Source organism: Kitasatospora sp. NPDC001119 (assembly GCF_053598475.1).
Map to the genome: position 1 here is coordinate 115,343 of NZ_JBSFKI010000015.1, position 51,386 is coordinate 166,728.

The 51,386-nt window shown below is 70.6% G+C and carries 39 protein-coding genes (1 of these 39 cut by a window edge); 22 read left to right on the forward strand and 17 right to left on the reverse strand.

Annotation, left to right across the window (positions count from 1 at the left end):
• On the reverse strand, positions 1–4,720 hold the 5' portion of the coding sequence (locus ACWDD9_RS20020; protein WP_449812186.1) for a beta-ketoacyl synthase N-terminal-like domain-containing protein. The gene continues 4,712 nt to the left of window position 1, outside the view; only the first 4,720 of its 9,432 coding nucleotides appear in the window; the start codon lies at positions 4,718–4,720; its stop codon lies beyond the left edge, outside the window.
• Between the two features lie 478 nt (positions 4,721–5,198).
• On the opposite strand from ACWDD9_RS20020, the gene ACWDD9_RS20025 reads away from it, so the two are divergent.
• Both ACWDD9_RS20025 and lspA read left to right on the forward strand, forming a co-directional pair.
• Positions 5,199–6,386, forward strand: a complete 1,188-nt coding sequence (locus ACWDD9_RS20025; RefSeq protein ID WP_449812187.1) for an aminotransferase-like domain-containing protein — start codon at positions 5,199–5,201, stop codon at positions 6,384–6,386.
• A 176-nt stretch (positions 6,387–6,562) separates the two neighbouring features.
• The gene (lspA, locus tag ACWDD9_RS20030) at positions 6,563–7,111 is read left to right on the forward strand and encodes a signal peptidase II (protein WP_234348152.1); all 549 of its coding nucleotides are present in this window, start codon (positions 6,563–6,565) and stop codon (positions 7,109–7,111) included.
• Between the two features lie 100 nt (positions 7,112–7,211).
• Here the strand turns inward: lspA and ACWDD9_RS20035 are convergent, their stop codons facing one another.
• A complete protein-coding gene (locus ACWDD9_RS20035; protein ID WP_449812188.1) occupies positions 7,212–7,781 on the reverse strand; it encodes a LuxR C-terminal-related transcriptional regulator in 570 nt (189 codons plus the stop codon).
• A 95-nt stretch (positions 7,782–7,876) separates the two neighbouring features.
• Here ACWDD9_RS20035 and ACWDD9_RS20040 point away from each other — a divergent pair, with 95 nt between their 5' ends.
• The 12 genes from ACWDD9_RS20040 (at position 7,877) to ACWDD9_RS20095 (ending at position 18,175) form a co-directional block, all read left to right on the forward strand.
• Positions 7,877–8,161, forward strand: coding sequence for a hypothetical protein (locus ACWDD9_RS20040; RefSeq protein ID WP_387967036.1), 285 nt, complete (start codon positions 7,877–7,879; stop codon positions 8,159–8,161).
• Between the two features lie 82 nt (positions 8,162–8,243).
• The gene (locus ACWDD9_RS20045; RefSeq protein WP_449812189.1) at positions 8,244–8,786 is read left to right on the forward strand and encodes a stage II sporulation protein M; all 543 of its coding nucleotides are present in this window, start codon (positions 8,244–8,246) and stop codon (positions 8,784–8,786) included.
• Positions 8,783–9,403 (forward strand): hypothetical protein, encoded by a 621-nt coding sequence (locus ACWDD9_RS20050; protein ID WP_449812190.1) that lies wholly within the window; start codon positions 8,783–8,785, stop codon positions 9,401–9,403. Before ACWDD9_RS20045 ends, ACWDD9_RS20050 begins: the two co-directional genes overlap by 4 nt.
• Before the next feature lie 122 nt (positions 9,404–9,525).
• On the forward strand, positions 9,526–9,948 hold the full coding sequence (locus tag ACWDD9_RS20055; RefSeq protein WP_074004720.1) for a hypothetical protein: 423 nt from the start codon (positions 9,526–9,528) through the stop codon (positions 9,946–9,948).
• Positions 9,948–11,585 carry a hypothetical protein gene (locus ACWDD9_RS20060; RefSeq protein WP_449812191.1) on the forward strand — a complete coding sequence of 546 codons (1,638 nt, stop codon included), beginning with the start codon at positions 9,948–9,950 and terminating at the stop codon, positions 11,583–11,585. The genes ACWDD9_RS20055 and ACWDD9_RS20060 overlap by 1 nt, the downstream gene beginning before the upstream one ends.
• Positions 11,582–12,133 (forward strand): ATP-binding cassette domain-containing protein, encoded by a 552-nt coding sequence (locus tag ACWDD9_RS20065; protein ID WP_449812192.1) that lies wholly within the window; start codon positions 11,582–11,584, stop codon positions 12,131–12,133. The genes ACWDD9_RS20060 and ACWDD9_RS20065 overlap by 4 nt, the downstream gene beginning before the upstream one ends.
• The gene (locus tag ACWDD9_RS20070; protein WP_449812193.1) at positions 12,130–12,294 is read left to right on the forward strand and encodes a hypothetical protein; all 165 of its coding nucleotides are present in this window, start codon (positions 12,130–12,132) and stop codon (positions 12,292–12,294) included. The genes ACWDD9_RS20065 and ACWDD9_RS20070 overlap by 4 nt, the downstream gene beginning before the upstream one ends.
• On the forward strand, positions 12,291–13,304 hold the full coding sequence (locus tag ACWDD9_RS20075; RefSeq protein WP_449812194.1) for an ABC transporter ATP-binding protein: 1,014 nt from the start codon (positions 12,291–12,293) through the stop codon (positions 13,302–13,304). The genes ACWDD9_RS20070 and ACWDD9_RS20075 overlap by 4 nt, the downstream gene beginning before the upstream one ends.
• Positions 13,298–14,029: an ABC transporter permease gene (locus ACWDD9_RS20080; RefSeq protein ID WP_449812195.1), complete on the forward strand. Its 732-nt coding sequence runs from the start codon at positions 13,298–13,300 to the stop codon at positions 14,027–14,029. The genes ACWDD9_RS20075 and ACWDD9_RS20080 overlap by 7 nt, the downstream gene beginning before the upstream one ends.
• Positions 14,030–15,280: 1,251 nt before the next feature.
• Positions 15,281–16,168, forward strand: coding sequence for an ABC-three component system protein (locus ACWDD9_RS20085; protein ID WP_375874398.1), 888 nt, complete (start codon positions 15,281–15,283; stop codon positions 16,166–16,168).
• Positions 16,165–16,431: an ABC-three component system middle component 6 gene (locus ACWDD9_RS20090; protein WP_375874397.1), complete on the forward strand. Its 267-nt coding sequence runs from the start codon at positions 16,165–16,167 to the stop codon at positions 16,429–16,431. The genes ACWDD9_RS20085 and ACWDD9_RS20090 overlap by 4 nt, the downstream gene beginning before the upstream one ends.
• Positions 16,409–18,175 carry an ABC-three component system protein gene (locus ACWDD9_RS20095; protein WP_375874396.1) on the forward strand — a complete coding sequence of 589 codons (1,767 nt, stop codon included), beginning with the start codon at positions 16,409–16,411 and terminating at the stop codon, positions 18,173–18,175. The genes ACWDD9_RS20090 and ACWDD9_RS20095 overlap by 23 nt, the downstream gene beginning before the upstream one ends.
• Before the next feature lie 1,883 nt (positions 18,176–20,058).
• On the opposite strand, the gene ACWDD9_RS20100 is transcribed toward ACWDD9_RS20095, so the two are convergent.
• A complete protein-coding gene (locus tag ACWDD9_RS20100) occupies positions 20,059–20,475 on the reverse strand; it encodes a hypothetical protein (protein ID WP_375874395.1) in 417 nt (138 codons plus the stop codon).
• A gap of 1,253 nt (positions 20,476–21,728) precedes the next feature.
• Here ACWDD9_RS20100 and ACWDD9_RS20105 point away from each other — a divergent pair.
• The gene (locus ACWDD9_RS20105; RefSeq protein WP_449812196.1) at positions 21,729–21,956 is read left to right on the forward strand and encodes a hypothetical protein; all 228 of its coding nucleotides are present in this window, start codon (positions 21,729–21,731) and stop codon (positions 21,954–21,956) included.
• A 182-nt stretch (positions 21,957–22,138) separates the two neighbouring features.
• On the opposite strand, the gene ACWDD9_RS20110 is transcribed toward ACWDD9_RS20105, so the two are convergent.
• Genes ACWDD9_RS20110 through cas7g form a run of 4 tightly spaced genes read right to left on the reverse strand, consistent with a single transcriptional unit; the run spans position 22,139 to position 28,948 of the window.
• Positions 22,139–23,188: a type I-G CRISPR-associated protein, Cas3-extension family gene (locus ACWDD9_RS20110; RefSeq protein WP_375874394.1), complete on the reverse strand. Its 1,050-nt coding sequence runs from the start codon at positions 23,186–23,188 to the stop codon at positions 22,139–22,141.
• A 1-nt stretch (position 23,189) separates the two neighbouring features.
• Positions 23,190–26,282, reverse strand: coding sequence for a type I-G CRISPR-associated helicase/endonuclease Cas3g (gene cas3g, locus ACWDD9_RS20115; protein WP_449812197.1), 3,093 nt, complete (start codon positions 26,280–26,282; stop codon positions 23,190–23,192).
• Complete coding sequence (gene csb2, locus ACWDD9_RS20120; protein WP_375874392.1) at positions 26,279–27,751, reverse strand: type I-G CRISPR-associated protein Csb2; 1,473 nt, start codon at positions 27,749–27,751, stop codon at positions 26,279–26,281. The genes cas3g and csb2 overlap by 4 nt, the downstream gene beginning before the upstream one ends.
• 6 nt (positions 27,752–27,757) lie before the next feature.
• Positions 27,758–28,948: a type I-G CRISPR-associated RAMP protein Csb1/Cas7g gene (gene cas7g / locus ACWDD9_RS20125; protein ID WP_449812198.1), complete on the reverse strand. Its 1,191-nt coding sequence runs from the start codon at positions 28,946–28,948 to the stop codon at positions 27,758–27,760.
• 879 nt (positions 28,949–29,827) lie between these two features.
• Here cas7g and ACWDD9_RS20130 point away from each other — a divergent pair.
• On the forward strand, positions 29,828–31,726 hold the full coding sequence (locus ACWDD9_RS20130; RefSeq protein WP_375874390.1) for a DNA/RNA helicase domain-containing protein: 1,899 nt from the start codon (positions 29,828–29,830) through the stop codon (positions 31,724–31,726).
• 249 nt (positions 31,727–31,975) lie between these two features.
• Here the strand turns inward: ACWDD9_RS20130 and ACWDD9_RS20135 are convergent, their stop codons facing one another.
• The 8 genes from ACWDD9_RS20135 to ACWDD9_RS20170 form a co-directional block, all read right to left on the reverse strand.
• A complete protein-coding gene (locus tag ACWDD9_RS20135; RefSeq protein ID WP_375874389.1) occupies positions 31,976–33,019 on the reverse strand; it encodes a GIY-YIG nuclease family protein in 1,044 nt (347 codons plus the stop codon).
• A 331-nt stretch (positions 33,020–33,350) separates the two neighbouring features.
• Positions 33,351–34,859, reverse strand: coding sequence for a restriction endonuclease (locus ACWDD9_RS20140; protein WP_375874388.1), 1,509 nt, complete (start codon positions 34,857–34,859; stop codon positions 33,351–33,353).
• Positions 34,860–35,835: 976 nt separating this feature from the next.
• On the reverse strand, positions 35,836–36,168 hold the full coding sequence (locus ACWDD9_RS20145; protein WP_375874387.1) for a trypco2 family protein: 333 nt from the start codon (positions 36,166–36,168) through the stop codon (positions 35,836–35,838).
• A gap of 146 nt (positions 36,169–36,314) precedes the next feature.
• Complete coding sequence (locus ACWDD9_RS20150) at positions 36,315–37,001, reverse strand: HNH endonuclease family protein (protein ID WP_375874386.1); 687 nt, start codon at positions 36,999–37,001, stop codon at positions 36,315–36,317.
• Between the two features lie 42 nt (positions 37,002–37,043).
• Entirely contained in the window at positions 37,044–37,571 is a 528-nt protein-coding gene (locus ACWDD9_RS20155; protein ID WP_375874385.1) for a hypothetical protein, read from the reverse strand.
• Positions 37,572–37,957: 386 nt separating this feature from the next.
• Complete coding sequence (locus tag ACWDD9_RS20160; RefSeq protein WP_449812248.1) at positions 37,958–38,404, reverse strand: SitI3 family protein; 447 nt, start codon at positions 38,402–38,404, stop codon at positions 37,958–37,960.
• A 213-nt stretch (positions 38,405–38,617) separates the two neighbouring features.
• Positions 38,618–43,252: a caspase, EACC1-associated type gene (locus ACWDD9_RS20165; protein ID WP_449812199.1), complete on the reverse strand. Its 4,635-nt coding sequence runs from the start codon at positions 43,250–43,252 to the stop codon at positions 38,618–38,620.
• A gap of 36 nt (positions 43,253–43,288) precedes the next feature.
• Entirely contained in the window at positions 43,289–43,669 is a 381-nt protein-coding gene (locus ACWDD9_RS20170) for an effector-associated constant component EACC1 (RefSeq protein WP_375874383.1), read from the reverse strand.
• Positions 43,670–43,885: 216 nt separating this feature from the next.
• On the opposite strand from ACWDD9_RS20170, the gene ACWDD9_RS20175 reads away from it, so the two are divergent.
• The 6 genes from ACWDD9_RS20175 to ACWDD9_RS20200 all read left to right on the forward strand — a co-directional run bounded on the left by ACWDD9_RS20175 (position 43,886) and on the right by ACWDD9_RS20200 (position 48,714).
• Positions 43,886–44,620, forward strand: coding sequence for a WXG100-like domain-containing protein (locus ACWDD9_RS20175; protein WP_375874382.1), 735 nt, complete (start codon positions 43,886–43,888; stop codon positions 44,618–44,620).
• On the forward strand, positions 44,617–45,273 hold the full coding sequence (locus ACWDD9_RS20180; RefSeq protein ID WP_375874381.1) for a NucA/NucB deoxyribonuclease domain-containing protein: 657 nt from the start codon (positions 44,617–44,619) through the stop codon (positions 45,271–45,273). The genes ACWDD9_RS20175 and ACWDD9_RS20180 overlap by 4 nt, the downstream gene beginning before the upstream one ends.
• A 19-nt stretch (positions 45,274–45,292) precedes the next feature.
• Complete coding sequence (locus ACWDD9_RS20185; RefSeq protein ID WP_449812200.1) at positions 45,293–46,111, forward strand: hypothetical protein; 819 nt, start codon at positions 45,293–45,295, stop codon at positions 46,109–46,111.
• A gap of 2 nt (positions 46,112–46,113) precedes the next feature.
• A complete protein-coding gene (locus ACWDD9_RS20190) occupies positions 46,114–46,746 on the forward strand; it encodes an SMI1/KNR4 family protein (protein WP_375874379.1) in 633 nt (210 codons plus the stop codon).
• A gap of 551 nt (positions 46,747–47,297) precedes the next feature.
• Complete coding sequence (locus tag ACWDD9_RS20195) at positions 47,298–48,062, forward strand: hypothetical protein (protein ID WP_449812201.1); 765 nt, start codon at positions 47,298–47,300, stop codon at positions 48,060–48,062.
• 139 nt (positions 48,063–48,201) lie between these two features.
• Positions 48,202–48,714 carry a hypothetical protein gene (locus tag ACWDD9_RS20200; RefSeq protein ID WP_449812202.1) on the forward strand — a complete coding sequence of 171 codons (513 nt, stop codon included), beginning with the start codon at positions 48,202–48,204 and terminating at the stop codon, positions 48,712–48,714.
• A 988-nt stretch (positions 48,715–49,702) separates the two neighbouring features.
• Here ACWDD9_RS20200 and ACWDD9_RS20205 read toward each other — a convergent pair.
• A complete protein-coding gene (locus ACWDD9_RS20205; protein WP_375874376.1) occupies positions 49,703–50,521 on the reverse strand; it encodes a hypothetical protein in 819 nt (272 codons plus the stop codon).
• 461 nt (positions 50,522–50,982) lie between these two features.
• A partial coding sequence (locus tag ACWDD9_RS20210; RefSeq protein WP_449812203.1) for a WD40 repeat domain-containing protein occupies positions 50,983–51,386 on the reverse strand: 404 nt, incomplete at its 5' end.

Here is a 51,386-nt window from a genome sequence, read left to right on the forward strand (position 1 = left end):
ACGCCTTCGCGAAGACGGGGAAGTCCCGGTGCAGACTGCGGCCCATGCCGAGGCGTTGTGCGCCCTGGCCGGTGAAGAGCAGCGCGAGCCTGTTCGAGCCGTCGGGGGGCGTGGTGGAGGGCGTGACGGTGACGTTGTCCGCCGTGCCGCCCTCGGCCAGGACGCGCAGTCCGGCGAGCAGTTCTTCACGGTCGGCGCCCGTCACGACGGCGCGCTGCTCGAACAGCGAGCGCTGCGCGACCAGCGACCAGCCGACGCTGCCCGCGCCGACCTCCGGGTGCTCCGTCAGGTGCTCCGCCAGCCGGCCCGCCTGTGCCCGCAGCGCCTCCACCGACCGGCCGGACACCACCCACGGCACCACATCATCAACAGGGCCATCGGGAGAGGTAGTTGCTTCTTCGGCGACCCCTTCCACGATCACATGCGCGTTCGTCCCACTGATCCCGAACGACGACACACCCGCCCGCCGCGGCCGGCCCAGCTCAGGCCACTCCCGCGCCTCGCTCAGCAGCTCCACCCCGCCCGAGGACCAGTCCACATGCGACGACGGCACCTCCGCGTGCAACGTCCGCGGCAACACCCCGTGCCGCATCGCCAGCACCATCTTCATCACACCCGCCACGCCTGCGGCGGCCTGCGTATGACCGATGTTCGACTTCACCGACCCCAGCCACAACGGCACTTCACGCCCCGCCCCATAGGCGGACAGCAAGGCCTGCGCCTCGATCGGATCCCCCAACCGCGTCCCCGTCCCGTGCGCCTCCACCGCGTCGACGTCACCCGCCGCCAACCCGGCGTCCTCCAACGCCCCGCGCACCACCCGCACCTGCGCCCGACCACTCGGCGCCGTCAACCCGTTCGACGCACCGTCCTGGTTCACCGCCGAACCCCGCAGCACCCCCAACACCCGGCGCCCCGCCCGCCGCGCGTCGGAAAGCCGCTCCAGCACCAGCACGCCGCAACCCTCGCCGAACCCCGTGCCGTCGGCCCCCTCACCGAAGGCCCGGCACCGGCCGTCCGGGGACAGGCCCCGGTGCCGGGCGAACTCGATGAGGGTGGCCGGGGCCGCCATGACGGTGACGCCGCCGGCCAGCGCCATCGAGCACTCACCCCGCCGCAGCGACTGCACCGCCAGGTGCAGCGCCACCAGCGACGACGAGCACGCCGTGTCCACCGACAGGGCCGGGCCCTCCAGCCCCAGCACGTAGGACACCCGGCCGGACGCGACACTGCTCTCGTTGCCGGTCAGCACGTGCCCTTCGAACTCCACCGGGACCCGGGCGGGGGCGGGCCGGTAGCCGCTGGTCATCACTCCGGTGAAGACGCCGGTCGCACTGCCCTTCAGGGTGTCGGGACGGATCCCCGCCCGCTCCAACGCCTCCCACGACACCTCCAGCAGCAGCCGCTGCTGCGGATCCATCGCCTCCGCCTCGCGCGGCGGAACGCCGAAGAACCCCGCGTCGAACAGGTCCGCGTCGTGCAGGAACCCGCCGCCGCGCGTGTACGTCCGCCCGCCTTCCCCCGCGTCGGGATCGGGGTCGTAGAGGTGCTCCAGGTCCCACCCCCGCCCCTCCGGGAGGCCGGAGATCGCGTCGCGCCCCTCCGACACCAGCCGCCACAGGTCCTCCGGCGACCGCACCCCGCCCGGGTAGCGGCACCCCATCCCCACGATCGCGATCGGCTCGTCGTCGTGGGGGGTGCGGAGGGGTGCGGCGCCGGTGTCGGTGCGTTCGCCCGCGAGCTCCGTGCGCAGCCACTCCGCCAGGAGGGCGGGTGTGGGGTGGTCGAAGATCAGGGTGGGTGGGAGCGGGACGCCGGTGGCGGCGGCCAGCCGTTCCAGGAGGTTGACGGCGTCCAGCGAGTTGAAGCCGAGGTCCTTGAAGCGGCGGGAGGTGTCGACCAGCCCGGGCTCCGGGTGGCCGAGCACGGCCGCGGCGTGTTCCCGTACGAGGCCCGTCAGTTCGCCGTGGCCGGGCCGCGACGGCCCGGGTGCGGAAGCCCCGGTCTCCGCGCCGAACGGCACACGCCGGTCCACCACCGCGGGCCCACGCCGGTCCGCCACCACGGTCTCGCGCCCGTCCACCGCCGCGGTCTCGCGCCGGTCCTCGCCGTCGAGCCAGTACGACTGCCGCTGGAACGGGTAGGTGGGCAGCCGGAGCCGGCGCCCGCTGCCCGTCCGGAGCGCGGGCCGCCAGTCGACCAGCGCACCGCGTACGTGGAGCCGGGCGACGGAGTCCAGCAGACGGCGCGGACCGCCCTCGCCCCGCCGGAGCGTCCCGGTGACCGCCGCCGCGGCACCGACGGTCTGCTGGAGCGCGACGGTGAGCACCGGGTGCGGGCTGACCTCGACGAACGTCCGGTGCCCGGCCTCCAGCAGGTGCCGGGTGGCGGTCTCCATCCGGACCGGCCGGCGCAGGTTGCGGTACCAGTAGCCGGCGTCCAGCTCCGTGGTGTCGGTGATCTCACCGGTGACGGTGGAGCAGAACGGGATCCGCGACCGGCGCGGGGTGATCCCGGCGAGTTCCGTCAGCAGCGCGTCCCGCAGGACCTCCACGTCGCCGGAGTGCGAGGCGTAGTCGACCGGGATCGCGCGCACCCAGACGCCCTCGGCCTCGTACTCCGCCAGCAGCCGGTCGACGCTCCCGGGCGGGCCGGAGACCACCGTGGACACCGGCCCGTTGACCGCGGCGATCTCCACCCCGTCCCAGCCCCGTTCGAGCCGGTCGCGGACCTGTGCCACGGGCAGGGAGACGGTGGCCATGGCGCCGGTGCCCGCCAGCCGGCCGAGCGCGCGGCTGCGCAGCGCCACGATCTTCGCGCCGTCCTCGACGCTGAGGGCGCCCGCGACGCACGCGGCGGCGATCTCGCCCTGCGAGTGCCCCACCACGGCGTCGGGACGCACCCCGAAGGAGCCCCACACCTCGGTCAGGGCGAGCATCATGGCCCACAGCACGGGCTGGACGACGTCGACCCGTTCCAGGGGCGGGGCGTCGGGCGTCCCGCGCAGGACGTCGAGCAGCGACCAGTCGACGTGCGGCCGCAGCGCCGCGTCGCACTGCTCCATCCGCTCCCGGAAGACGGCCGAGATGTCGAGCAACTCCCGCGCCATGCCGTCCCATTGGGAGCCCTGGCCCGGGTAGACGAAGGTCACCTCGCCGTCCTCGGCGACGCTGCCCCGGACCAGTGCCGGGTCGACTCCGCCGGGTTCGGCGGCGGCGGTCAGGGCCCGGAGGAACTCCTCGCGGTCGGCCGCGACGACGACCGCGCGGTGCTCCCGGGTCGCGCGCGTGGTGGCCAACGAGAGGGCCACGTCGGCGGGTTCGGCGTCGGGCTCCTCGGCCACGTACGACCGGAGACGGTCGGCCTGGGCCCGCAGCGCCTCCGCTGTGGCACCGGACAGGACCCACGGCACCACGCCGGAACCGCCGTCCGCCTGCGCCCGGTTGCCCGCGGCGGGGGCGGGCGGCTGGGACAGCACGACATGGCAGTTGGTCCCGCCGAGACCGAAGGAGCTGACGCCCGCGAGGCGGGTGCCGTCCACTCCGGTCCACGGCAGGCGGTCCGTCACCATGCGCAGCCGCAGGGCGTCCATGTCGATCAGCGGGTTGGGGGTACGGAAGTCGAGGCTCGGCGGCAGCGTCGCGTGCTGGAGCGACAGTGCCACCTTGACCAGGCCGACCACGCCCGCCGCGGCCTCCAGGTGGCCGACGTTCGTCTTCACCGAGCCGACGTGCAGGGGGCTTTGGCCGGCCGTCCGGGCCGCGCCGAACACGGCGCCCAGCGCGGCGGCCTCGACCGGGTCGCCGACCCTGGTGCCCGTCCCGTGCAGTTCGACGTACTGGACGTGCGCGGGGTCGACACCCGCCCTCGCGCAGGCCCGCCGCAGCACCTCTTCCTGCCCGGCCCGGGCCGGCACCGTCAGTCCCTCTCCGCCGCCGTCGTTGTTCAGGGCGCTGCCGAGCAGGACGCCGTACACGGGGTCCCCGTCCGCGAGGGCCCGGCCCAGGGGCTTGAGCACCACCATCGCCCCGCCCTCGCCGCGGACGTAGCCGTTCGCCCGCTCGTCGAAGGTGAAGCAGCGGCCGTCGGGCGAGAGCGCGCCGAGCCCGGCCATCGCGTGCGCCGTGTCGGGCAGCAGGTTGAGGTGCACCCCGCCCGCCACGGCGAGCGCGGAGTCGCCGCGCCGCAGGCTCTCGCAGGCCAGGTGGACGGCGGCCAGCGACGACGCCTGGCCGGCGTCGACGGTGAGGCTGGGGCCGTGCAGGCCGAGGGCGTACGAGACGCGGTTGGCCGTCATGCCGCGCTGGGTGCCGGCGACGGTGTGCGGGGTCCGGGCGGCCGGCCCTCGCCGGTCGAGCAGGAGGCCGTAGTCGCCGGACGCCACGCCGAGGAAGACGGCGGTGTCCTGGGAGCGCCAGGTCTCCGGGCGGATTCCCGCGTCCTCGAAGGCCTCCCAGCTCAGTTCCAGGGCCAGGCGCTGCTGCGGATCCATCGCGGCGGCCTCGCGCGGGCCGATCCCGAAGAATCCCGCGTCGAACCGGTCCACGTCCTCCAGGAACGCCCCCCACCGCAGGGCGGACGGCTCGTCGTCCCCGGTTCCCCCGGGGCCGCCCCGGCGGTCGTCGGGAGTTTCGGTGACGGCGCTGCGGCCGTCCCGCAGGAGGTCCCACAACTGCCGGGGTCCGGCAGCCCCCGGAAGGCGGCAGGAGATTCCGACCAACGCGATGGGTTCCTCCGGCACCGACCGATTTCCCGCGGAATTCACGGAGGCCTCGGAATGCCCATGGCGGAGATCAGACATGACGCCCCCTGTTATCACTTCGAACCGACCGACGGCATGACGGAACGCATCCCGGAGAACCAGGGAAAGGAAAGAGAGATTCGGAATTCCCCGTCAGAACACTGTGGAACACGGCACACGGCCCCCAGAGACTGACATACGCACCGCACGGCCCGACAAGCCCGTTCGACGGCCGACCACGCGTTTTCGGCCCATCTGGCGGAAGACCGCAGGTCAACGTCGGCCCCGGTCCCACCTGGTGGTTTCCGGAAGATCACGGTCCGGCACGGCCGGTCGCGGAACCCGCCGTCACCACGGACGCCTGAGCGATCTCGGCAAGAAATCGACGGGACATGTTTGGGCACCCGTGGGACTCCCGCACCCGGGACACCGCCCCGATCGTCCGTATCCTGCGGGCATGACGAGCCCAGCCGCCGCCCCCGTTCCCGTCGCCCGCCACGCCGCCGCCCACGCCTCGTCCGTGCGGGAGATCCTCGAACTCACGGCGCGGCCGGAGGTGATCTCCTTCGCCGGCGGCCTGCCCGCCCCGGAGCTCTTCGACGTCGCCGGCCTGCGGGCCGCGTACGACCACGTGCTGGCCACGGCCCCGCACCGCGTCCTCCAGTACTCGACCACCGAGGGCGACCCCGCGCTGCGGGCGGCCGTCGCCGAGCGGCTGGGCTCCCGCGGCCTGCCCACCCCGGCGGACGACCTGCTGGTCACCTCGGGCTCCCAGCAGGCACTGACGCTGGTCTCGACGGCGCTGCTGGCCCCCGGCGACACCGTCCTCGTGGAGAACCCCACCTATCTGGCGGCCCTGCAGTGCTTCGCCTTCGCGGGAGCCCGCGTCGTCCCGGTCCCGTCCGACGAGGACGGCGTCGACCCGGTGGCACTGGCCCGCCTCGTCGCCTCGGAGCGGCCCAGACTCCTCTACCTCGTCCCCAACTTCCAGAACCCGACCGGCCGTACGCTCCCCGTCGAGCGCCGCCGGGCCGTCGCGGAGGTCGCGGCCCGCCACGGCCTGTGGATCGTCGAGGACGACCCCTACGGCGAGTTGCGGTTCGACGGCACTCCGCTGCCGTGGATCGCCTCGCTCGACGCCGCGGCCGACCGCACGGTGCTGCTCGGCAGCCTCTCCAAGACCATGTCCCCGGGCATGCGCCTCGGCTGGCTGCGCGCTCCGGCCGAACTGCGCCGCGCCTGCACGACGGTGAAGCAGACCACCGACCTGCACTCCTCCACCGTCGACCAGGCCGCCGCCGCCCGGTACCTCACCCATGCCGACCTCGACGCGCACCTGACGCGGGTCCGCGCCGCCTACCGGGAACGCCGTGACGCGCTGCTCGACGGCCTGCCCCACGCGCTTCCCCACGGAAGCACCTGGAACCGGCCGGACGGCGGGATGTTCGTGTGGGTGCGCCTGCCGGACGGGCACGACGCCACCGCCCTGCTGCCCCGGGCCGCGGCCCACGACGTCGCCTACGTACCCGGCGCGCCGTTCTTCGCCGACCGGCCCGACCCGGCGACCCTGCGGCTGTCGTTCACCGGACACCCCGCCGAGGCGATCAGGGAGGGACTGACCCGCCTCGCCGGGATCTTCGGGTGACCATCGGGGCCCGCCGACACCCGGCGACGGCGGGGCCGGCGCCCGGCAACGGCGCGGGTATGCTCCCGTTCTGACGGTGCGCTCCCGTACTTGTGGACACTCGTGCGCAAGCCGCCGTCACCTACAATGCGGCCATGACTGGCTTACTACGCCTACGGGTTGCGCGAGGAGCTTCCTTGTCCGGTGACACGCCTCGACGACTGGGCACCATGACAGCCGTGGCAATCGCACTGCTGGCGTCGGATTTCATCACCAAACAGATAGCGCTGACACATTTCTCGGGGACCGATCCGACATCGACCCTCGGCGGGCTTCTGAAATTCACGCTGGTCTTCAATTCGGGCGGGGCGTTCTCCATCGGCGCGGGGGAGACCTGGTTCTTCACCACGGTGAAGATGCTGGTCATCGTCCTCATGCTGGTGGTGTCGCCCCGGATCCGCACCCCCCTCTGGGCGGTCTCCTTCGGGCTGGTCATCGCCGGTGCGGCCGGAAACCTCATCGACCGGCTGTTCCGGGACCCCTCCCCGTGGGAGGGACGCGTCGTGGACTGGATCCAACTGCCGCACTGGCCGGTCTTCAACCTCGCCGACTGCGGCGTGGTCTGCGGCAGCGCCCTGGTGATGTGGGCCTCGATGCGCGGCATCCGCCTGGACGGCACGCGCGCCACCGAGGAGCCGGCCGAGCCGGACGCGACGGAACGGACCGCCGAGGTGAAGAACCCGTAGGGCAGCCGGCCGTCCGGCCCGGGGAGAGCCGCCCGGCCGGCCCCGAACCCGCCTGCGGGGCCCCCGAGTCGTGCGCCGGGCCCCGCACGGGGCCCCTTCCTCACGCCGCGGCGTGGGCCCTGAGCAGTCCGTACCGCTCGGCCAGGACGGCGGCCTGGGTCCGGTTGCGGACGCCCAGTTTGGCGAGCAGCTCGCTGACGTAGTCCTTGACGGTCGCCGGGCGGAGGTACAGCCGCTCGGCGATGTCCGCGTTGGACAGACCCTCGCCCAGGCGGACCAGGAGCTCCCGCTCGCGGGCGTTGAGCCGGGCCGGGACCTGCCGGTCGGGCGGCTCGAGCGCCACCGCCGGGGCGGCCGACCGGAGTTGCGGGAAGACCACGGTGCCGCCCGAGGTGAGCACCCGGACGGCGTCCAGCAGCAGGCCGCTCGGGACGTTCCGCCGGAGGTAGCCGACCGCGCCGTGCCGCAGCGCCCGGTTCAGCAGGTCGCCGTCCTCCTCCGTGGCCAGCATGGCCACCCGGGGCGCCCGGGGCAGGTAGATCAGCGAGAGCAGGGTGTCGAGGGCCGCGTCGGCCTGGCGGCCGAGGTCGAGCAGGACCAGGTCGGGCTGGAGCGCGCGGGCCTGCTCGACCGCCCGGTCCACCGGACAGTCCGCCACCACCGTCAGCACGGGGTCGGATTCGATGATCAGGCGCAGTCCCGAAGCGACCGGTGGCTGCCGGATATTCCCAACCACTCCCTGAAAGTGGCGAACTGGAGATTAACATGTCCGTTTTCTCGACCCCGGAGAAGCGCATCGCCGCCGCCGGCGCGGCCGTTGCCGGTCTGAGCGCCCCGCTCCTGCTGGCCGCCACCACCCCTGACGTGCTGACCGGCTACTTCGGTCTGGAGTACAAGAGCGCCGACCGCGTGCTGACCGCCATCGAGGCCGGCACCGACGTCGCCGCCGCCCTCTCGCTGTTCGGTGGCGTCACCGCCGCCGGCGGCGTGGCCATGTGGATGCTCAAGAAGGCGATCACCGCCGGCGGCCGCCGCGCCATCATCGCCTGACCCGGGCGCCGGCCGGACCCCGCCGCACCGGCGGGGTCCGGCCCGCCGGCCTTGTGCAGCAGACGACTTGGGGAGGGACGACGTGATCGCGGGAGTCCGCGGAGGGCTCGCAGCCGCCTGGGCCCGGCAGCGCTGGGCCGTGGCCGCGGGGCAGTTGCTCTGGTTCGCCTGCATGGCGATCGGGATCGCCTGCTCGGGCGGCATCGAGTCCGCCGTCCGCGTGGAACCCAAACCCGCCGGTCCGGACCTGTGGCTCGAGGTCTTCCTCAACAACGCCGAGGTGGCCGCGCTGGCCTTCAGCGGAGTCGCCACCCTCGGCCTGACCACGGTCGCCTTCTCGCTGCTCTCCGGCCTCGGTGTCGGCGTGCTGATCGGGCACGCGTACGCGCTGGGCGGGAGCCAACTGCTGCGGGCCGTCGGACCGCACGCGGTGCTCGAACTGCCGGCCCTCGGCCTCGCCGTCGCGGCCGGCCTGGCCCCGGCGCTCGGGCTGTCCCGCCGCCTGGTGTCCGGACGGGGCGCCCCGTTCAGCCAGCACGTGGTCGACGCCGCTGTCCTCTTCGGAACCTCGCTGGCCGCGCTCGCCGTGGCCGCGGGCGTGGAAACGTGGGTGAGCCCCCGATGACCTTGACCACCACGACGGACCACCGTCCCCTGCTCGATCCGGAGGCCGCGCCCGAAGGCCGGGACGACGGCCGGGACGACGGCCGGGCCGGGCGCCTGCGCCACCGCGCCGCCCTGGCGCTCGCCGTCCTCGTCCAACCCCTGGCCGGTCTCGGCCTCCTGGACCGCTACCGCGCGGCCGTCCTGGAGAAGATCCCCGACGCGGCACCGGGCGCGGTGAAGGCCGGCGTCTGGGCGGGCTGGCTGTTCGGATCGGTGCTCGGCGCGATCGGCGTGCTGCTGGCCGTCCTGCTCGCCGGCGCCGCCGGTGCCGCCGCCTGCCGACTGGCCGGCGCCCGCGACGGCTTCGCCCGGGACCGCGCGACCGTCGGCACGGTGGCCGCCCTCTACTTCGTGGGCAAGCTGCTGCTGCTCGGCGCGGGCGCAGCCCTGGTCGGCCGCCCCTCCTGGGACGGACTGGTGGACGCGCTGGGCAGCGCCGACCTCGGCCTGGTCGTGCTGTTCGCGGCCTTCACCGAGGTCCTGCGCCGCAGCACCGGCCTGAGCCCCGCCCGCAGCGCGGCGGCCGCGCTCGCGCCCGCGGCGGTGCTCCTCGCGCTCTGCCTGATCCCGCGCTGAGCCCGCGCCGGGCCGGGACCGGGCCCGGCGCCGCCCGCGCCGCCCGCATCGCTCGCACCGCTTGAGAGAACGACCCCCGTACGACTCGTACGACCCCGCACGACCGAGGAGCCGACATCACCGTGGTATCGCAGATCAAGCCGACCGGTGCGGCCGTGGCCGGCCTGCTGGCCGTGGCCGCCGCCGTCCTGGCCGGGGTCCGGACGGTCTGGTACTGGACGAGCCGGCCGGACACCCTGGCCGCGGTCGACCGGGCCGACCGGGTCGTCGACGCCGCCCGGTCGACGGTGGTGCAGACCCAGGACCTGCTCAACTGGGGCTGGCTGGCGGCCGCCGTCCTGCTGCTCGCCCTCGGCGCGGTGGTCGCCCTGGCCTCCACCGGCCGCTGGCTGCTGTTCGGCTTCTCGGCCCTGGTCTGCATGCCGCTCGGGGTGGCGGGCTTCCGGCTGCCCGCCGCCGCCGGACTCAACGGGACGGCCGCCGGCTTCTGCGTCCTGGTCGTCGCGGCCAGCGCGGTCGCCCTGCTCACCGGTCGGCGGGACTGATGGACGGCCGCCGACTCGCCTGGACCGCCGGGCTGGCCCTGGTCGACGCCGACCTGCGGCGCCGGCGCAACCGCCTCCCGGGGCTGCGCACCCTCGCCCCGCCGGCCCGGGCCGTGCTCGCGCTGGCCGTCGGCGTCGGCCTGGCCACCGTCGCGGCCCTGCTCTGGGGGATCGGCTCGGCGCTCGGCCGGGTCTTCCCGGTCGGCCCCGAGGACGGCACCGTCGTGTCCGGCGCCTGCTGGTCGGTGGCGGTCGTGCTGGTCGCCGGCCACCTGCTCTCGGCGCGGCCCAACCAGGCCCGGCTGCTGCTCGATCCGCCCGACCGCGCCGTCCTGCTCTCCTGGCGGGTACCGCAGCAGTCCGTGTTCCTGGCCCGCCTCTGGCTGCCCGCCCTGGCCGGGGCGGTCGGCTCCGTGGTGGTCGCGGGCCTGGCGGCCGGCCCCTGGCTGGCCGCCTCCCCCGCGGGCCGGGCCCTGCTGCCCGCCGTGCTCACCGCCGTCGCCGGATCCGCGCTGGCCGGAGCGCTCGGCCATGTGGCCGCGACCGCCGCGCTGATGCTGGGCCCGCGCCGGGCCCTGCCGCTCGCCGCACTCGGCGTCCTGCTGCCGGGGCTGTCCGCCCTCGGGCTCGTCCTCGGACCGCTCGCCGACCGCCTCCACCTGTCCGGCCGGGCCGAACCCGAGGAGTACGGGGCGGCGCTGCGCTCCGCCGTGGCCCGCCTCCGCCCGGACCTCTGGGACCGCCTGCTCGACCCCGACCGGCTCGGGACGGCCCTGCTCGGCTGGTGCTCGGCCCTGCTGCTGCTCGGCGGCCTCGCCCACCTCCTGCTGCGCCGGGCCGCCGCCCGCGGCGCGCTCCGCCCCGCCGTCCCCGGCGGGCCCGCGGCCGCCGCACACACCTCCAGCACCCTGCTCGACCGGGTGCCGCCGGTGCTGCTGCCCGCGGCCAAGGACCTGCTGGCGCTGCGCCGCCGCCCCGTCGCCAGCACCGGCGCGCTGTTCCGGACGGCCCTGGTCGGCCTCGCCCTGGCGGCGCTCGGCGCGGGGGTCCGGCTCGGCCACGGCGGCGAACCGCCGTGGCGGCTCCCACTGGGCGCCTGGAGCGTTCCGCTCGCGCTCGCCGTGTTCCTGGCACTGTCCACCGTGGTGGCCCAGGTGGCGGGGGTCGAGGCCGAGCAGCGGTCGCTCGACCTGCTCCGCCAGGCGCCGGTGCCGTTCGGCCGGATCCTGGCCGGGAAGGTGGCCTCCTGCTGCGCCGTCGCGGCCGTACCGGTCGTACCGCTGTACCTCGGGCTGCTGCTGGTCGGCGGCGGGAGCGTGACCGCGGGCGCGCTGCTCGCCCTCCCGGTCGCGCTGCTGGCCGGAAGCTGCGCGCTGGTGGCCGCCGCCTTCCTGACCCCGGCCGCCGAGGGCTTCGCCGACGGCCGGGCCGCCCGTTCCGGCGCGGCCGAGACCGTGGAGGGCCTGCTGGCCGCGGTGCTGGCCGCCCCCGCGGCGGCCGGGCCGGTACTCCGCTCGGCCACCGGCACCGGCGGGGCCGTCGAGGCGGCGGCCTGCCTGCTCGACCTGGCCCTGCTGCTGGCCGTCCTGCGGTTCGCGGCCCGAAGTGATCTCCGAATCCGGAAGGTGCGCCCGTGATCGCCGTCGAATCCGCCAGTGTCCGGTACGCCGGGCACACCGCCCTCGCCGAGGTCGGACTCACCGTCGGGGAGGGCGAGTTCGTCGCCCTGGTCGGCCACAACGGGTCGGGCAAGACCACCCTGCTGCGGCTGCTCGCCGGGCTGGAGGAGCCCACCTCGGGCCGGGTCGCCGTCGCCGGCCGGCCGGCCACCGCGCTCGCCGTCCGGGCCGAGCGCGGCTACGCCCCCGCCGAACCGCCGCTCTACGACTACCTGACCGTCCGTGAGCAGCTGGTCCTGGCGGCCAGGCTGTACGACGCCCCGGTGCGGGAGGCCCTCGCCGCGCTGGCCGGCACCGCCCTGGAGGACCGCCCGGACGCCCTCGTCCGGGAGCTCTCGCTCGGCATGCGCAAGCAGCTCGGCCTGCTCGTCGCCACCGTGCACCGGCCCCGGCTGCTCCTGCTCGACGAGCCGACCAACGGCCTCGACAGCGGCGCGGCCGGCGCGACCAGGGGCGTACCGTCCTGCTCTGCACCCACGACCTCGGCTGGGCCGACGAGTTGGTGAGCCGGCTGGTCGTCCTGGACCACGGCGCCGTCCGCCACGACCTCCGGCTCGACGGCGAGACGGCCACCGCCGCGCTGCACCGCCTCGACCCGACCGGCACCCTCCTCACCACCGCCGACTCCCCGACCCACCCGGCCAGCACGGAGCCCGCCACACCATGACCCCTCCCACCGCCCCTCCCACCGCCCCTCCCAGCGCCCGGACGGCCGGCCCGGCGGTCGAGGTCCGCGGACTGCGCCGCCGCTACGGCGCCCTCACCGCCCTCGACGGCGTCGACCTGACCGTCCCCGCCGGCTCGCTGACCGCGCTGATCGGGCCCAACGGCTCCGGCAAGACCACCACCATGCGCGTCCTACTGGGCCTGGACCGCCCCGACGCGGGCACCGGCGCCGTCCTCGGGCACCCGCTGGACCGCCCCGAGCGCTACCTCCACACGGTCGGCGCGCTGATCGAACAACCCGCGCTCTACCGGCGGCTCGACGCCCGCACCAACCTGCGGGTGCTCGCCGAACTCGGCGGCATCCCCCGCGGCCGGGTCGACGAGGTGCTGGAGCAGGTCGGCCTCACCGCCCACGCCGGCCGACCGGTGGGCGGGTACTCGCTCGGCATGCGCCAGCGGCTCGGCATCGCCGCGGCCCTGCTCCCCGAGCCCCGGCTGCTCGTCCTGGACGAGCCGATGAACGGGCTCGACCCGATCGGCATCCTCCAACTCCGGGAGCTGCTGCGGTCCCTGGCGGACGCCGGCGCCACCGTGCTGGTCTCCAGCCACCAGCTCAACGAACTGGACGCGATCTGCGACCGCTTCGTCCTGATGCACCGGGGCCGGGTGCTGTTCCAGGGCGGCAGGGCGGAGCTGACCGCCTCCCGGACGGCCGTCGTCGAACTGGCCCCGGAGTCCGCCGCCGACGGCGCGACCCTCCACGACGTGCTGAGCGGGGCCGGGTACCCCAACCGCCACGAGGACGGGCTGCTGCTGGTCGAGGCCCCCGCCGACGCGGCCGCCGAACTGAACCGGATCGCGGCGGCGGGCGGCGTGACCCTCGCCCACCTGGCCGTCCGACGGACCTCCGTGGAACAGGCCTTCCTCGCCCTGGTCACCGGCACCGGGCCCGCGCCGACCGACGCTCCTCGCCCGACCAGCCCGACCGAGAGGACGGCCGTCCCGTGCTGACCCGCGTGCACCAGGCGTTCCGCAACGAACTGGTCAAACTGCTCCGGCCGCGGCTGCTCTGGCCGCTCCTCGGCTCCGTCGCGGCGGCCACCGCCGCGGTAGCCGCCGGCACCGCCGCCCTCCGGAACGACCCCGGCCCGGTGGACCTGCTCGGCCCCGCCCGTACCGCCACACCCCTGATCGGCCTGGTCATGATGTGCGTGGCCGCCAACGCCTTCTGCCAGGAGTACCGCGAGGGCACCTGGCGGAACCTGCTGGTCCGCCAGCCGGCCCGCGGCGCACTCGCCACCGGCAAGCTCGCCGGGCTGGCCCTCCTGTCCCTGCTGGTCGCCGCCACCGTCTGGGCCGCCTGCGCGGCGACCACCACCCTGACCACCGCACGCCACGGCTCCCCACCCCACTGGGACGGGGCCCCGTCCACCACCCTGCGCCTGCTCGCGGCAATGCCCGCCTACGCGGTCCTGGGCTCCGCCGCCGGCCTGCTCCTGCGATCGACCGCGGCAGCCCTGGGAACAGTCCTGGGGTGGACCCTGGTCGCCGAGTCCGCCCTCACCGCCCTCGCCGCCACCAAGGGCTGGGACATCTCCCCCTGGCTCCCCGCCTCCGCCGTCACCCGCCTCTCCGCCGCCCCCTCCCCCACCCTCCCCACCCTCACCACCACCGCCTGGTGCACCCTCCTCTTCACCACCGCCACCCACCACTTCACCCACACCCCCCGCCTCTGACCCACCCGCCCACCCGCCCCGGCGCCGCAGACAGAAACACAAGCAGTTCACCAAGGTCGCCGACACGATCGCCAACCCGAACCCGCCCAACGACGACTCGATGGTCGTCCCCTACAGCCCCCGCCGGAATCCACCCACCAAACCGACCACACCTTGCACGCCCTCGACGCCCCCACCTGACAAAGGCAGCCCTCGCCGAGACCATCACCAACTCGCCGCTGTCGAGACCGCCGACGACCGAAACGACCAACAGTCCGAACAGCACCAGCGCCGCAGCCGCGACACTTCGCCCAACCCGTTCACGAAACCCGCCGCCCGCGCAGCCTTCGACGCCATCGCCTGGATCCTCGACAGCACCGTCCTCGGCCACCCCGTCTGCCGCGCCCAGCGCCCGCACTTCCACCGGCAACTGCCCACTTACCAGCCGCCCCGACCAGAAGGACCGCCCACACCCTGGCCGATGTGGCCCAGAGACCACCGTGCGACCACCAGCCGACACCACAACAGAAAGAGCCGGCACTCGGTTTCCCAAGTACCGGCTCTCACAACCGACATCACTGTCGGGACGACAGGATTTGAACCTGCGACCCCTTGACCCCCAGTCGCCCGGCGATGGCCCTCGCTGCACGCCGGACGGTAGACAGCCCGCGCTGTTCGTTCACCGAAGGGCGCCTCAGAGGAGATGGTGAACGACGCGTGGTCCCCAACAAGTCCCCGAATCCCGCCCCCCTTCCAAGCCATCCCGGCTCGTCGAAGCAACTCGTCCGGGCCACAACATGCGACCCTTTGCTGTTGCGCTCGCTGCTGCCCTGCATGGCAGCTGCCACCTGCTCGCGGGCTCGGCGGGTACGCTCGGCCTCGACGTTTCACCCGAGTTCTGTCCAGCGGCCGCCACCCCGCGCCGGGCCGACGGAGCAGGTCCCTCACCAGCCTCCTCTAGCGATTGGCGTCCATGGCGCGGCTGCGAGCGGGGCGCTGCCGCACAGCGGTGCATGCCGGCGTCCGCGTCCCGGACGAGGCTCACTCCTTCATCGATGAGTCTCACCACTCCTGACTTTGGCCGAGTCGACGCCGTCAGCAGCACCCCTATCGGGCAGCACGTCCGCCGAGTCGCTACAAGCTCAGTGATCCATCGTCGTCGGTGGACTACCGACAGCTAGTCGTCAGAGGCTAGGCTTCCCGCCTGTACGTCAGGGGGGTGTCTTGCGGTACGAGCAACGGGCCTACGCGCACGTAAAGTTCCTTGAACTCATGGCAGAGCTGTACGAGAACGATTTCGAGGACTTCTTTCACCGGTTGATGTGCTCACGCTACCCGGACTTTCTCGATGTGCGAACCGCAGGCAGCCTGGGTGACATGTCGGCGGACGGTCTGACTCTCCACTCGAGGCGGCTGTACGCCTGCTACGCACCTCAGACTGTGAAGCCTTACAAGATTCGCGAGAAGTTCGAGGGAGACCTGGCTGGGGCCATAGCCAAGCGCAGCGGGCAGTTCGACACCTTCGTCTTCGTTCACAACGACCGGCGTGGGATACATCCGGAGGTAACCGGTCTCCTCGCAACGGCGGCCGCCGAAACCCCCACCCTGACTTTCGAACAGATGGGCGCTCGGCGACTCTGGCAAGAATGCATGAAGCTCGACCTGATGACCGCTGAAGACGTGTTGCGGTGCGAGATCCCGATCAAGGAAATGACCTTCGGTATCGGGATGGACGACTTGGAGCCGCTTTTGAAGCAGCTCCAGGACCGGCGCAGGGAACCTGACCCGCTCATTTCCCTGCCCGATGTGCCCGTCGAAAAGTTGGATTTCAACTGCATCGACGGTGAGGATCGGGAGGACCTTCTACGCGGCATGCGCCAGAGCTATCTAGTCGACGATTTCTACAATGGCACGTTGCGTGAACTGGAACACGACGAGGTGGCCGAGGGCTTCCGGGTGTACTACCAGCAAATGCGCAGGGACTGGACCGACCCAGAGGACGTTCTGTGGCAACTGCGGATGTACGTTCTTGGCAACGCGCACCCCAGGCCAAAGGTCATGCGTGCGGCGCTGGTGGTCCTCGCCCACTTCTTCGAGCGGTGTGACATCTTCGAGGCGCCACCAGCCGGCTGGCAGCCAGGTTTGGAGCGGTCCGCGTGATCACTCCGACGAAGGGCATTGCCCCGGACCGATGCCTGCTGGCAGTCGGAGCCCAGATCCTCCTTCAGCTGGACGAGCCACGGACCATCAGCCAGGCCTGGTCGCGACTCAAAGGCTGGCGCGCCAATCACGCGCACGTCTCACCGGTATCGTTCGGCTGGTTCGTGCTGGCCCTCGATGTGCTCTACGCCATGGGTGCCGTGGAGCTCGTCCAGGATGTCCTCATTGCTAGGAGTGCGGATGCTGCGCCGTCTGAGCGCTGACGATTCCCGATTCAAGACCGTGACCTTCACACCGGGCTTGAACCTGTTGGTGGCGGACAAAACGGCTTCGTCAGCTGACACGGACAGCCGCAACAGTGCGGGCAAGTCCAGCGTCATCGAGCTCATCCACTTCCTCCTTGGCGCTCGAGCCAGCAACAAGGTGCTGGCTCTGAACAAGGCCCTGCGCGGCATCACCTTCGGCCTCGAGATGGACTGGCCCGAACTGGAGCAGCCGCTGGAAGTGCGCCGGAGCGGAGCCCGGCACAAGGTCATCACCTTGAGCCAGGACGTCGTCGGTCTGCCTGCCGAAGGCCTCTTCCCCCATGAGGGTGCAGTAGAGCTGTCAGTGGAACAATGGACTGGCGCGATCGAACGAGATCTCTTCGGCCTCCGCGGGGACCATCCCGGCGTCAGCGGGCGCACCCTGCTGTCCTTCCTGGCCCGCCGCGCTTCGTCGCACGCCTTCAACGAGCCCACCCGCACGTTCTCCCAACAGTCCGCGTCTGAGGCGTCAACCAACCTCGCCTACCTGCTGGGATTGGACTGGCAGCTCGTCGATGGCTATCGGGAGCTCGCTGCCCGCAAAGCCACCCGGAGCCAGCTCCAGAAGGCCGTCAACGACCCCGTATGGGGACGCATCGTCGGATCCACCGCAGATCTTCGCGGGCAGATCACGCTGGCTGAGGCGCAAGTGGAACGGTTGCGCAACCAGGTCGCCGCTTTCCAGGTTGTTCCCGAATACGAACGACTCAAAGACCGCGCAGACCAGGTCAGCCGCCGGATCAAGCAGCTGACCCAGGAAGACGTGATCGACCAGCACAACCTGGAGGAACTTCAGGCTGCAGTCACCGAGACGACGGATGTCGACGTTGACTATCTGGAGCCGGCCTACAACGAGCTCGGTGTCATCCTCAACGACCAGGTGCGACGTCGGTTCGAGGATGTCAAAGCCTTCCACCACTCCATCGTCCGCAACCGTCGGCGCTTCCTCGAAGATGAGGTCAACGAGCTCACCGAACGTCTCAACGCTCGGCGGGCTGAGCGCGCGCGTCTGGGCGACGACCAGGCTCGCCTCCTCCGCGAACTGGCCGACGGTGGGGCGCTGGGAGCCCTGACAGCCCTGCAGACCGCCCTGGGACGGGAGGAGGCAGCGCTCGGCGCTCTTCGCCACCGCTTCGAGGCAGCCCAGACCCTGGAGGCAAGCGCCCGGCAGATCACGGCCAAAAGCGTGGAGCTGCAACAGGCAGTCGATACCGACCTGCAGGAGCGCCAGGAGCAGACCAACGAAGCGATTCTCCTCTTCTCTCGGTACGCACAACGCCTTTACGGAGAAGGCCGCGAAGCGTACCTCGCCATACAGGCAGGGCGTAGTAGCCTCACCATCACCCCCCGCATCGACAGTGACGACAGTCGCGGCATCGCCAGCATGGTCATCTTCTGTTTCGACCTCACCCTGGCCGTGCTGGCCCACCGCTACGGCCGCGGGCCCGACTTCCTCATCCACGACAGCCACCTCTATGACGGCGTAGACGAGCGCCAGATCGCAAGAGCACTGACCCTCGCCGCCGAGGTAGCCGAGGAGGAGCGAATGCAGTACATCGTCACCATCAATACCGACAACCTCAGCGTCGCTGCTCGACGCGGATTCGATCCAGAGCCATACATCCGCAGCCCCCGACTCACCGACGAACACGAAACCGGCGGCCTCTTCGGCTTCCGGTTCAAGACCGCGACCAAGCCATAGGAGTGCCGCAGCTCTTCAGGTCATTGAGGTTCGGAAGCCAGCCAGACGTGCGGACGGTGCCGCACGGGGACGGTGTCGAGCGTCGCCCCAACAGAAAGGCGGACTCGCCGGTGCGAGGGGGAGCCCTGCGATGGTGCCCCATCGGGATGGCGGGGAGCAGCAGGCGGTCAAGAGGCCTGTCCAGCGGCGCCGGAACCGTGCTGCGATAGTGCCGCACCAAGATGGTGCAGAGCGGCAGGTTGCTGGTGACGACGGTGGGCCAGCCGGTGTCGCTGCGATGGCGTCTCACGGGGTCGATGCGGAGTGACGGTTGAGGTGAGGAGACACCCGAATGGCACGGCCCGGATTGCGGTGGTACCGCGCCCAGGACGGCGCGGAGGGATAGTTGTCGTTCCCAGCGGCACGAACGTGCCGGCCTGACTGCGATGGTGCCGCACCGGGGTGATGCGGAGCCACTACGAGGTCGCGCACTGCTTGTCGCCGAGCACCGCAGTGCGATGGTGCCGCACCGGGAGGGTACGGAGAGGCTGTCCAGTGGCTACACCTAACGGATCTAGGTGACGAGCTGCGATGGTGTCGCACCAGCAAGGTGCGGAGGGACATTGCCGTCCTGGCGGTTCGCTGCTTCCAGCACTGGATGCTGCGATGGTGCCGCATCGGGATGGTGCGGAGGAACGCCGGGATGCTCGCCGTCACCCCGCTAATGCTGTCGCTGCGATGATGCCGCACCGAGGTGGTGCGGAGGGACCAGCCCAGGCCAGGTTGAACAGTTCCTCGACCGTGTGCTGCGATGGTGCCGCACCGGGACGACGTGGAGTGACGAACTCCGGAGCGTCGCCGGTCGGTCGAGCCAGGCGCTGCGATGGTGCCGCGCCAGGGACGGTGCGGACAGAGCACTGATCGGGTCGACGCAGAAGATGGGCACCGGAACGCTGTCATGGTGCCGCACCGGGAAGGTGCGGAGTTTAGCGGTCATCCTGCAGGTGCTCCCGCTCAGCAATGGCGCGCTGCGATGGTGCCGCACCGGCGAGGTGCGAGGAGCCTGGACATGGCCTACGCAGCCGTGCACCACGACTAGCCTGCGATGCTGCCGCACCGGGGATGCGGAGTGACGGTCGGCCGGAGGTTCGACGAACAGCGAGCTTTCGAAGCTGCGATGGTGCCGCACCAGGGTGGTGCGGAGCGACACGCGACCGACGCGCCAAGCTTCCGGGTCGCCTTCGCGCTGCGATGGAGCCGCACCAAGGTGGTGCGGAGCGACCGGGTCGTCGCCGGACGCCGGACGCTGATTTACAAGCTGCGATGGTGCCGCACTGGGATAGTGCGGAGAGCAACACCCGTACCCCCAGTCAATACCTGGTTGGGCGCATGGCACTGCGATGGTGCCGCACCAGGGCAGTGCAGAACGGCTTCCCCCAGGAGCACGTGTACCTGATCCCGCGCGACGAGCTGCGATGGTGCCTCACCGGGACGATGCGGAGCGACCATAGTCCTGGAGGGATACGGCCCGACCCTGCGTGCGCCTGCAATGGGGCCTCACCGAGATGGTGCGGAGGGAGAGGGACTTCCGCGCGGTGAGGTAGTCCCCGAACCGGGTGCTGCGATGGTGCCGCACCGACAAGGTACGGAGGAATCGGCCAGGAAGAACTGATCGTCACCGGGCTAGGCAAACTGGGATAGTGCCGCACCATGATGGTGCGGCGAGACTCGGTGAGCTTCTCGGCGTTGAGGCCGGCATCCTTGCTGCGAGAGTGCCGCACCTCGGTGTCGCAGAGCCGCAGGTAATCATGCTGTTCGGTACCAAGCCCCGGGTGTGGCCGCGATAGAGTCGCGTCGACGTGGTGCCGAGACGCCATCAGGTCCACCGATCCTGAGATCGGACGTCACCGCGACTGCAATGCTGCTGCACCAGGATGGTGCGGAGCGACCGGCGAGTGGGTATTCCTGGACCTGCCCTTGCCGATTCTGCGATGCTGCCGCACCCGGATGGTGTGCAGCGGCTCGACAGTCGACACCATCGGCTGTGCCTGGAAGTTGCTGCGATGGTGCCGCACCGGAAGTTGTGCAGAGCGACGCGGTGGTGGTTCCGTTGACCACGCCGGCCCACGCGATGCTGCGGTGGTACCGCACGGCGATGGTGCGGAGCGTTGCAACGTCTCGACCGTCTCGGACGCCAGGCCCTCGTAGCTGTGATAGTGCCGCACCGCGATGGTGCGGAAGAGCATCCAGCCCTCGGTGCCTTCGTCGGCCATGGTGATGCTGCGATGGTGTCGCAGCCGGTTGGTGCGGAGAAACCACAAGACCGACTCCGGTAGGCACCGGGAAGTAGAGCTGCGATGGAGCTGCACCAGCGAGGCGCAGAGGGACGCCGAGGGGTCGGCGGTGCCGGCGGTTGACGTGCCAGCTGAGATTCAGCCTCCCCCGGGATGGTGCGGAGCAACGGGGCCCCAGCCATCCTGGGACTTGGCGAGATAATCGCCGCTGCGATGGTGCCTCACCAGCAAGATGTGGAGGGACGTGCCAGCGTCCAAGCCCATGAGCGCATGGTCCGCGCTGCGATAGTGTCGCACCGAGACGGGTGCGGAGCAACTGTGAGCGAGATCGCTCACGTCCTCCACGTCCACAAGCTGCGATGGCGCCGCACCAGAAGGACACGGCGGGACGGCGTACAGGACGCGGCTACGTAGGGAGCTATGGCGCTGCGATGGTGCCACACCTGGCGGTTGCAGAGTAATCCCAACCCTTCGGTGGACAGCGGGGCAGCCAGAACTAATGGGCTGCAACGGTGCCGCAGCGGGATGGTGCGGAGCAACGGCGTCGCCAACCACTGGTCGGCGTGGGCGATCGAGGACCTGCAATGGTGCCGCACCCAGATGGTGCGGAGCGACGAGGGCGGCCGACTACCTAGAGGATTATCCGGCCTGGCTGCGATGGTGCCGCACCGGGATGGTGCGGAGGCGCGCGGCGTGGCGCCCGGCCATGGTCCAAGCGGTGGAGCTGCGATGGAGTCGCACCGTGTGGCGCTCGCCGTTCTCCAGGCGCTCGGTCGGGCTGCGATGGTGCCGCACCGGCGGGGTGCGGAGGAGCGAGCGCGTAGGAGTTGCGCATTCGGGTGCCGTCGAAGCTGCGATGGTGCCGCACCGGTGAGGTGCGGAGGAACGTCTATCAGCAGGTAGTAACAGGAGTCGGAGCTGTTGCTGCGATGGGGCGGTACCGAGACGGTGCGGAGGGCCCGTGGCACAGGAGCCGAAGTACTACATGACCGTCGAGCTGTGATGGTGCCTCACCGGGATGGTGACGAAGGGCGGCGATCACCCTAGTTGACGTGGACGAGTGCGCCATACTGCGATGGTGTCGCACCAGGACGTGGGCAGTGGCATCCGTCTGACGGTGGACGAGGTGGGCGACGATCCAGCGCCGTGATGATGCCGCACCATGGAGGCATGGAGCACAAGCACCGAGACGACGGCCACCGGCGCCAACATCCAGCTGCGATGCTGCCGCACCCGTGAGCCCGTGAGGTGCGGAGGAACTCGTCGTCTTCCACGACCTGGTGCTGCTGGTCGAGGTGCTGCGATGGCGCCGCACCACGGTGGTGCGGAGAAACAGCGGAAGCGGATCCCACGCGCGCAGCTCACTGCGGCTGCGATGGAGCCGCACTGAAGTGGTGCGGAGAAACGTGCTCGGCGAGGGCGTCCTTGAACGCCTCGACGGAGCTGCGATGGAGCCGCACCGAAGTGGTGCGGAGAAACGCTATCTGACCTGCTGGTTTATTCGGTGAATGGTCTGTGTGCCGAATGGCGGCGGTGATTTTTCGGGCTATCTAGAACATTTTGCTTCGGTGTGGGCCGGGGGTGCGTGGCGTCCTTGTGGTTCCGAAGTTGGGGCGGTCTGTGACCTCGGTGGGGTTGGCGTTGTGGAGTTGTCAAGGTTCGGGTACTTGCGGGTGATCAACGGTGGGGTTCAGGGCCAGAGGGGGCGGCCCGCGCCGAGGGGGCTGGCGTACTTCGAGGTGCCTGTTCGGGGGGCGGCGTAGAGGGCGGTGACGCCGAGGTCGGTCAGCATTCTGCCATTGCGGGGTGTGGCGGGTTCGGGGGCTCGGACGGCGGGGTGTTCGAGCAGGACGGTGACGGCGGTGGTGGTCAGGGGTGGTGTCCATGCTGGCCAGCGCAGCGCGCCGCCCTCGGCGATGTCCCAGCTGGTGGCGGCTTCGGTTCGGCCGATGGCGGTGAGGCGGAAGGCGCCGAGGGCGTGGAGGGCGAGCCAGGTGGGGCCGGGGGCGCCGCGCTGGTAGGCCTCGCCCTCGGGGTTGGTGTGGGCGTCGCCGAGGGCGCGGTGGTCCAGGTTGGCCGGTGCGTATTCGGGGATACGGCGCCAGCCGGTCAGGGCGGACCGGATCTGCAAGGGATCCTGGTGGCATCCTTCGACGGCTTTCTGCATCACGATGGCCAGGGTCATGCGTCCGCTGGTGGCGATCAGCGGGGTGGTGCGGGTGCGGCGTACCACCGTGTTCCCGGAGCCCCCAGTTTTGCTGTCGGGCGTGAACTCCTGGAAGCACATGCTGTTGGTGAGCGCGGCGAGCCAGCGGGCGAGGTGGTTGCCGTCTTCTCTTTCGGCTCGGGCGAGTTGGCGCAGGAGGTCGTGGTTGGCGTCGAGAAGCATCCGTAGGGCGTCGTTGCGGGCGGTGGGGTCGTCGTCCCGGGGGATGGTCAGCAGGCCTGGGGCGTGCGGGAGCGGGTCGACAGCGGCTGCCGGGTTCTCGGGTTCCTCCCCGTTGACCTTCTTCTTGCTCCGTTGGGCGGGCTTGGGCGGGAGATGGCTGGTGAGAAGCTCGGTGAGGGTGTCGAGGGTGAGGGGATGGGCGGTGCTGAGGACGGCTGCTCCGGCCGGGCCCTTCCAGTGGAGGCGGGGCTTTGCGGGCAGGACGGCGGTGGTGAGTTCGAGGACGCCCAGGGCGGCGAGGAAGCCGAGCGGGTCGTCGGAGCGGAGCGCGGGGAGTTCGAGCTGGTGCACGTCAGTTGCCTTCTTCGGAGCAGGCGATGTCGGCGAGGCGCAGGACCGTCTCGAGGAGGGCCAGGCCCCAGAAGCCGTAACGCCGGTTCAGCGCGTCGAAGCGGTCCGGGCCGTTCCAGTCGGTGCCGATCACGATGCTGGAGACGGTGACGGTGGTGTCGTCGGGCATGGTGCACTCGACGAGGACCGGCTCGGGGTCGGCGAACGCGGGCAGCATCGGGCGGGCGTAGCCGTGGTGGGCGGCGACAAGGTGGGTGACGAGGTCGTGGTCGAGGCCTCGGGCGACTGTGGGGTTGGTGGCGAGCCAGGTGTGGACGGCGGCGGCGCTGAGGGCTTCGTGGCGCAGGTCCTTGGGCCAGTTGGCCAGGCGGGCGGCGCGTCGGCGGGCGGTGCGGTCGGTGGGATCCATGCCGGACTTGGCGAGGGGTTCGGGCAGGGATTCGGCGAGCAAGCGGTCACCGGAGCAGAGCATGCACTGGAACCGCGGGTGGTCCTTGCCGCAGTCGTGGGCCTGGGCCGCCAGCACGATGGCGTCGACCAGGTCGTCGGGCAGTCCGACGGCGCGGGCGAAGTCGCGGGCGCGTTCGCCGACGGTCTGGTGGTGGTGCTTGAGGGTGACGGGGCGGGTGAGGCTGCTGCTGTCCGGGTCCTCGTCGTCGACGGTGATCCGGTAGTGGCCGGCGTCGGTGATCCGGGGCGGGACGAGGGTGATCCGGCCCGGACCACCGTGATCGATCAGCACCACCCCGACGGCAGCCGCTCGTCCGGTGCGCCACTCGGCGACCTGCAGCAGGGGCTCCAGACGCCGGCGCAGTACCGGGGTGTGTCGGGCGGGGCCGTCTGCCGGGCTGTCGGTGGGCAGGGCGGCGAGCAGCCGGGTGATCGCGGCGTGGACCGCGTCGGTCGTGCTCAAGGCGTCCGGGTCGTCGGGGTCTGCGGTGAGGTCGGTGTGGGCCTGCTTGATGATCGGGGTGAACTGTTCGGGGTCGCTGCCGGTGGTGCTGGCCAGGACGGCCGGGTCGAGGCGTAGCGGGGTGCGGGTGTTGTCGGTGGGGTGGTCGCCGAGGTCGGGGACGGGGGTGTCGGGGCCTGCGGTCCAGCCGTAGGCGTCGTGGCCGCCAGCGGTGGTGGGCAGGACGAGGGTGGCGCCGGGCTTCAGGTCTTGGATGAGGCGCGGGGTAGTCCAGGTGCCGTCGGTCTCGCGTTGGAGGACCGTGGTGCGAAGGCGGGTGGGTGGGTTGCGGGGTTCGGGTGTGGTGTCGGCGTCGGGGCCTTCGAGGTCACTGGTGTCGGGGGTCGCGCGGGGTTGAGTGAGGAAGCGGCGCACCGCAGCGAGGGGCAGGGCGAGGGTTTCGCCAGGGTGGACGGGGGTGGTGCGGATGTGTTCGGCCAGGGTCTCGGGGTCGGTGGTGTCGGTGGGCAGGTCGGCGCGCCACAGGAGTTGGACTTCGGGCTGGCCGGTGTCGAGGCCGTGAAGGAAGGGGGCGGGGGATTCGTCGGGGACGGGGATGGGGCTGGTGCGGGCGAAGGCGCCCAGGCGCGTCTGCTCGACCGGGGGGATGTGTTCGCCGGCGCGGGTGAGCGGTGTGGTGTCGGTGCCGTCGAGAAGTTGGGGCAGGGTAACGGGGTTGAGGACCAGGCCGTCCAGGAGATGGGGGGTCAGCTCGGCAGGGTCCTGGGTGTCGTGGGTGGGGGTGTGCTGGGTGAGCCACTGCCAGGTGTGGGCGGCGGCCGGGCCGTAGACGGGGATGCGGTCGGGGTCCTCGGGTTTGTGGGCGCGGACGAGGATCGCGGGCACGGGTCCGAGTTCGCCGCGGCGGTCGAGGCGCCCGAGGCGCTGGAGGATGGAGGCCCAGTCGCCGCATTCGCTGACCATCGCCCCGAAGGTGCAGTCGATCCCCACTTCGAGGGTCTGGGTGCTGACCACGACGAGGGGGCGTTCACGGTCCCGGCTGACACCGTCGAGGAGTTCGGCCAGCGGGCCGGTGACAAGCAGGTCGCGCTCCGCGGGCCGGCAGCGGCCGGTCAGCAGCAGCACGTCCACGTCGGTGCGCCGGGCCAGCGCTTCGTGGGCGGCGCGGGCGTGGCTGATGGTGTTGGCGATCAACGCGACCGCGGGCAGCCCCAGGACAGGCAGAACGGCGTCCAGCGCGGTCTCGGCCGCGAGGGCGAACGCCTCTGCGGGCTTCTTCGACCAGCCGCCGGCGTCCAGCAGCGTCACGTGGCGCTCGGCCGCGATCCGCCGCCCGGCGATCGGATGGGCGCAGTCGTCTTCACCGATGCCCAGGCGGGGCCGGCCGCCGGTGGCGCTGGTCGCCGACAGGCTCACCACCCGAAGCGCCCGCGCCGCCAACTCCCCTCGCACCGCCGTCTGCTGGTAGAGCGCGGTGTCGGCGGCGGTCGCCAGCAGAGCCTTCGACAGATGGGCCTCATCCAGAGCGAGGAGAGCGTCGTGCCCTGTCAGGGCGGCGTCGATCGGGGCGCGCTGCGGGGAGGTGTGGTAGCCGCGGAACAGCAGGCGGCTGCCGTACTGGTCCACGGTCGACGTCACCACCAGCGGCTGGGCCGGGCTGCGCACCCAGTTCGACTCCCAGCGGGTGCCGCCACGCATCCGCACCACCTCCAGCGGCAACTCGCCGCCGCCGAGGTCACGCAGCGCGGCGGCGACCTTCGCCCGCACCGAACCGGCCGGCGCCTCGGCGAGCGCCGCGGCCAGCTCCGTGGAGTGCTGGTGGGCCTGGTCGACCACCAAGCGCCGGTCAACGCAGAAAAACAGCCGCAGCGGCACCGTCCGGTACTCGCGGCCCAGTTCCTGGTGCCGGTGGTGAGAGTGCTGCTGGGCGAGGAGGAAGAGCCAGATGTCGATGAACGTCGTCTTGCCCAGCGCGGTGGGAACATCGAGGTCGGGCCAGTCGGCCCCCTCGGCCACGGCGTTCAGGTAGGCGCTCTGCCACGGGAACGGCGCCCAGCCCTCGCACCCGGCGCACACCGCGGTCTCGGCCCCGCCGGGGCAGTGGGTGTGGTGGTGGAGCTCCCGGAAGAAGGCAGGGAACTCGGCCGTCTCGATCACCGGCAGCCGCTCGGTGCCCGTCACTGGTCGTCCTCCTGAAAGTCGGGCTCCGGGCGGCACAGGCCCAGGCCGAAGTTCTTCTTGCTGCCCAGCACCACCGGCCCCGTCACCGGGACCGGGAAGGTCAGGCGCACATGGCAGCTCGGCAGCGGCCTCTCCCCGTCCTTGCGGCGCACCGGGAACCCGTCCACGCCCCGGGCCCCGGGCACAAGCGCGCCGCGCGGGCTCACCTGCACCTGCGTAGGTTCAGGGAGACCGGCCGCGGCGCAGCTGGCCGCGACCGAGTCCGCCCACGCGGCTTCCTCGTACTTCTTGGGGAAGCGGTCGAGGACCATCGGCAGCACCGTGGTCCACGCCGTCGATGGCCCCTGCCACGTCCCCGGCTGGACAGTCTGCGGCCACTGGTCGTGGTCGGCGGGACTGACCCGTACCAGGTCCAGCGGTTCCCCGTCCGCGAACGGGATCCACCGCAAGCCCCCGTCATTTCGAAGGAGGGCCGCGAGCAGGGCCTTGCGGTCCTGCCTGGGCATCTCGCGGGGCAGGGCGATGCCGAGTCCGCGCAGCATCCCGTCGGCGTGGTGGTGGCCGGCGAACGGCAGCGCGAGGTAGGCGACCGGCCTTGGGTCGTCCGGGCTGTTCTTGTGGCCGTGGACCGTGGTCATCGCCTCGACGTCGTGGCCCATCGCCTCCAGGGTGCCCATCACCATGCTCCGCAGCCGGCTGGTCAGCTCCAGCGTCCACCGCGGGTCCAGCGTCACGCCTGGGGCGAACGAGAACGTCAGCAGATCACCGAACGGACCCTCCGCCACTGCCGGTTCGTCCCGGTCGGTGTGGTCGGGGTCGAGGTAGTGGTGGGTGACCGCCTGGCTCCAGGACGGCCGCTGCTCCTCGAACGCCTCCTCCAGCCACGCCAGATAGCCGCGGTAGGGGATCCGGATCGGCCGCGATTCCTTCGGGTACTCCCCGCTGGCGGCAGGCCTCCAGCTCTGCCGCCACCCGTCCTTGTCACCGGGTTCGTCGGGGCCGCACCAGGCATCCAGCAGCCCGGCCCCGGTCGATCGCCCGAAGTACGGCACCCGGCGGGCCAGTTCCTTCAGCACCGGGGCGAGCTCCTCACCCGGCTCCCCAGCCCAGCTGAACACCATCCGCGTACCGGACAGCGTCTTCTGCGCCCACGCTCGCGGCACACCGCCGGCGGTGCGTCCCGGCAGCAGGCCGTGGGTCACCTTTCCCGGGTCCACGATGTTGGTCACCACCCACGCCGCGCGCGGGTGCTCCGCCTCCAAGGGCCTGGCCGGCACCGTGACCACGGGCGGATCCTGGGCCTCCAGCCAGGTCAGCGCCATCCGGTGCGCGGCATCGTCGAGGTCGGCGTGCGCGACCAGTGCGCAGAACAGGCGGGCCGGGTGGGGCGGCCACTCGGCCTGCTCGCCGTCCATGGCGGTCGCCTGGTAGAGCGGCTCCAGCAGCTCCACCGAGATGTGGAAGGGCATGACGTTCTACTCGCCTTCCGCCTCGCCGATGCCCTCCAGGCGGAAGGAGCGCTCGATCGCCTGCTGGACCTGCGTGTTCGGCCGCAGCCGCACGGGCTCCTTCGACCACACCAGGCCAGCCTCCTCGGCCCGCGAGCGCGCGAAGTCGAACAGCTCCAGCGCCTGCCCTGCAGTGTCCAGCTCCAGCGGCTCCGTCACCGCCACGCCCTCGCGCCCGCGGCCGACCCACTCGATCCGCTCCGACACCAGCAGCAGGTCGCAGCCCGATCGCAGCCGCACCGCCGGCGCCGCGAACGCCAGCCGGTCCCCCAGCAGCGCCAGGGCCGCCAGCAGGGCCCTGCCTGCCCGCACGTACTCTTGCGGCGCGTCGCCGAAGCGCAGCGCCCGCAGGCCCGCCATGGCCAGCGTCGCGTTCCGCTCGATCGCGCGGACCGTCACCCCGCCCATGCCCTCGACCGGCGGGATCATGCCGTGCCCGACCGCCGACGCCTTGAGCGTCTTCCCCTTGCCCTTCTTCCCGGTGCCCTCGACCGGCCTCCAGCCGTCGGCGGTCAGCTCCACGTTGTCGCCGGGGAAGTTCCACTTGTCGAAGCGCCCCGCCGCCCTCTTCCCGGACAGCGGATCCAGGCCCACCAGCTCCGAGGTGTAGGTGCGCGGCACCTTCAGCTGCACGCGGCGCTTGCGGTGCGAGTCCCACAGCCCGTACACGAGGTCCGACGGCGCCGACTCCAGGAAGGCGCGCACATCTCCGGTCCCGGTATCGCGAAGCGCCCGGCCCGTGTCCGTCTCGTCGAACTTGACCCCGGACTCGTCCAGCGCGTCCCGGAAGTAGGCATCACGGGAACGGTGCGGCGCATCCAAGTTCGTCATCCGAAGCACCCGGCCTTCCGCGGTCACATGCAGCGCCAGATGCGGCACCACCACATCCCCCAGGTCGACGGCCTCCAACAGAGCCGTCTCGCAGCGGTTCGCCTGCGACTGCCGCTGATCCAGCAGCACCACCCTCGTGCGTTCCCCGCCGACCCACCGGTTCTCGAACAACTGGCCCGGCCCGTCGCTCTCCTTGAGCTTCACCGTCGGCGGCGCCACGGGCGCCCCCAGGCCGGCCACCGGTTCGTACTGGGCCACGAGCCGGATCGCACCGTCCGTCGACAGCCCGTTCGCCGCCTCGGCCAGCCGCTCGTACAACGCTTCCATGAAAACCTCCTTGGGCAGAACCTCTCGGACAGTTCGCATCGAAGCAGCCCCCACCGACAGCCCCCACTCGTTTGAGTGATAAACCATCAGAACTTTTTTCAGAGACATGAGTTGAGCTACCATCCGGCAGATTCAGGCGACTGGCTGCCGTGATCCTCCCAGGGGGCTCGAGGTGGCGACACAGCACCGGGCATCACCAGTTGACCTCCGAAGCTCTCTTCCGCCCACGGAGCACCAGCCACGGCTGAGAGCGATGGAGGCAGCGAATTCTGCCCGGCGCGTCACCCAGGGACGGCCCGAGGAGTGATCGCACTGCTAGCGCCCAGCAGGGATCAGCTACCCAGCCCAGGTCACGGAACATCCCGAAGCCCCAGGCGCCCTCGAAGCAGGACACATCGCCCAGGTGCAGACGGCACTGCGGGTCCCGAACCGCAGCTCCGTCTCGCTCAAGCAGAAAGCACGTCTCGGAACCGAGACGTAGTCGACTTGGATGCATCGAGCGGCAGCTCGCCAACGCCGAGAACTCACGGTCAGAACCTCTAGGTCGGTATTAGATCACCGGGTGCGGCGGGGTTCGGCGCACACCGTTTCGCGGCACACGAGGAACGATCGGCAAAGGATGCGGTCTGGTGCGTCGACCGCAAGTGTCGCCAGGCGCGTGGCTGGCTCTGCAGAGAGACGGTGAGCGGGCCCCAGTGCGCTCCGCATCCATGCCTGACAGCAACGAGGAAGTCTCTGGGCCCCTTTCCTCTAGCGTTCGAGTACGAGCTCAGACCACCCGTTGTAAGTTTGGCCAGTCATCAGCGCGGCCCGCCGGGCTTCCCTCCAGGGACATGCCCCCACCCGCACGAGTCACTTCGTGCTGCCTGGGAGCATGTCTTGCTGTTCCGCGACTCCGCGTCTGCGGTCGCCACCGAGAGCCTGGCCGGATCACTGTTCGTGCGCCTCATCGACCAGTTCGTTCACAAGCACGGCCACAAGCCGAGCCCGTCCGAGGTGCGCTCCTGGGAGCGGAGCATCCCGGTCCTGACCAACGCTCTGCTGGACGCCGGGCTCGGCATGGTCGAGGTACTCCTTGAATACTCGCTGCCGCTCAACAGCAAGCGCGCGGACGTCATACTCGCCGGCGTGCACCCGGGCACGGGCGAGCCGTCGTACGTGGTGGTCGAGCTCAAGCAGTGGAGCAGCGCGCTGCCGGAGGACGGCGAGCCCCTGCTCTGCCGGGTCGACGCCTACGCCCGGCCGGTGCTGAACCCGATCGAGCAGGTCCGCGGCTACTGCGACTACCTGATCTCCTTCAACGGCGCACTCGCCGCCCATCCCGAGCGGCTGTCCGGAGTGGCTTTCCTTCACAACGCGACGGAGTTCGGCGTCCAGGGCCTCTACGAGGTGCCGCAGGACGAGCGCGGCCGGCTCTTCACCGCCGAGCGCCGCGGGGAGTTCATCCAGTACCTCCGATCAAAGCTGGAGCCGGTCTCCGGCGCCGAGGCCGCAGACCAGTTGCTCGCGGGCAAGGTGGCCCCGTCCAAGCAGTTGATGGCGGTCGCCGCCGAGGAGGTCCGCGAGCGCGAGCAGTTCGTACTGCTCGACGAGCAGCGGGTCGCCTACGAGTTGGTGCTGCGCGCGGTCCGCCAGGCGCAGCAGTCCGATCACAAGGAGGTCGTCGTCATCACGGGCGGCCCGGGGACCGGGAAGAGCGTCATCGCGCTGTCCCTCCTGGGTGATCTGTACCGGCGTGGCGTCACGGCTCTGCACGCGACCGGGTCCAGCTCGTTCACCACCACCATGCGTCGGGTGGCCGGCGCGCGGAAGCGTGAGGTCCAGGACCTGTTCAAGTACTTCAACAGCTTCATGGCCGCCGAGCGCAACGGGCTGGACGTGCTGATCTGCGATGAGGCGCACCGGATCCGGGAGACGTCGGCGAACCGCTACACCCGGGCCGCCCAGCGCACCGGCAAGCCGCAGATCGAAGAATTGATCGACGCTGCCCGGGTTCCTGTCTTCCTGCTGGACGAGCACCAGGTCGTCCGGCCGGGCGAGATGGGCACGGTGGCCCAGATCAGGGCGGCCGCCGCCGTGAAGGGCCTGGGCTGCCAGGTGGTCGAGCTGGACAGCCAGTTCCGCTGCGGCGGCAGCGACGCCTACCTGAACTGGGTGGTGCGACTCCTGGACCTCGAGCCCGGCGGCCCGGTCGGCTGGGAGCCCGACGGCAAGGTCGTCCTGGAGGTGGTCGACAGCCCCCAGGAGTTGGAGACGTTCCTCGACGCCCGGCGCGCGGAGGGGTACGGTGCCCGGATGTCGGCCGGGTACTGCTGGAAGTGGACGACGAAGGTCGCCCCTGGAGACCCGCTCCCCCTCGACGTGCGCATCGGTGACTGGGCCCGGCCGTGGAACGTGTACGGCGACCGCTCGATCGCCGGTGCCCCGCCCGCCGCGCTGTGGGCCACCGACCCGGCCGGCTTCGGCCAGGTCGGCTGCGTGTACACCGCCCAGGGCTTCGAGTACGACTGGAGCGGCGTCATCCTCGGGCCGGACCTCGTCTGGCGCACCGACCGGTGGATCCCCGACCGGACGGCGTCCAAGGACCCCGTGTTCCGCAAGTCCACCACCGACGCCGACATCAGCCGCCTGATCCGCAACACCTACAAGGTGCTGCTGACACGAGGAATGATCGGCACCGTCGTGTACTCCACGGACCCGGAGACGCGCGCCAAGTTGCGGGAGCTGGTCTCCGGTCAACACGTCGGCTTGGTCGAAGTGGAGCACACGTCGGACTGAGCACCGAGCCGGAGCGGCGCCTCAGGGAGCGGTACCGACTCATGCGGCCTACCATCTCTTCAGCGGGGCGCCGCCCGACGATGTCGGCACCACCGAGCACTTCATCTGGACTCGGGCTGACTCTATGGCTGCGGTGGCTGTCTCGGCGGGGCCGGTTGGACGGCCTGAAGGCCAACTGAGCGCCGGGCCGGTGGGCCAGGCGATGTGATCGCTCGGCCTGCCCGCTGCTCGCTGTTTGCCGAGCTGACGTCAGGGCACGCCAGTTTCTGCGCCCGTTGGAGGCCTCGTTGCCGCTGCGGGCCTTTTGCGGGTCCTACGCATCGAGGACTGGCGAGGGACGCCGTAGAGCAGCGCCCCGTCGAGGTCGCTCCGAGGTTGTTGACTCGTGGCCGCTTCTGCGGCCTTCTTCTCCGTGTCGCGCTCCGCCTCCAAGTCCATCTTCTTCGTCGTGTACATCAGGGCGGAAAATGCAAACCCCATGACTGGGGCGGCGATGACGCACGATGAAAGGAATTCATGGGCGCCATAGGAAAGGTATCGGTCCCAGAATCGAGCCATCTGCTGCACCGGCAAGAGTGGTGCGATGAAGTCATGCAGCATCAGGCTGAAGCGTAACTTGCTGTAGCAGTACCAAATACCTAGGACAAGCCACGGAACGCGACGTAGGGCTCGTGAGTCGCTGGTCAATACACGCAGTGCCAGCCACGCCATGCGGATTGTTGCCTGCGGGACCAGGACGAGGAACCGGAACCACCACTCGCCATGGCCGATCGACTTGTTCATGGAAGCCTCGGCCAAGGTCTCGAAGAGCTTCCCGTCCCAGAGTTCGCCGAATTCATCGATGACTTGATCACGCCGCCTGGCTCGGCTCTGTGCTCGGGCTTCACGACGCATTCGCCATCGAGCGCGCCAACCCGGGGACCAGTGATGGTCCAGCAGAATGCTGGCCGGCTCAGAATCGGATCGCAGGTCGGAGACGTTGGTGTGGTAGTACGGCGCGTTGAGAAGACGGTGGCCGGCCGCTACGTGCTCGCTGATCTGCCGCTGCTCTTCGGCGTCGAGCTGGCTCTTGTCGACCGTGGCGAGGACCGAGATCCTGGGCGTCTCGCCGTTGGCGTAGAGGATGCCGAGCCAGGCGTTCATGCCCTTGTTGGTGGGCTTCGCGAGGTGCTGGGCCAGCCGCTCGTGGACAGGGTTGACCGTCTGTCCGATGTATCTGATCTTGTCGTCGCGAGGATCGGTGAGCTTGTAGATGGAGCCGTTCGTACGTGCTTCTGAGCGCCGTCCGGCCATGCCGTTTTCCTCTCCCTGTTAGACCCCTCGGGGGAGGCTACCGGCACCCACCGACACTGATGCTCGTAGCCGGATTCCCGGCGGCCCTGGCCCTTCCACTGACTGCGCCCTGCTGGGCTGTCTTCGAGGTGTTCTGTCCGGCCGCCGGGGCCCGCTCTCGATCGCCCCGCCGGATGGAGCGTCATCCCTCACTCCGCAGGCCCTGGTGCGCCCTTGGAGTGAGAGAGGGAGGACTGACCCAGCGAGGTGGAAGCGGTGCTCGTCCGACGGGTAGCGGTTCGGGCCGGGCCGGTGCTGGCTCTGAGTCGGGAGGGTTCGTCCTGCTGCATGGTCAACTCGGGCTTGTGGGCGTAAGGGTGAGCTTGACCAGGACCGGGGTGGGCTTCTGGGTGTTGCCGGACGCGTCGGCCAGCAGCCAGCCCTCAGCTCGAGCGGCGCTCGTGCGCTTCATGGTGAGGTCGGTGGCCCGGTTGGCGGTGAAGGTCAGGAGTTCGGTCCAGTCCGGTGCCTGCCGGAGGTCAAGGCGTTGAAGGCTTCCGTCGACGGAGCTGCGGATGCCGGCCGCGAGGATGGTGTATTCGTCTGGGCCGGTGGCCGCGCGAGGGTCGGGAACGGCGGAGTCGATCCAGTCCTCCTTGTCGGCGGACGGGTTCTTGCTGACGTCGATGGGGGTGCTGCGCCCAGTGCCGCTGAGGAAGTGTCGCTCGTCGCCAAGGTGGATAGCCCGCATGCCGTTGGGAAACGGGACGTCGTGGCGGGTCTCGTCGCCGGGCCGTTCGCCGATGCGGTTGATGGTGACCGATCCGTCGGCCAGTCCCCCGACCTGGTTGTAGACCCACAGGGTGCCGTCCCGCCCGGCTTCCAGGGTCGCGTAGCCGCCGAAGCCGCCGGCCACGAGCTGAAGGTCGCGGGTCTTGGGGTGCCAGCGTACAAGCGCGCCGCGGCACAGCACGGTCACCGAGCCGTCGATGCTGCGGACGGCCCGGTCTTCGGTGCCGGGCAGCGCCAGGGCCCACTTGATCTTGCCGGTCGTGGTGTGGAGTTCAATCACGCCGGCGTTGGTCGTGATCAGGAGCCGGTTGGCGGGAGCAGCGCTGATTCCGCTCGGGTGCTGGTCGGACTGCCAGACTCCGGTGAACTCCACGCTGGCGTCCACACCTTCGGCACTGGTCTTGACGATCGGCCAGGGCGGCGGGGCGGTGGCTGTCCGCGTAAGCACGGGAACGTCCGGTTCGGCGTGCCGGGGGACGACGATGTCGGCCAGGGGGACCAGCCGGTTACCGGAAGCGGCAGTCTCGCCGTAGAGTCGGTGCAGCAGCTCCTCTGGGTCGAGTAGCCCGCACAGGGCTGCCTCTATGTGGGAGCTGTCCATCAGGAGCAGCTCGTTGTGGCGGTTGATCCACTCCAGTGCGTTCGAGTTGAAGCCGGTCGCGGACAGGACGATGGCGCGGGTACCTGGGGGGCGGGTGGAGAGCCGCTCGGAGAGCTTGGTCAGAGGGTCCGCGCTGAGGGGGTCGGCTTCCCACTTGGCTTCGAGAATGTAGTTGTGGCCGATCGTGAAGAAGACGTCCGTCTCGTCCCTGCCGCCTACCCCGATCACACTGGGCCGGGCATCGTGTCCCCACGCCTTGAGGACGTCGGCGATCAGTGTGTTGAACGCCTGCCCCCGCTTCTGGGGCGTCAGGCCGGAATCATCGCGCAGACCCTTGTAGGTGGCCAGGAGGCCACGAAGGCGCAGAGTGAGGTTCAAGTCCACCGCGTCATCCTCGCGGATCGAACGCGGATAGCGAAAAGGCGCGGCCAAAGCAGGCCGGCTACCGCCGATCACAGATCCGGCCATTGCGGCTCCCCTCTGGCAGGGAAGGCAGATGGCTGTGGCTCGCCGGGGCGGCGGTTCGGCGGCGTTCCAACGCCAGTGGTCTTCATCACCTTGACCCGTGATCGGACCGCACCGCTATTGACTTCCTCTACGGGGTAGTCGCGGGCGCGGCTGCGGAAGGGAACGATCTGGCGTCCCGCCGCCAGCAGGGCCGCCGTTGTCACCGGGGCGCGCCGGGCGGCGGGGTTGCTGGTGGGGTCGGCAACTTCCTGGAACTCCACTGCCTCCAACGTTGGCCGCCAGGCCGCCACCGTGGGCGGAGAGGGCGGCCCAAAAGGCGGGGTCGTGGTCCAAGACGTAGGCGGGGAGCACGTTGAGACGCCCGCAGCCGGAGTCCGTCTGGTCGTAGGCGACAACACCGGTGAGGTAGCAGTCGCAGAACACCGCCGCCCCGGACAGCCCCGCAATCGGTGAGGTACCAACCGCCGGCCACTCGGTGGCGGGGGCGCAGGTCCATGATGTACTGGTTGCCGACGAAGCTACTGCCCCGGGCTTACTTTCCTGTGCAGGTGCGAGCGCTCGACCACGTGGCCGCGGCGCTAGGTCTCGTCGGGGACGCCCCAGGTCTCGCACGGGGCGCCGGGGCGTGTGGTGTCTGGCCGCCCCCACCGTACGGGCGCGGTCGGCGGCTGCCAGTGAGGGGAGTCGTCGACGAGGACCAACGCAGCGTCGTCGCGCCCACCGGAGGTGCCGGCCCAGACGACCTGTGCGGTTGCGGTGCCGGTGCCGACCGGGTGGAGGACGGTCACCCTGGTGCCGGTTGGACCGGTGACGTGGGCGGAGGTCAGGACCAGATGTCCGCCGACCGCGTACCCGGACCCGCGTCCGCCCGGCCCGTTCACCCCGGCAAGACGTACCCGCTCCACCCACGCCCCCTACAACCCGCCCTGCATGCCGCCCGCTGGCCGCGACCGGACGACGGCCGCGATCCCGGTCCTCAGTCGCTGATGCGCCCGCTGGTGTCGCCGGGCCCCGCCGGGCGCTCCTGCGCGGAGCTGACCAGGAGGTCGCCCCCGTCGGGGCGCTTGGGGGTGAGGGTGAAGGAGACCCGGTGGGTGCGGGTGCGGGAAAGACCGGCCTCGGTCTCCGCGCCGACCGCGAACAGCTTGAAGCCGGCCTTCGCCTTCGCGTCGGCGCGCAGCTCGACCTCGAACTCCATCTCCACCGGACCCACCGCGAACACCACCCCGGGGTCGTCTCCGACCTGGGCCGCCGCCTTCAGCAGCTCGTCGCGCACCGCCGCGACCGCGTCCGCCAGCGGAACATCCATTCGCACCCACCCCTTGAACACCTGACCTGCGATCATGCCGATGCGGACACCGTAGAGCCCGCGCACCGGCACACGCAGGCGAAAGCCCAACTCAGCCGAACCTGCCCGCCTGTCCATCGGCTCTGGGCGGGCGGGCTCACCGCCGGCTACGCGCAGGTGTCCAGCATCTCGACCAGCGCCGTCTTCTCGGACTCGGTGACGGTCAGGCCGTAGAGGTGCTTGATGTCGGTCCAGGCCCGGGAGTAGGTGCACCAGTACGACCGCAGCGGCGGCCTCCAGGCGTCCGGTCCCTTGTCGGCCTTGGCCCTGTTGCTGGCGGCGGAGACGGCGACCAGCTGGGAGTGGGTCAGGTCGTTGGCGAGGGCGCGGCGCTTGTCGGTGGTCCAGGTGTCGGCACCCGCCCGCCAACTCGCCGCCAACGGAACCAGATGATCAATGTCGAGGGCCTTGGCGTCGGTGAAGGTCTTGTCGTCGTAAGGGCTCACCCAAGTGCCGGAGACGGCGCGGCACTGGTCGTCCTGGACGACGTCCTGGCCGTCGCGGGCGAGAACCACCTCGCGGGTGTCGCAGGTACCGTACTGCTGGACCCAGTGCGGGAAGCGGTCCCGCGAGTACCCCTCCATGGAGTGCGGGGCTTCGACGACGAGTTCGTCCAACTCGGTACGGGCTTGGTCGGCCGGAGGCGGTTCGGGCAGCTGCCGGTGCTGGGCGGTGGCTGCGGAGGTGGCCGGTGGTACTGCGGCTGCCGCTGCTGGCGCGGCTGTGGGGGCGAGGACGAGGGTGAGTGCGGCAACGGTGGTGGCGCCTCGGCGCCACCAGGCAGAGGTGGTCATGCGGCAAGGGCTACCGGCCGGGGACAGCCGACCGTCGTACCGTCACCCGGTGGTCGGCGCGCCGCCGGTCCCGTTGACGTGGGCGGGCCAGGCGGCAGCCCGGGCCTGGAGGTAGGCGGTCCAGTCGGTCACGGCCCAGGAGCGCCATCGGGTGAGGGTGTTGAGGTTGAGGCCGAGCATGGGGGCGAGGACGGCCGGGGGCATGTCCTGGGCGAGTTGGACGAGGGCGGCGGCCCGGGCCGGGCGGCTGGGGATGCCGTGGGCGGTGAGGCGTCGCGCGAGTGCGGAGCCGGTGATGTGCCGTCCGGGTTCGGCGGAGGGGAAGAGCCATGGATTGGGGTGGTTGGCTGCCCAGCCAGGTGGTCGCGGCCGGTCGGCGAAGTCGGCGAGGAGCCGGACCAGGGGGTCGGGCAGGTAGATGGGCACGCGGTCCAGGAGAAGGACGGTCTCGCCGGCCCGCTCGGCCACGGAGTCGGTCGGCAAGGCGGCGATCCGGGTGACCTCCTGGCCGAAGAGGTAGAGGACGGCCCCGGCGGCGCGGACGTCGGGCGGTAGTTCCGGGTCGGTCAAGCACTGGTGGAGGCTCTCCCAGTGGGAGTCGTCGTCCAGGACGACGGGTCCGGGCGGGGACGGCGAGGTCGCGGCTGTGGCCGCGGCGTGCGGCCCAGAGGAGGAAGTCGCGGACCTCGTAGCGGGTGCTGCGGCCTCCGGCCAGCCACCGGTCGACCTCGTGCTGGCTGACGTCGGCCAGGGCCAGGTCGGCCTTGGCCATGGTGGCCAGGAAGTCGGCGGCGGTGTCGGGTCAGGCTCGGGCGCCCTCTCGATCGGCCGCTGCCTGCTTCCTCTCTGCCGACTCTCGCCGGAGACACTCGCGCCGCTGTCCCGGGCCTCCGGCCGGGGACGGCGTGTCCAGGATGGGCGAGGGGCCGGGCCGGATTCCCGGACGGCGCTGGTGGTCAGTCCTCGTAGACGAACTCGTGCGTGTGGCGGCGGTAGGGCCCCGAAACGGCGGCGAGGCGGTTCGGCGGCCACACGTCGGAGCTCTCGCTGAGGCTCAGTTGGCCGTCCTGGCGCACCATCCAGACGTCCTCGTAGTCGAGGTGCAGGACCGCGTCTCCGGGCACCCGCGCGAGGAGGGCGTCGGCCAGGCGGACCATGTCGTCCTGCTGGCCCGAGAGGTCTGCGTTCTTCCCCAGCCGGAAGTCGATCGAGACGGTCGGGGTGAAGACGCGGCCGCCGATCTGCGGGTCCCCCCAGGCGATGGGCCTGCGCTGGGTTACCCGGATCCAGGTGCCGTACGCAGTGAGTGCTCCGGGCGCGACCAGTGTGTCGACGGTCTCGGAGAGTCCACCGCGGGCAAGCGCTGCTGGTTCGAAGCCGCGAACGCCGCGACCAACTGGAATGGCCCCAGGTCATTGGCGAACCCGCGGTGCTCTTCCATGGTCCAGACGTCGGCAGCGGCTGACGAGAGCGTCATTGCGGGCCTGATCTATTCCTGGGTCGGTGCTCGCTGTCTTTGTACTCGCGAGACGGTGGCCGCTGCCCTGCCCGTCCTGCTCCGCGTCACCTGGCCCGGATCCACACCCCGCTCCCGTCCGACGGTCCGCCGCCCGCCGTCACCTGCACGGCGGGCGGTACGGCGTGCCGGGGAAGTAGCGGTGCCACTGGTCGGCGGTGATGATGCCGCCGACCAGGTCGCAGAGGCGGGCAGTGACCCGGTCGATGTCGGGGTCGATGAGGTAGGCCCGGCCCTTCGCCCCGCTGTCGTCACCGGCCTTGTCGATGAGGAGCCCCTGCCCGTCGGGGCTGAACGAGGCGGCGTCGATCACACCGGGGAGGGTCAGCGTGCCCACGTCGGTGGCGGCGCGCGGATCCTCCACCCGCCACAGATGGAACTGGCCGACGAGGGGATCGGTGCGTCGACCCGCCTTGGCAAAGCTGGCGAGCAGACGGCCGTCGGGGCTGAACCCGATCGCGCCCGGCCGTTCGGCGGTGAGTGCGTTGGTCTTCACGGGGTGGTGAATGTCGGAGACGTCCCACAGGTCGATGGTCTTGTCGGTCGTCACCGCCAGGGTCCGTCCGTCGGGGCTGAGCGTCATGCCGTTCACGATGCCGTTGAGAAGTTCGGCGTGGTCGGGATGACCGGGGTCGGCGAGGTTCCACAGCTGGATGGACTTCGGGTTCTGGGACTCGCTGCCGGTGGCGATGCCGAGCAGGTCCGATCTCCTGCTCTCGAACACGACACCGACACTGATCGGGAGTGAGGGCGAGGCGACGGGTCGGCTGGGATCGCCGAGGTCCCAGACATCGATGCTCCGGCGGTCCTGCCGCTGGTCGATGGACACCAGTTTCCGCTTGTCGAGGAGGAGGCGGCCGGGCGGCTGCGGAGACTGCATGGTGGACAGCTGCTTCGCGGCGTTCGGGTCGCCGACGTCCCACAGGTGGATCAGCCCGTCACTCCCGTTGAGGGCGAGGATCCCGTCCGCCAGAGCCACGTGCGAGTCCTGATTGCCGAAGCCGCTGTGGGGGACTTCCTCAGCGATCTCGTTGAGCGTGCTCCCCGGCGCCGGGTGGTCGGGGTCGGTGATGTCCCAGAGCCGTGCCGGACCGCCCTTGACGTACGAGAGCAGGGTGCGGTCGTTGACGAGCAGGACGTTCGGAGCCGTTAGTGTGCCGGCCGGGCGCAGGTCGTAGGGCCCGGTGGTCCGCCACAGCCGGTATCTCTGCGTGAAGCTCTCGTAGTGGATGCGGGCGTCGGTGGCCCAGGCCAGGATGCCGCCCTCCGGCGAGTAGTCGCCGTCCTTGCGGGTGTTGGGCAGGGTGGAGTCGATGGAGGGGTACCAGTGCCGGATCTCCGGTTCGGTGCCTGCGCTGATCAGGGACCCGCGTTCGCCGATCTGGACCGAGGTGAGCACCCCGGGGGTGGGGAAGTCGGCCAGGACGGCCGGCTGGTGCGGGTCGGTGATGTCGACGGTCTCGGCATGGCCGAGCTGGTAGCCGTCGTCGTTGGAGCCCCCGAGGGTCAGGGTCCGGCCGTCCGGGGAGAACCCGATCGCCCCCACGAGCTGACCGGTCGCGATCGCCACGGGGTAGGTCGAGTAGGGCGGATCCGCGATGAAGTCCGGAGTGGGTGTGGTGACCGGGTCGGGCTTGGCCGGGTTGGTGGTGTCCCATAGCAGCACGCCGCGGCCGTTGGTACCGACCGCTAGCAGCGGCTGGCGCGGGCTGAAGGCCAGTGAGAGGGCGTGGCTGTCGTTGAGTGCCGCGGTCCGCGCGGGGTTGGCGAGGTCGGCGACGTTCCACAGCTCGGCCGCGTAGTTGCCGTCAGCCGCTTTGACGGATATGGCGAGAAGGCGCCCGTCCGAGCTGAACGCGACGGACTGCGGCGCATCGGTGCCCGGGGGGACGGTACCCGCCCGGACCGGATGCCGGGGATCGGTGAGGTTCCACAGCTCGGACCGGTCTTTGTCGACGGCTGCCAGTGCGTGGCTGTCCGGGCTGAAGGCCAGGGTGCCGTGGGTGTCCGCCAGGGTGGCGACGGCAGCGGGGTGGGCGGGGTCGGAGACGTCCCATAGTTGGACGGAGTCACCGGAGTTCGTGGTGGCCAGGAGCCGACCGTCGCTGCTCAGGGCGAGGCTGGTGTCGTGGGTGTCGATCAGACCCACGGGTCGGGGCCGGCGGGAGTCCGAGAGGTCCCAGAGCCGGACGGTGTGATCGCGGCCGCCGCTGACCAGCAGGTGCCGTTCGGCGTTGAAGGCGAGCTTCCGGACGGTGTCGGTGTGTCCCTCGATCGGCGTGTAGTACGGGGCGAGCGCGGCGTTGTAGACGCTGCTGCGGGCCTCCGGGGTGTCGGCGATGTGGCGGGCGGAGAGGGCGAGTTGGAGGGCGAGGGTGGGGTCGGTCGTCCGGAGGCGGTCGGCTGCCTGGGCGCCGAGCTTGGAGGCCAGGAGGTCGCGCTGCTCGTTGGCGACCCGGTTCTGCCAGACGGCTGCGCCCACGCCGGTGACGGCGACCAGGAGCAGCACGGCGAGGGTGGCGGCCAGGGCGCGCAGGCGGGTGGTGCGGCGGCGGGCGGTGTGCTGTTCGGCGGTTTGTCGGGCCAGGCTCGCCGTCACGAACTCCCGGGCCGCTGGGACGGTTCCGTGCCGTTGGGCGGACTCCTCGATCCACTGACGGGCGGCGGCGAGCCGTACGCCCTGGTAGAGCGCTCCCTCGTCGCGGCCGTCCTGCTCCCATGCCTTCGCGGCGTCGTGGAGGCGTTGGCGGACCACCAGGCCGGCGCGGTCCTCGCGGATCCAGTCGGCCAGCCGTTTCCAGGCGCGCAGCACGGCCTCGTGGACGAGTTCGGCGTGGCCGTCGTCCACGACGACCAGGCGGGCCCGGATGAGTGCGTCGAGGGCGGCGGGTGCGGCCGGGTCGGTGTCGAGGCCGAGGTCGGCCAGCGGGGCGCGGCGGCGGGTGTCCTCGGCGCCGTCGACGACGTGCACCAGGTGCAGCAGGATCTGCTGGACGGCCCGCTGCTCCTCGGGGGTGAGGGCTTGGTAGGTGTCCTCGGCGGTCTGTCGGACGGCGTGCCAGATGCCGCCTGATGCCTGGTAGCCGGTCAGGGTGAGGACTCGGCCGGTGCGTTTTTGCCAGGTGGCCAGCAGGGCGTGCGACAGCAGGGGGAGCGCGGTCGCGGTGTCGTGCCGTTCGTCGCTTCTGGTGCGGAGGTCCTGGAGGAGGAGGTCCACCAGGCCCTGTTCCACGCGCAGGCCGGCGAGGTGGGCGGGCTTCTCGATGGCGTCGCGCAGTTCCTCCGGGAGCATCGGGCCGACCAGGACCTGGCTGGCCTTCAGTGCGGTGTGCAGGGCCGGGTAGGCGGCGCAGTGTCCGTAGAAGTCGGCGCGCAGTCCGAGCAGGATCACGGCCGGCGGGGTGTGGCCTCGCTCGGTGCGTGAGCAGAGGGCGGATAGGGCGCGGATGAACGCCTCCCGTTCCTGCTCGTCCTTGCAGGCGGTGAACAATTCCTCGAACTGGTCCACCACCAGGAGCAGGCGGGATCCGTCCGTCGGCAGGTCGGCGATCGATTCCGGGCTCGTGGTCAGGGTGTCGAGGAGGACTTCGCGGCGGGTGCCCGGGTCGTCTGGGAGCAGGGCGGCGAGGACGTCGGCGAGCCGGGAGAGCGGGTGCTCTCCCGGGGTGAGTACCGCGCGGGGCCAGCGCCAGGCGTTCTCGGCGCCGGGCAGGCCGCGGTCGAGTGCGGGCAGCAGGCCGGCGCGTAGCAGGGAGGATTTGCCGGCGCCGGAGGGGCCGACGAGCACGATCGGGCCGTCGAGCGAGAGCTTGGCGGATACCCGGGCGACGAGTTCGGCGGTCAGCTGCTCGCGGCCGAAGAAGAACCGGGCGTCCTGTGAGCCGAAGGGTGCCAGGCCGCGGTATGGACAGGTGTCCAGTTCGGGAGCGGCGCCGGGCTCCTCCTCCGGTCCGGTCGGCGGTGGCGGCTCCGGTGGGGAGGTGTAGGCCGGGTTGGTGGTCAGTACCAGGTCGCCGGCCCGGTCCTCGGAGTGGCAGTACGGCTTGGGGAAGCCGCGGCTGGGCAGCGTCCGGGCCAGGTGCCGGTGGATGTGGCCCAGTGTCAGCTGTGGCGGGCCGGTCGGGTCGCCTTCCCGTAGCAGGCGCAGCAGTTCGCCGCTGAAGGCGGTGTATTGGGCGCCGACCGGGGCCAGTGCGAGTTCTTCCGGGGCGGCCGAGGCCAGCGTGAACCCGCCGCCGGGGTAGGAGGTGTCGAACAGGCTGGCCGCGCCGGCGACGGGGGCGGCCCGGCCGGAGTAGCAGCAGTCGAGGACGAGGACGATCGAGCGCGCCCGGGAGGAGGCCAGGACCTCGCGCAGCGCGGAGTAGCGAAGGGCCCGGAAGGCCAGGCCGCGGGTCAGGTGGTCGGTGGTGCGGGTCGCCAGGTGGAGTTCGCCGTCCAGCCCGACCAGGCCGTGGCCGACGTAGTACACGAGGAGTACTGATTCGGCCGCTTCGGCGGTGGCCGTCAGCGCGTCGCCGAGGACGAGCGGGTCTTCGGGGTCGATCACGGTGCGCACGTGGTCGGGGTCAAGGCCGCAGCGGGTGACGAGCTCCTCTCTGATCGCGTGGACGGTCCCGGCGGCCGCGGGGACGTCGGGCAGGACGGATCCGGGGATGTGGGTGCCGGTTCCGATGATCAGGGCCCGTGTGCCGGGCAGGCTCAGGGGCAGGCCGAGGGGGCCGGCTGGTGTCATCCGGGGGCCTCCGGTGTCACTCGTCGCCACCTGGCGTTACTCGTTGTCGGCCGATGGGGCGGCGGCCGACTCGGATGGGCTGGCGAGTAAGGTTCCGACCTCGCGGACGAGGGTGGCGAGGGCATCCGGGTCGAGTCCGTGGACGGCCGTCGCCCGCAGCTCGATCGAGCTGCCGTCCGAGCGTGTCACGTGGACGACCGTGTCGCCGCTCTGCCGGCGGATCCACGCGATCAGGGCGCTGATCAGGCCGGAGGCGACTCCGCCGGCGCCGAGGGCGACGGTGAGCACGTCCGCGAGGGTGCCCAGCGAACCGGGTCGCGGAGCCGTCCCGACCGGTTCGACGCGCCCGCGCAGGGTGGGCTCGGCTCGGAGCCAGGCCAGTAGGGAGCCGATCGCGGTGGTGTCGGCGTCGTCCACGCGGATGAGCACCTTCTCGTCCAACGCTCCCCCAAGTCTCGTTTCTTGAACGTCTGTTGACTTAGCGTCAGTGTTGCGAAGGGCTCGGGTCAAGTGCCGAGGCAGGGGGCTGCGGCTCCGCGGTGGGCGGACTGGGTGTCCGGCCGGGCGAAAACAGCCGTAGCCCACCGTGTGCGTGGCATCATTCTGTGTGCGTGTCGCCGTTGAGGGGGAGCGATGGCCATCGAGTTACCCGGTGGACTGGTATGGGTCGTGGACTTGCTGGGCGTGCCGTGGCCCCAGATCAACGAGGACAAGGTCAGGGAGTACGCCGGTCACGTTCGGGGCTTCGCGACGAACATCGACCACACGCACGCGGCGGCAACTGCCACCCTGCGGGAGATGGCGCAGCACTATCAGGCGCAGTCGTACAACCAGTTGGTCGCGCGCTGGTCGAAGATGACTCAGGATCACCTGCACGAACTCGTTGCCGTGTGCAATGCGTCAGCGACCGCTCTCGACGTGGCTGCGGATGCCATCGTGGCGATGAAGGGCGCGGTGATCGTGGAGCTCGGCATCCTGGCCGCCGAGGCGGTGGGTGGGACGATCGCCTCTGTCGCGACCCTTGGCGTTGCTTCGGTCGCCGAGGCGGCGGCGATCGCGGCGACGCGGAAGATCGTCAACCAGTTGATCAAGGAGGCCGAGGAGGAGGTCGTCGCCATTCTCATCACCAAGGCCATGGATCCGCTTCAGAAGCAGGTCGAGAAGGCGGTGAAGGGGTTGGTATTCGAGGGGGTGAAGAAGGCTCTGGCCGGTGCGGGGCCTGGCGCGGCCGGCAATGTCGGGACCGGGTTCCGGGTCGATCCCGCGAAGCTTCTGGCGACCGCGGAGAAGCTGAAGAAGCATGCGGATGACGTGCGGGGGCATGCCAGGACCTTCACGACGGCGACTGCGGCGGTGAGCTTCGGATGAGCCGGCACCCGATCACAAAGGCACTCGAAGATGCCGCCAAGAAGATTGGGAGGACCATCAGCAAGGAGGCGGCCGACGCGGTCAGTGGCATGTACGAGCATGCCAGCGCGGGCGCCAAGCAGGTCGTGAAGAACGTCACCGCGGCCGACGAGGCGCACAAGCGCAGCATCATCGAGCTCGCGGAGAAGATCGCGAAGAACCCGGGTACAGGCGGCAAGGGAGGCAAGGCGAGGCTTGTGGCCCAGGCCGACGCCAGGACCAAGCTCGCCGCGGCCGTCGGGGCCAAGGGGGACTTCGACGTCGAGTACCTGATCGACAGCGGCAAGTATCCGGAATCGGCCAGGCACATTGCGGAGGCTCAAAACGGGCAGATCTGGCGCGGCGCCTCGCACAGCCCTGGCGCGCCGCTTCCCTCCGTCCTGACCATCGACCGGGCGGGCGGTGACGACAATCGAGATAATTCGCTTCGCGGAATTCCCACCAGCCCTTCCGGTCAGCGTGACGAGTACCCCCCGGCCATGTTCAAGGAGGGAGGGAGAGGGGCTAGTGTAAAATACATCAACGGATCCGATAATACCGGCTCCGGCTCAACCATGGGGAAGGCCTTAGGCGGACTCCCCAACGGGACGAGAGTAAAGATAAAAGTGAAATAGATGAAGATCGGAGGTGGTTGTGAACAAGAGTGAGAAGATTATCTCCAACGCAAGGGAGGGCAACTTCCTTGCCGATCTTCCTGCCCTGTTGGAGATCGCCGGCAGGAAGGGCGGGGCCCGCGGGCCGGTGTGGGAGGCCGCAGCCGCCGCTGTGCAGATCCTCTTCTGGACCGGGGAGTTCGGGCAGGCCGCCGACCTGGCGGAGGCGTTGATCGAACGCGACGGCCCCCTCGGCGGGGAACTCTGCGACCAGTCCACTCCCTTCCGGCAGGCCCTGCTCGCCGCCCAGCTCCATGCGCAGAAGCCGGCCGCGCCGCGCCTGACCGCATGCGCCGAGCATGTTCCGGCGGGTCGCGTCATGCGCAGGGACTTCGAGTGGGCCTCCGGGGAGCTGGCCCGGCAGGGCGCGGAGCGTCTTCTTCCCTGCCACAGCGACTGGGGCGGTCCGGTTCTCCCGCGGGACGGCGTCATCGGCGCGGAACTCCTGGACCGCGACTTCCGCGACCTGGACCAGCGGCAGGGCCGACTGGTGTGGGAGGCGCTCTGCGAGACCAACGACTTCACCCGGGCCCACCAGCTCCTGGCCGAGACGGACGCGGAACCCGAGCAGTACGCCATCTGTCTGTGGATGGCCGGCTGGTACGCCACGCGCGGCGAGACCGAGCACGGCGAGCGCATGCTCCTGGCCGCGCACAGCCGTTGGTGGCCCTACGCGAAGTGGGACGCGATCCCGGACGCGCCCGTCCTCCAGCCCACCCTGCGCCTCGTGGCCACGGACCGGGTGCGGCATCATTACCTCACCAGGGCGATCGGCCCGGAAGCACGAGCAGCGGAGTGAAGATGCCCGACAGTCCACTGGACCAGCTGCTCGGCCGTGCCCGCGGCCCGATGGGCCCGGCCATCGACCTCGACTTCGGTTTCGACACCGGACCGCTCCAGGAGCTCGGGGCCCTGCTCGGCCGGATGAACGGCTTCTTCGTCTTCAACGCCGGCGTGCAGGTCTTCCGGGCCGGGGACGAGGGGCTGGGGCCCGACCTGCTGTCCTGGAACTCGGACGAGGTGTGGAAGAGCACCTACGAGGGCCTGGCCGATCACGTCTTCTGTTTCGGTCAGGACCTTTTCGGCACCCAGTTCGCGATCGTCGGCGGTGAGCGCGTCGTCACCTTCAATCCCGAGACCGCGGAGGTGAAGGACCTCGGCGCCGGCCTGGACGACTGGGCCGCGTGGCTGCTGAGCGACCCGGACGTGAACGGCGTCGCCTCCTTCGCCCACGCCTTCCAGCAGCAGAACGGCGCTCTTGCCCCGGACCAGCGTCTTGTACCGCTCCAGTTCTTCGTCGCCGGCGGTGAGTTCGCGTTCGAGAACCTCGTGGTCCGGGAGGCGGGCGAGGCGATGCGGATCAGGGGCCCGATCGCACAGAAGATCCACGAGCTGCCCGACGGCGCCACCCTCCGCCTGGGAACCACGCAGTAGGCAGGAACCTCCTCGACCGGCCCGTCTCGGCCGCGCGGGGTCGCCCTGAGGCTGGAACTCCCTGAGGGTTCCAGGGCGACCCCCGTGCCGCCATGGCCGACGACTGAGGGGAGTCCGGCCCCGGCTTCGACCGGCCCCTCATGGAGGATCACCTGCGCGGATCCTCCACGCTGGCAGGGCAGTTCACACTTCGATGCCGACAACCTGGCCGAATTCCCCGAACCGGTGCATGACGTCGGCAAGGATGCTGTGTCTGGCAGCACGGCCGGCACACCGTCGAGGCCCTCAGCGGGAGGGCCGGTGCTCCTCACAAGGGGCCGGCACGCGGCTGGCTGCGTCACGGCGCCGGGTATCCGTTCGCCGCCATCGAGCAGGGTCATCACCGCGGCCTTCCCGGTTACCGGGACCTGCGGACGCCCATCGACTCGGTGAAGACGCGAACCCACAAGGACCAGGTGGTGGGGACACGACCCGGGTCCGGATCCTGGACGGCTACGATCTCGATGGCCCCGTGCCTTCTGCGCCCACGACTTCTCCCGAGGACTGGTCACGTGACCCCAGAAGTGGTTCCCTCCGGCGACTTCGGACCGGACGAAGTCACGACCGCCACAGGCAACAACGTGAACCGGCTTGTGGACTTCATCAACCAGCGAGCCTTCGACCAGGTCAACGTCATGGCCGAGAGCCTTCGCTCAAACCCTGGCGCCCTGCTCCGCGCTGCCGCATACGCACACGGCGCCGTCGACACGGCGATCGCCGCCGGGCGGGTCGACCTGGCCGCCAAGCACGTCCGACACCTGATGGAGCAGGCCCAGAAGTGGGCCGAGCACCCCGACTACCCCATCGACACGATGGCTGCCCTGGCCCGGGAGGCGGGCGGGCCCCTCCCCTGCCCGGAGCCCGCGGCACCTGCCCGGCCGGCAACCGACTCTCCTCGTGCCGCCTCCCGAAAGCCGGCAGCGAACGGAGGATCGCCGCAGAAGATCACGCTCGTTCAGGCCCAGCGCTTGTTCCGCGAGATGGGACTGGCCGTCGGCGGCGACGACCAGGCGGGCTTCACCTTCCGTGCCGTCGGCGGCCGCACCGGCAACCTGCCCGTCAAGGCCGCCCACCGGATCGATGTGGAATATCAGGTCCAAGGCGGCTACACCCTCACGAGACGTCATATGGAAGACAACCCCGACGTGCTGGAGCACTTCCGATGGGCGGCGGAGAAAGCCCCGATCCACGGCTATACCATCACCTGGGAGCCGAACAGCGCTCGAATGGAACTGACCCGCTCTATCGACACTCCTGGCAACGGGGACGGCCGATGACCACCACGGGCATACGATCTCCCTGGCGTGAAGGGCAAATCGCGACCCCGCCACGATTCACCGTGGCCTGGAATCCAGGCACGTCACGTCCGGTCCGTTCCCGGGCTGCGGCACGGATTGCGGACGACGGAGAACAGGCATGACCACGCCACCGGAACTCACGACAGCCGAAGCCGACCTTCTCGGCTACATCCGTATCCACGCCGAGCTGTACGAGCACTCTGCCCCAGGCACCGCGGGCTGGGCATACCGCTCTGCGTACCATCTTCTTCTCCAGCACGGTCGCTTCTTCGAACCGGCCGCCCTGCCCATCGGCATCGCGCCCATGACCGAGAAGCTCTGCTACGGCAACGCATCCACCACCGCCCGGCGACGCCCGGGTCTGGTCTACGTCGAGGGCTTCGCCGCCGCCGGTGTCGGGGGCGACAGCGTGGTACCGCTCGCGCATGCCTGGTGTGCGAGCACCGACGGTACGGTCGTCGACCCGACGTGGAAGGACGGATGGGGCCAGACGTACTTCGGTGTCCCTGTGGTCGACCCGGACCGGTGGCCCGACCCTGCGGCCGGCGGCAGTGTTCTGGACGCCTTCGACCTTCTGCGCACCGGGCTGCCCTCCCAGGCCTTCGGTGACATCGGCCGGCGCTCTCCGTGACAGGCCGCAGGGCTGCGGCGCCGAACGGCGGTTCGGGGACGCGGCCGCCGAGGTAGGCGTAGGGGCGGCCGGATACCGGGCGGGGTCGTGCGTGCAGACGTGTGGTGCCGGCAACCTTCTACAGCCTTGCGCTGGTGACCCAGCGGACCGCCTCCCAGGTCGGCCAGAGGGGTGTCAACGTCGCCCAGCCGCTGCGGCTCTTCGACTCCCCCGCAACCTCCGACACACTGCTCGAAGACGGAGTGCTCACCGCGTACGGCACCTGGATCCAGGTGCCCCCGCCGCAAACCCAGGTGCTGGTGGGACCGGCGGATCGGCGGCCGTGTCTTCACCCCGACCGTCTTGGTCGCCTTCCGACTGGGCAAGAACAGCGACACCGCCAGCCGACCAGCCGGGCAACATCACCCTCCTGGCCGACGGCCTCCTCGCTCAGGTGCCCGGCCTCGCGGTCCTCCACCTCGACCACGAAGACGTCTGACTGGTACGCCAGGACGGCGATCTGGCCCTCAGCGAGCGATCCGACGCCTTGGCTGCCGAACCGCCTCACCGCCATCTCGGAGGCCCTACCGTCGCCGGACGCACGAGTTCGTCGACGAGGCCGAAGCGCAGAGCCTCTGGCGACCCCGGGCCCGCACTGTCGCCGACGCGGGCCCGGAGGCGCAGTGGGCGGCCAGGTCCTCGTCAATCCACGTTGCACGCACCGGCTCCGGAAACCGCGTCTTCCCGTCACGGTCGAAGTCGGCAAGGCATACCTTCTCCGGGACGACACCAGCAGCAGCCAATACACCGCCCCCGGCCGGAGCGCTCCCTCCCAGCACTCCTCCCACTACATGAGCGCGCCCTGCCAACGCCTCTTCCAGGCGATCAGCCGTTCCGTCGCCATCGAAACTCATGAAGTGCGGTGTGAAACCAGGGAGTTCGCCGACGCCTCGGCTACAAGAGCATTCCTTCGCGACCGGTGACGTCCAGGAGCTGCGCGCTCCCGATCCTAGAAGGGAGCGCGGGCACGGGTGGTGTAGAGGGCGAAGGCCGACTCGGTCATGTCGATCGCCATTTTGGTGATGACCAACGCGGCCTTCGTCGAACCGGTGAACCTGATCCAGCTGACGTCACCGTCGGTGGCCATCGTCTCGCGGTCCAGGACGGTGAGGGTGCCGTGCAGGTCGCCATGCGCGAGGGAGCTGCAAGCACTCCAGACCAGTTCGGCGCGTTCCCCTCCGGCGGGAATGTGCGTGCCGGCCGCGCGCACGATGCCGCCATACCCAGGCATTTTGAGCTTCCCGTTCGACAGCTCGCCCTCCGGTATGCCGACCGTACGCAGCAGGCTCTTGATCCGTTCCTGGCGTTCCTGACCGCCCTCCAGGGTGTGGCCTAGCAGTTCGATCTTCGCGGTGCTGCTCTTCAGGTCCGCGAGGTGCATTCGCAGGCAGCGGTGGACCCGCTCGCGGCGGGAGGCGGGGCCGAGCAGCCACACGGCCCGCGCGGCGTTCTCCAGAGCGGCGCGCAGCAGGGTGAACGGAGCGTGGGTGGGCAGCAGCATCTCGCGGTGGCCGGCGTTCTCGGTGCCGCTCACGAGAGCCGCCAGGGCTCTTAGGTGGTCAACGGCCACGACCAGGGCATGGTGAGCGCTGTGGGAAAGCTGGTACGGGTTGGTTCTCGCGTCATCGCCGGCGAGCGCACTGCCCGCCTCCACACGCCATCCGGGCCATGGACCGGCGGTACGTTCGCCAAGCAGCGCGACGCGCTCGAAGTGACGTAGCAAGGCGTGCAGGACAGCCGTCTCGTCAATCTCGTCAGGGGTCGTCATGGCCGGTCAGGCTATGGGTCCTCCACAGCCGTGATCCAGCGATTTCCCGCCTGCGCCGTAGCGCCTTCGGTGCTCCAGCGACACCAAGACCCCATGCCGCACTGGTTCCGTCGAGTCCGCCTTCCACCGCGTTTTCGTCAGTACGCGGAGAAGGGTTGTCGTCATGCTGACGGCTCATTATCCGGGGCTACTGGCCTGCGGGAGCGGGCCGATCCGGCGTCGGGGGCGCGGAGGTGCTGGCCGAGGTGCCCGTGGAGGCGGCGCCGGGGCTCTTGTCCCAGCTGGGCGAGGCCTTCGCCTCCTGGTGGTCAACCAACGTTATGTAGCCGGTTAGCCCGACGTTATGTCGGGTTGACCGGCCACATAGCGCTTCATGTGCGTTGGCGGGGTGGTCGCTCGGCTGTCGGGGACTGGTGGTACGTCCGGCAAGGCTGAGCCGGGGGTGCCGTCGGGCTGAAGGTTCATGAGTGGCAGACCGGCCTGGAGGATTTGGGTAGGTACGCCGCTTTCTCCTCAGAGGTGAGGTCGCGGGCGACGGCTGCGCAGATCGCACTGATCGCGGCGTCCGGTTCGGTGTAGAACCAGAGCCGCGTGGTGGTGTTGCTGCCGCCGCTGGCGAGGGTGTGCCCGTCCGGGCTGAACGCCACTGACAACACGAATCCGCTGTCGGTGAGGGTGGCGGTGGTCTTGCCGGTGGTGGTGTCCCACAACCGCACGGTGGCGTCGTCACCGCCGGTGGCCAGGGTGCGCCCATCCGGGCTGAACGCCACCGAATTGACGTTGGTGGTGAGGGTAGCGGTGGCTTTGCCGGTGGTGGTGTCCCACAGCTGCACGATGTGGTCGGCTCCGCCGGTGGCGAGGGTGC

Excerpts from the sequence above, each read along its gene's own strand:
- ACWDD9_RS20025 (WP_449812187.1), top strand. The coding sequence starts at position 5,199 with ATGACGAGCCCAGCCGCCGCCCCCGTTCCCGTCGCCCGCCACGCCGCC.
- ACWDD9_RS20200 (WP_449812202.1), top strand. The coding sequence starts at position 48,202 with ATGACCACGCCACCGGAACTCACGACAGCCGAAGCCGACCTTCTCGGC.
- ACWDD9_RS20175 (WP_375874382.1), top strand. The coding sequence starts at position 43,886 with ATGGCCATCGAGTTACCCGGTGGACTGGTATGGGTCGTGGACTTGCTG.
- ACWDD9_RS20140 (WP_375874388.1), bottom strand. The coding sequence starts at position 34,859 with ATGGCCGGATCTGTGATCGGCGGTAGCCGGCCTGCTTTGGCCGCGCCT.
- ACWDD9_RS20040 (WP_387967036.1), top strand. The coding sequence starts at position 7,877 with ATGTCCGTTTTCTCGACCCCGGAGAAGCGCATCGCCGCCGCCGGCGCG.
- ACWDD9_RS20050 (WP_449812190.1), top strand. The coding sequence starts at position 8,783 with ATGACCTTGACCACCACGACGGACCACCGTCCCCTGCTCGATCCGGAG.
- ACWDD9_RS20190 (WP_375874379.1), top strand. The coding sequence starts at position 46,114 with ATGCCCGACAGTCCACTGGACCAGCTGCTCGGCCGTGCCCGCGGCCCG.
- ACWDD9_RS20085 (WP_375874398.1), top strand. The coding sequence starts at position 15,281 with ATGGCAGAGCTGTACGAGAACGATTTCGAGGACTTCTTTCACCGGTTG.
- ACWDD9_RS20135 (WP_375874389.1), bottom strand. The coding sequence starts at position 33,019 with ATGGCCGGACGGCGCTCAGAAGCACGTACGAACGGCTCCATCTACAAG.
- ACWDD9_RS20165 (WP_449812199.1), bottom strand. The coding sequence starts at position 43,252 with ATGACACCAGCCGGCCCCCTCGGCCTGCCCCTGAGCCTGCCCGGCACA.
- ACWDD9_RS20075 (WP_449812194.1), top strand. The coding sequence starts at position 12,291 with ATGACCCCTCCCACCGCCCCTCCCACCGCCCCTCCCAGCGCCCGGACG.
- cas7g (WP_449812198.1), bottom strand. The coding sequence starts at position 28,948 with ATGGAAGCGTTGTACGAGCGGCTGGCCGAGGCGGCGAACGGGCTGTCG.
- ACWDD9_RS20095 (WP_375874396.1), top strand. The coding sequence starts at position 16,409 with ATGCTGCGCCGTCTGAGCGCTGACGATTCCCGATTCAAGACCGTGACC.
- ACWDD9_RS20060 (WP_449812191.1), top strand. The coding sequence starts at position 9,948 with ATGGACGGCCGCCGACTCGCCTGGACCGCCGGGCTGGCCCTGGTCGAC.
- ACWDD9_RS20205 (WP_375874376.1), bottom strand. The coding sequence starts at position 50,521 with ATGACGACCCCTGACGAGATTGACGAGACGGCTGTCCTGCACGCCTTG.
- ACWDD9_RS20150 (WP_375874386.1), bottom strand. The coding sequence starts at position 37,001 with ATGACCACCTCTGCCTGGTGGCGCCGAGGCGCCACCACCGTTGCCGCA.
- csb2 (WP_375874392.1), bottom strand. The coding sequence starts at position 27,751 with ATGCCCTTCCACATCTCGGTGGAGCTGCTGGAGCCGCTCTACCAGGCG.
- ACWDD9_RS20145 (WP_375874387.1), bottom strand. The coding sequence starts at position 36,168 with ATGGATGTTCCGCTGGCGGACGCGGTCGCGGCGGTGCGCGACGAGCTG.
- ACWDD9_RS20180 (WP_375874381.1), top strand. The coding sequence starts at position 44,617 with ATGAGCCGGCACCCGATCACAAAGGCACTCGAAGATGCCGCCAAGAAG.